Origin of the sequence: Amycolatopsis alkalitolerans (genome assembly GCF_006152065.1) — a bacterium.
GTDB lineage: Bacteria > Actinomycetota > Actinomycetes > Mycobacteriales > Pseudonocardiaceae > Amycolatopsis_E > Amycolatopsis_E alkalitolerans.
In genome coordinates this window covers 1-52,340 of the sequence record NZ_VDFW01000041.1, presented here as the reverse complement: position 1 = coordinate 52,340, position 52,340 = coordinate 1, and the positions used below count along the sequence as shown (strand labels likewise).

Genomic DNA, 52,340 nt, shown 5'->3' with positions numbered 1-52,340 from the left:
GAACCCGGAAGCTAAGCCTACCAGCGCCGATGGTACTGCACCCGCCAGGATGTGGGAGAGTAGGACACCGCCGAACTTTCTTTGAGAAGCCCCGGGGCTTCGGTCGAGAATCACGAATTCTCCCGAAGCCCCGGGGTTTTTCTTATTTCCCGTGATTCGACAGGAGTGCCGACACGTCGGTGCGGAGGGCGGCCAGCCTGCGCTTCGCGACGGCCCGCGCGTCTTCGAGCGAGCCGGATACCGGCTCGACCACCTGTAAGTACGTCTTGAGCTTCGGCTCGGTGCCCGACGGCCGGATCACCACCCGCAGCCCGTCACCGGAGATCCGGACCGCGTCGGTCGCCGGCAGCAGATCCTCGATCGACACGGGAACACCGGCCAACTCGGCCGGTGGCGCGTTGCGAATCGCCTGCAGGACCTCGGTGCGGACGCTCAGGTCCGTGACCCGCGACGAAAGCTGATCCGTCAGGTGCACGCCATGCCGGATCGTCAGGTCGTCCAGCACATCGAGCAGCGACCGGCCCGAGGCCTTCAGCGTCGCGGCGAAGTCGCAGGCCATCACGGCGGCCGCGATCCCATCTTTGTCACGCACGAAGTCCGGGTTCACACACAGGCCCAGCGCTTCCTCGTACGCGAACACGAGGCGATGGCCGGCTCGGGTCAGCCATTTGAACCCGGTGAGTGTTTCGGCGTACCGCGCGCAGTGGGCGGCCGCGATCCGGCTCAGCATCGACGAAGACACGATCGTCGTCGCGACCAGGGGATCAGGGCAACTCGTCGTGGACAGGACGTGCTCACCGAGCAGGACGCCGGTCTCGTCCCCGCGCAGCATCCGCCACGAACCGTCGCGATCCCGCACCCCCACCGCGCAGCGGTCCGCGTCCGGGTCCAATGCGATCGCCAGGTCCGCGTCGACCTCCGCGGCCAGCGTCACCAGCAGGTCTGTCGCGCCCGGCTCCTCCGGGTTCGGGAACGACACAGTCGGGAAGTCCGGGTCCGGTTTCGACTGCTCCGGCACCAGGTGCACGGCGGTGAACCCGGCCGCCGTCAGCGCCCGCCTGAGCACGTCCGCGCCGACCCCGTGCAACGCCGTCGCGGCCACCCGCAGCGACCGGGACGGGCCGACCGGGATGGCGGCGACCCGCGATACGTACTCGTCGACGATGTGCTCGCCCAGCACCGGAACGCCGGGCGTCCGCGGGACGGCGACCGCCGGCGGCGCCGACGCGATCGCGCCTTCGATCTCCCCGTCCGACGGCGGCACGACCTGTGACCCGCTGCTGTCGTAGAGCTTGTACCCGTTGTCCGCGGGAGGGTTGTGGGAGGCGGTGATCTGTACGCCAGCCGCGGCCTTCAGTTGCTTCACCGCGAACGCGAGTACCGGCGTCGGCAGGGGGCCGGGCAGCAGCCGCGCGTCGAACCCTGCCGCGTACAACACTTCGGCGGCCGCGATCGCGAAACGTTCGGAACCGTACCGAGCGTCGCGGCCGACGACGACCATCTCGCCGGTCTTTCCCTGCCGGGCAAGCCACGAGGCCACCCCGGCCGTCGTCCGCACGACCACCGTGGTGTTCATCCCGTTCGGCCCGGCTCGCACCGGTCCGCGCAGACCGGCCGTGCCGAACCGCAGCGGACCGCTCATCCGGTCGGCGAGATCGGTGACCGCGCCGGGCTCGCCGTTCATCGCACGCGCCAGCACCGCTTCCAGTTCTTCGCGGTTGTCGGCGTCGACATCCTCGGTAATCCACGCGAAGGCCCTGTTCCGCAACTCGCGCGGGAGCCGGTCCCGTTCGTTCACCGGACAAGCCTACTTTTCTAGGCGCGAGCCACCAGTTCCCGCAGCAGGGTTCCCATCCGTTCGGCCGCCGCGCGGCCCGCCTCGATCACCTCGACGTGGCTCAGCGGCTCACCGGTCATGCCGGCGGCGAGGTTCGTGACGAGCGACAGCCCGAACACCTCGAGCCCGGCCGCGCGGGCCGCGATGGCCTCCAGCACCGTCGACATTCCGACCAGATCCGCCCCGAGGGTCCTCAGCATGCGGATTTCGGCGGGGGTCTCGAAATGCGGCCCGGGCAGCCCCGCGTAGACACCTTCCTCGAGGCTCGGGTCGATCTCGCGGGCCACGTCGCGTAAGCGGTGCGAATACAGGTCGACCAGGTCCACGAAGTTGGCGCCGGTGATGGGCGACGTCGCGGTCATGTTGAGGTGATCGGAGATCAGCACCGGCTGCCCGACCTGGAACCCCGCGCGCAGCCCGCCCGCGGCGTTGGTGAGCAGGACCGTCCGCGCGCCCGCGGCGGCGGCCGTCCGCACACCCTGCACCACGCGAGCGACGCCCTTGCCCTCGTACAGGTGTGTGCGGCCGAGGAACACCAGCGCGCGGTTGCCGTTCACCCCGACCGAGCGCACCGTGCCGCCGTGGCCGACGGCCTCGGGCTTCTCGAAACCGGGTAGCGCATCGAGCGAGATCTCCGCGTCGCCTTCGCCGATGACGTCGGCCGCGGGCCGCCATCCGGAGCCGAGAACCACCGCGATGTCGTGCTTGGCGTGGCCCGTGCGTTCGGCGATGACGGCTGCCGCGGCCTCGGTCAGGTCGTGTTCGGTCATGCCGCGAGCTTAGAACTGGTCCGAACAGCACCGTGAGCACGAGCATGCCGAGCCGGACCGCGCTCAGACCTCGGCCCATCGCGTCCCCGGCCTCGCGTCGGTGTCCGCGGAGCGGTTCACTCGGTGATCGAGAACGTGGGCACGATTCGCTCGTACAGTTCGGTGCGCGCGGTGTCCTCCTGCTCGGTCGGCACGGTCACGCTCACCGCCCACAGGCTCGGGCCGTTGCGGAAGACCTGCGCGAACGTCGTGCGGCTGATCTGGCTGCCGCTGCCCCGGTCGAACGTGCGGTACGTCAGCGCGTAGCCGTCGCGCCCGTCGGTCAGCCGCACGGGCGTCCCGACCGGCGTGTACTCGCCGGAACCCCGGCTGGCGGCGAGCCCCTTGAGGTACTGCTCGATCTGATGGCCGGGGAAGAACCCGGCGATATGGTCGACCGCGAGCATCTGCGAGCCGTCCGGCGAAACCCATTCCACCAGCGTCGACGGCGGCATGTCGTCCCCGACGCCCGAGCCGGTGAACCGCGTCCAATCCTGGGGTACTTCGACCGAGAACGTCGCATCCTGGCCGCGTACGCTCGACGCGTCCCCGGTGCGGCGTTCGAACTTCGTGGGCGGCGGTTCGACCGCCGGCGCACCGCTCTGTTTCGCCGGCGGGATGACCGGTTCGGCGCCGATCACGCGAGCCGCGACGAACCCGCCGGCGGCGAAGATCAGGAACAGCAGGATCGCGACCGTGGTCAGCACCGCCGTCGCGGTGACGCCGCGTCCGGCCGGGGCGGCTGGCGGAGTGGGAGAGGGAGCGAACGGGAGCGGGCCGGGGTCGGCGGCCAGTTCCTGGCTCGCCTCGGCCGAGGCCGGGCCGGGCTTGGTCGCCGGGGCCATCTCACGCGTGTCGGTCGCCTCGGCGCGCCGGCCGGTCGCCTGCTCGAACATCTCGGAGCCGAACAACACCCGCGGGGCCTTGGTGAGCAGCGGATACAGCTGCCGGCGGACCTCCCGCAACGACATCCGGTCACGCGGCTCCTTCGCCATCAGCGCGGTGATGACGGGTGCGAGCGGGCCCGGCGACGGCCGCGGCACCTGGCCCTTGACCACCTTGCCGATGGTCTCCAGCGGATCGCCGTCGGCGTCGTAGGGCGGGTGGCCTTCCAGCGCGTTGAACAGGGTCGCGCCCAGCCCCCACAGGTCCGCGCCCGGGGTGACCGCCTTGCCGGAGGCGACTTCCGGGGCCATGTACGCGGGTGAACCCAGCGTCATCCCCGTGCGGGTCATGGTCGCCTCGGAGACGTTGCGGGCGATGCCGAAGTCGGTGAGCTTGATCCGGCCGTCTTCGGCGACCAGCACGTTGCCGGGCTTGACGTCACGGTGGGTGATGCCGGCGGCGTGCGCGGCCTCGAGCGCGGCGGCGACGGCGTCCCCGACGGCGGCGGCTTGTTCCACCGCCAGCGGACCGTGCTCGGCGATCAGTTCGGCGAGGCTGTGCGAGGGCAGCAACTCCATCACGACGAACGGCTCGCCGTCCTCGCGGGCGACGTCGTGCAGGATGATCACGTTCGGGTGAGACAGCACGGCGATCGCGCGGGCCTCGCGGAGCGTGCGTTCCCGCAGCTCATCGGCCTGCGCGGTGGTCACGCCCGGGGGTAGCCGGATCTCCTTGACGGCTACGGGGCGTTGCAGGAACTCGTCATACGCCGACCAAACGGTCCCCATCGAGCCCGAACCCAGCACCGAGCGCAACCGGTAGCGTCCGGCGACGACGCGGGAGTCCTCGCTGTCGGTGGGCACCCGCATATTGTGGCGGATGGCGTGTGGGGTCACCGCGAGCAGGCTCACACTTGGCGGGATGGACACGTCCCTACCATGCTTAGGTATGACTCAGGCAGGGACAACGGGGCCCGATGACCTGGCGCTCGCCGCTGAGTTCGAGACACCGGAGCGGGCCGCCTGGCAGGAACTCGTGGCGGGGGTGCTCCGCAAGAGCGGGCGGCTGCCGGAGGATTTCGACGGCGCTCCGGAAAGGCTGCTCGCCACCACGACCTATGACGGTATCGAGATCCAGCCGCTCTACACCGCCGAGGACGGCGCGCCGCCCGCCGGATTCCCCGGGCTGGCGCCGTTCGTGCGCGGGGGCAAACCCGAGGGCACCGGCTGGGACGTCCGTGTGCTGCATGAGAACGCCGACAACCAGGCGATCCTCGCGGATCTGGAAAACGGCGCGAACTCCGTGTGGCTGCGGGTCGGTACGCCGTCTTCCCTGGCGGAGGCCCTCGACGGGGTCTACCTCGACCTCGCTCCCGTTGTTCTCGAAGCCGGCGAGGAGTACGAGGCCGCGGCGAGCGCCCTGCTGGAATTGCTCGCGCAGAAAAACGTTCCGGACAGCGAAGTCACGGGCAACCTAGGTGCCGACCCGGTCACCCTGCGCGCTCGCACCGGCGCCGCACACGACCTCGCGCCTGCCGTGGAGCTGGCGGCGCGCCTGGCCGCGAAGCACCCGAAGCTGCGCACGATCGTCGTCAACGGCTTGCCGTACCACGAGGCCGGTGGTTCGGACGCGCAGGAACTGGGCGCGGCGATCGCGGCGGGAGTCGCGTACCTGCGGGCGCTCACGGCCGCCGGGTTGAGCGTCGACGAGGCGGCCGCGCAGCTCGAATTCCGGTTCGCCGCAACGGCGGACCAGTTCCTGACCATCGCGAAACTCCGCGCCGCGCGGCGGCTGTGGTCGCGTGTCACGGAAGTGTCCGGCGGTGTTCCGCGCGGGATGAAGCAGCATGCCGTCACCTCGACCGCGATGTTCACCCAGCGTGATCCGTGGGTGAACATGCTGCGCACGACCGTCGCGTGTTTCGCCGCCGGCGTAGGCGGCGCCGACGCGGTCACCGTCCTCCCGTTCGACAGCGCGCTCGGCCGCCCTGACGCGTTCGCCCGGCGGGTCGCCCGCAACACCCAGTCGATCCTGCTGGAGGAGTCGCACCTGTCCGGGGTGATCGATCCGGCCGGCGGTTCGTGGTACGTCGAGAACCTGACCGACGCGCTCGCGCACGCGGCGTGGCGCGAGTTCGCCGAGCTGGAGCGCGCGGGCGGTATCGAGGCCGCGCTCGATTCCGGTTTCCTGCCCGGGAAGCTCGCCGAGACGTGGGAGAACCGGTCGCGGCGGCTGGCCACCCGCGAGGACCCGATCACCGGCGTCAGTGAGTTCCCGCAGCTGGCGGAGAAGCCCGTCGTACGGCCGCCGTCACCGTCCGTTTTGGACAACGGGTTGCCGAGGCACCGCTACGCCGAGCAGTTCGAGCGGCTGCGTGACCGCTCCGACGCGTACCTGGCCGAGCACGGCGAACGGCCGAAGATCTTCCTCGCCGCACTGGGTCCGCTCGCGTCGCACACCGCGCGGGCGATGTTCGCGTCGAACCTGTTCCAGGCCGGTGGTGTCGAGCCGGTCAATCCCGGCGCGGTGGATGACGCCGTCGCCGCGTTCCGCGCGAGCGGGGCGACGGTCGCCTGCCTGTGCGGCAGCGACCGTTCGTACGCCGAACAGGCGAGCACGGTGGTCGCGGGACTGCGGGAGGCCGGGGCGAAAGCCGTTCTGCTGGCCGGGAAACCGGATGAGTCCTACGGCGAGCTGGCCGGGTTCGTCCACCGTGGCTGCGACGCGCTCGCCGTGCTGGCCGGCACCCTGGACACGCTGGGAGTGAAATGATGGCCATCCCCGACTTCTCGAGCGTCGAACTCGGCATTCCGGAACCCGGTGATCAGGCCGCCTGGGCGGAGGCGCTGCAGGCGAGTACCGGCAAGGGGCCCGACGCGCTGGCCTGGGAAACGCCCGAAGGCATCGGGGTCAAACCGGTCTACACCGCCGAGGATCTGTCCGATGTGGACTTTCTGGGCACGTATCCCGGGCTGGCCCCCTTCCTGCGAGGGCCATACCCGACGATGTACACGACACGGCCGTGGACCGTCCGCCAGTACGCCGGTTTCTCCACCGCGCAGGAGTCGAACGCCTTCTACCGCCGCAATCTCGCCGCCGGGCAGAAGGGGCTTTCGGTCGCCTTCGACCTGGCCACCCATCGCGGCTACGACTCCGACCACCCGCGGGTCGGCGGCGACGTCGGCATGGCGGGCGTGGCGATCGATTCGATCTACGACATGCGCCAGCTGTTCGACGGCATCCCGCTGGACCGGATGAGCGTGTCGATGACGATGAACGGCGCGGTGCTGCCGGTGATGGCGCTCTACATCGTGGCTGCCGAGGAACAGGGGGTCGCGCCCGAGCAGCTCGCCGGGACCATCCAGAACGACATCCTCAAGGAGTTCATGGTCCGCAACACCTACATCTACCCGCCGCAGCCGTCCATGCGGATCATCTCCGACATCTTCGGCTACACCTCGCGGCGGATGCCACGGTTCAACTCGATCTCCATCTCCGGCTACCACATGCAGGAGGCCGGCGCGACCGCCGACCTCGAACTGGCGTACACGCTCGCCGACGGCGTCGAGTACATCCGCGCAGGCCTCGACGCGGGCCTCGACATCGACAAGTTCGCGCCGCGGCTGTCGTTCTTCTGGGCCACCGGCATGAACTTCTTCATGGAAGTCGCGAAGATGCGCGCCGCACGGCTGCTGTGGGCCAAGCTGGTGAAGCAGTTCTCGCCCGGCAGCCAGAAGTCGCTCTCCCTGCGCACGCACTGCCAGACCTCGGGCTGGTCGCTGACCGCACAGGACGTGTACAACAACGTCGTGCGCACCTGCGTCGAGGCGATGGCGGCGACACAGGGGCACACGCAGTCCTTACACACCAACGCCCTGGACGAGGCGCTGGCCCTGCCGACCGATTTCTCCGCCCGCATCGCCCGCAACACGCAGTTGGTGCTGCAACAGGAATCCGGTACCACGCGCGTGATCGATCCGTGGGGCGGCAGCGCGTTCGTCGAGCGGCTCACCTACGACCTCGCGCGCAAGGCGTGGGGGCATATCGACGAGGTCGAGTCCGCCGGCGGGATGGCGCGCGCGATCGACGCGGGCATCCCGAAGCTGCGCATCGAAGAGGCCGCGGCGCGCACGCAGGCCCGCATCGACTCGGGGCGGCAGCCCGTGATCGGCGTCAACAAGTACCGCGTCGCCGAGGACGAGCAGGTCGACGTGCTCAAAGTGGACAATGCGGGGGTGCGGGCGCAGCAGCTGGAGAAACTGCGGCGGTTGCGGGAAGAGCGTGACCCGAGTGCGGTCGAGGACGCGCTGCGGCGGCTAAGCGCGGCGGCCGACGGCGAGGGGAACCTGCTGGAGCTGGCCGTGGACGCGGCACGTGCGAAGGCGACCGTCGGCGAGATCTCCGAGGCGCTGGAAAAGGTCTGGGGACGGCACGCGGGCCAGATCCGTACGATCTCCGGAGTGTACCGGGACGAGGTCGGGAAATCCGGAAACGTGGCCAAGGTGCGTGAACGTGTCGAGCGGTTCGCCGAAGCCGAAGGGCGCCGCCCGCGCATCCTGGTCGCGAAGATGGGCCAGGACGGGCACGACCGTGGCCAGAAGGTCATCGCGACCGCGTTCGCCGACCTCGGCTTCGACGTCGACGTCGGCCCGCTGTTCTCGACCCCGGCGGAGGTCGCGCGCCAGGCGATCGAGGCAGACGTGCACGTGGTCGGGGTGTCCTCGCTCGCGGCCGGGCACCTGTCGCTCGTGCCGGCGCTGCGCGAGGAGCTCGCGAAACTGGGCCGCGAGGACATCATGATCGTCGTCGGTGGTGTCATCCCGCCGCAGGACTACGACGAGTTACGCGCGGCGGGCGCGGCGGCGATCTTCGGCCCGGGCACGGTCATCGCCGACGCGGCGCTGGGCCTGCTCGACCAGCTGGAGCAGGACTGAGTGGCCCGTAACGTCGACGTCGGCGCGTATGTGAAAGGCGTGCTCGCGGGGGACCGCGGCACCCTTTCGCGCGCGATCACGCTCGTCGAGTCCAACCGCGCCGACCATCGCGGGCAGGCACAGGAACTGCTGGTCGAGCTGCTGCCGCACACGGGTGGGGCGCGCCGGGTCGGCATCACGGGCGTGCCCGGGGTCGGCAAGTCGACGTTCATCGACCAGCTCGGCACCGATCTCACCGAGGCCGGGCACCGGGTCGCGGTGCTCGCCGTGGACCCGTCGTCCACCCGGACCGGCGGGAGCATCCTCGGCGACAAGACCCGGATGGCCCGGCTCGCGGTCGACCCGGCGGCGTTCATCCGGCCTTCCCCGACGTCGGGCACGCTCGGCGGCGTCGCCCGCGCGACCCGCGAGACGATCGTGCTGATGGAGGCGGCGGGGTACGACGTCGTGCTGGTGGAGACCGTTGGCGTCGGCCAATCGGAGGTCACCGTGGCGAACATGGTCGACTGCTTCCTGTACCTGACCCTGGCCCGCACCGGCGATCAGCTGCAGGGCATCAAGAAGGGCGTGCTGGAACTCGCCGACGTGATCGCCGTGAACAAGGCCGACGGCGAGCACGAACGCGACGCGAAGCGGGCGGCGCGGGAGCTGGCCGGCGCGTTGCGGATGATCTACGGGCCCGACGCGTCCTGGACACCACCCGTGCTGACCTGCAGCGGGCTGAACGACGTCGGGCTCGACACGGTGTGGCAGCAGATCGAACGGCACCGCGAACAACTGCTCGAATCGGGCGAACTGGACGCCAAACGAAAGCAGCAGCAGGTCGACTGGACGTGGTCGATGGTGCGCGAGCAACTGCTCGGCAGGCTCGCCGAACATTCCGGGGTGCGAGCGATCGTGCCCGAGGTCGAACAGGCGGTCCGGAACGGCGAACTGACCGCGACGCTCGCGGCACAGCGCATTCTGGATGCTTTCGGAGCGTGACTTCCCATATCCGGCCAGGCACACTATGCCGTGTCGAGGGAAAGGCAAGCCAGATGAGGAAGATGCGCGGTCTGGTGTCCGCGTTGCTGCTTGGCGTGCTGCTGTCGTTCGGCGCGCCGACCGCCGCCGCCGCGGCTCCGGCCGTGGTGTCCGTCGTGCACGGACCGCTCGCCGAACAGGCCAACGCGCCCGTCGGGCCGGTCATCGACCCCGCGGACAACGAGCGCGCGAACGCGCAGAAGACCAAGAACAAGATCGTCGTCGGGGTCATCGCGGCCGTGCTGCTCGGTATCGTCCTGTGGGGACGGAGCATCCGGCGGAAGAAGCGGAAGAAGTCCTCCGACCAGGCGAAAGGTAAGTGAAGCGGTACCGCTAGTACAGGTGGGCCGAAGTGCCCCGTACCGTTCAACGCAGATCCACTACCGGCCGTCTTCAGCCCCCGCCAGGGCGAGGTTTTTGCCGCCTGCATAGTGCAATATTGCATCAAATGGGTTACACGCTTTGTGCATTTGGAGGTTCGGTGTGACCGTGCTGGACTCATGGCGGGAGCTTCCCGGCGACCGCGGCGAGCGCGCTGCCTCTTTCGGGGCATCGGACGCGCTGATCACCGAGGACGGCGTCAGCATGGCACCCGTGACCGACCTCGGTGCGGGAAGAGGACCGTTCTGGCTGGACGAGTGGCTGGACCGGCACGGGGCCGATGTGGTCGCGTGGCGTCGCCGCATCCACGCCAGTCCGGAGCTCTCCCGGCACGAATACGCGACGACCGAACTGATCTGCACCGTGCTGCGCTCGGCCGGCCTCGATCCGGAGGTCCTGCCCGGCGGCACCGGCGTCATCTGCGACGTCGGCAGCGGCCCCACCTGCGTGGCGCTGCGTGCGGACATCGATGCGCTGCCCCTCACCGAGGCGACCGGGTTGCCCTATTCATCCAGCGTGGAGGGTGCGACGCACGCCTGCGGGCATGACGCGCACACCGCCATCCTGCTCGGCGCCGGGCTCGCGCTGGCGTCCGCGCCGGAACTGCCGGGCCGGGTCCGGCTGATCTTCCAGCCGGCCGAGGAGGTCATGCCGGGCGGTGCGCTCGACGTGATCGACGCCGGCGGGCTCGACGGGGTCGACCGCATCTTCGGGCTGCACTGCGACCCGCGCGTGCAGGTCGGCCAGGTCGGTTCCCGGGTCGGCGCGCTGACGTCGGCCGCGGACCTGATCGAGTTGCGGCTGACCTCGCCCGGCGGGCACACGTCGCGCCCGCATCTGACGGCGGACCTGGTGCACGCGCTCGGCGTGGTCATCACGTCGCTGCCGTCGCTGCTGTCGCGCCGCGTCGACCCGCGGTCGGGAACGGTGCTGGTGTGGGGTGCGGTGCATGCCGGCCAGGCGGCGAACGCCGTGCCCCAGGACGGTGCGCTGCGCGGCACTCTGCGCACTGCCGAGCATGAGGTCTGGAAGGCTCTCGAACCGCTCGTCGCGTCGTCCGTCGAGTCGCTGCTCGCGCCGACCGGTGTCGGGTTCGAACTGGACTACCGGCGCGGGGTGCCGCCGCTCGTCGGAGACGGGGACAGCACCGCGATCCTGCAGGCGGGTGTCGAAGCGGCGCTCGGTGAGCACGCGCTGACCGGGACGGAGCAGTCGTCGGGCGGCGAGGACTTCGCGTGGTACCTCGAGCACGTCCCCGGCGGTTTCTTCCGGCTCGGCGTGTGGAGCGGTGAGGGTGAGATGCGTGACCTGCATCGCCCGACGTTCCAGCTCGACGAGCGGGCCCTGCCCGTCGGCATCCGCTGCATGGTCCACACCGCCCTGACCGCCCTCGCCTAGTCCGAAGGCGTGTTGGCCCGCCGCGTCGCCGAGTTGGCCCGCCGCGTCACTGAATTGGCCCCGTGCGGGGTGAACACAGCGACGTAGCGGGCCAACACGCTTTGGCCGGCTATCCACAACGAGCCAGTTGTCCACAGATTTCGCTTTCAAGTCCACCATGGCAGTTCGCTGGGGCCAATCTTGGTATGTGTTTGGCATTCCGAATTCAGAACATGGTGCGGCGCGGAGGCGAGACGTCGCCAACGCGCTCGGCGAACGCGCGCTCCGCGGCGCCTTGAAGGACGGCGTCTTCGTCCAGCTGTGGCGTGGAATCGTGGTGGACGGGAAGCGCGTGCTCGACCCGGTCACACGCGCATCGGCCGCGCTACTTCTGGCCGGGAAGGATGCGGTGTTGTCCCGGAACACCGCCGCCGTCCTGCATGGACTCACCGCGGCCGAGGCATTCGAAGTACACGTTACCGTTCCGTACTCGAGTTGGGTTCGCTCGACGACCGGCTTGGTCGTCCATCACGGCCGTTTCACCGGGGAGGACGTCGTAACGCGGTACGGGCTGCCGGTTTTCTCCCTGGACGCGGTGATCACCGAACTGCTCTGCGGCGAGGTCCGCTGGAAGGCCCTTGCCTGTCTTGACCAGGCGCTCGCGGGTCTGTCCGATCGGAACACGAAAGCACTGCTCGACGCGGTCGATCTGCATTTGATGCACCGCGACGACCGTCGTGGGGTGAGGATCGCCGAATCGTTGCTGGCGCTCGGGGTTCGCGGTGCGGAGTCGCCGCAGGAGAGCCGGCTCCGACTCGTCATCACCGACGCGGGATTTCCGAACCCGGTAACGCAACACCCTATTTTCACGCTGAGCGGTGAATTGCTGTACCGGCTCGATCTCGCGTGGCCCGAGCTGCGAATCGGCGTCGAATACGATGGTTACGAGGCCCACGAGGGCCGCGACGATTATGACTCCGAGCGGGATCGGCGGTTGGCCGGTCGAGGTTGGCGAATCGTCCGGGTCCGCAAGGAGGACTTGGCTGAGCCAGCCCGATTTCTTGCCGAGCTCCGACTGGCATTCTCCGAGCGGCGGTACCCGCTCGGAGCGTGATCGGCGAATTCGCGGGCGAGGTGAGCCAATTCGGCGCGGGGGAGGGCCAACTCGGCGACGCGCGGGGCAAAATCGGGGAGTGGGTTAGGTGGCGATGCCGCGGCAGGGGCGGGTGCGCAGGTCGTCGACGTAGTCCGTGGGGGCGCCGGCGGCTTCGGCCGCGTCGGCGAGGACGCCGAGGTAGCGGGCCGAGGGCAGGCCGCCCTCGTAGGCGTCCAGCACGTAGAGCCAGGCCAGGACCGAACCGTCCATTGTCTGGACGCGCAGCCGGATCTTGTTGTGGAGCCCCAGTTCGCCGCCTTCCCAGCGGTCCAGGAGCCCTTCGTCGAGCGGTGTGACGTCGTAGATCACCACGAACACCCGGGAGCCCGGGTCCTCGACGATGGTCGCGAGCGCGCCTTCCCAGCCGAGGTCCTCGCCACCGAAGGTCAGCCGCCAGCCTTCCAGCCAGCCCGTGCCCGCCATCGGCGAGTGGGGGGCGCGCTCCATCATCTGGGCGGGCTCCATGTTGGACCCGTAAGCGGCATACAACGGCACCGGCACAGATTAGCCGCCTGCGCCTCACCCGGCCGGACGTACTCCAGGTATGGACTCCTAAGGTGGACATGAGCGGTGTGACAGGAGGGTGAAGACGTGACCAGAATCGTGATCATGGGCGGCGGCCCGGCGGGTTACGAGGCGGCGTTGGTGGCGGCTCAGCACGGCGCGAATGTCACGATCGTCGAGCGGGACGGCCTCGGCGGCGCCTGCGTGCTCTACGACTGCGTCCCGTCCAAGACTTTCATCGCCTCCTCCGGCGCCCGCGCGAGCATGCACAGCCTCGGTGAGCTGGGCATCGCCACCGACATGGCGGACATGAGCGTCGACCTGCGCACGGTGCACGGGCGAGTGAAGGGCCTCGCGCTCGCGCAGTCGGCCGACATCCGGGCCCGTGTCCAGCGTGAAGGCGTGCGGGTGATCATCGGCCGGGCGCGTTTCCACGACGACGAGCCCGGTCTCGCGCAGCACAAGGTCCTGGTCACCCCCCGCTCGGGCGAGCCGGAGGTGCTCGACGCCGACGTCGTGCTCGTCTCGACCGGCGCCACCCCGCGTGTGCTGCCCGGGGCGGTGCCCGACGGTGAGCGCATCCTCGACTGGCGCCAGCTCTACGACCTGCGTGAACTGCCCGAGCACCTCGCCGTCATCGGTTCCGGCGTGACGGGCGCCGAGTTCGCCTCCGCGTACACCGAGATGGGCGTCAAGGTCACGGTGATCTCCAGCCGCGACCGCGTGCTGCCCCACGAGGACGCCGACGCCGCCGCCGTGCTCGAAGAGGTCTTCTCCCAGCGCGGTACCGCGGTGGCCAAGCACGCGCGCGCCGATCGGGTCGAACGGACCGAGAAAGGCGTCTCGGTACACCTCACCGATGGCCGGGTGATCGAGGCGAGCCATGCGCTGATGACCGTCGGGTCGACCCCGAACACCACCGACATCGGCCTCGAACGGGTGGGCATCGACCCGGGGCCGGGCGGGTTCATCACGGTCGACCGCGTGTCGCGCACGAGCGTGCCGGGCGTGTACGCGGCCGGTGACTGCACCGGCGTCCTGATGCTCGCGTCGGTCGCCAGCATGCAGGGCCGCATCGCGATGTGGCATGCGCTGGGCGAGGGGGTCGCGCCGATCAAGCTCAAGACGGTCGCGGCGAACGTGTTCACCCACCCCGAGATCGCCACGGTCGGCATCTCACAGCAGGCGATCGACTCCGGCGAGGTGCCGGCGAGGACGGTCATGCTGCCGCTGGCGACCAACGCGCGGGCCAAGATGGAGGGGCTGCGCCACGGGTTCGTGAAGCTGTTCTGCCGCCCGGCGACGGGTGTGGTCGTCGGCGGCGTGGTCGTCGCCCCGACCGCGAGCGAGCTGATCCTGCCGATCGCGCTCGCCGTGCAGAACCAGCTGACCGTCGAGCATCTCGCGCTGACGTTCTCGGTGTACCCGTCGCTCTCGGGCTCGATCACGGAGGCCGGCCGCCAGCTGATGCGGCACGACGACCTCGACTGACCCGTTTTTGTCGGTGGGTGGTGCAAGACTGTGGCCGTCACCACAAACCGGCGAAAAGCAGGAGGTCAATCATGACGATCCGGGACACTCCCTGGCCCGCGGGCACCCCGTGCTGGGCGGACGTGATGGTGCCCGATCCCAAGCGTGCGGCCGATTTCTACGGTCCGCTGCTGGGCTGGACCCTGGTCGATCAGGGTGCCGAGTTCGGCAACTACCTGATCGCCCACGTGCAGGGCAGAGCCGCGGCCGCGATCGGGCCGAAGCCACCCGGGATGGAAGAGATGCCCTCGGTGTGGACGACGTATCTCGCGACCGAGAACGCGGACTCGACCGCCGAGAAGATCACCGCCGCGGGCGGGCAGTTGCTGATGCCGCCCGGGGACGTCGGTCCGGCCGGCCGTCTCGCGATGGCCTTCGATCCGACGGGCGCCGCGTTCGGCATCTGGCAGGCCGGGCAGACCACCGGCGTCCAGATCGCGAACGTGCCGGGGACGCTCGTGTGGAACGAGTGCATGACGCGCGATTTCGAGGCGGCGAAAGCCTTCTATGCCAGCGTGTTCGGCTACGAGTACGACGACATGTCCGGCGAGGGGTTCAGCTACGCCACGGCGAAGGTGAACGACCACATCATCGGCGGGGTCGGTGGGCTGCCGGCGGAGGTACCTGCCGAGATCCCCGCGCACTGGACCACGTATTTCGGCGTCACGGACACCGATGGCGCGGTGGCCAAGGTCGGTGAGCTGGGCGGTTCCGTGCTCAGCCCGGCACGGGATTCACCGTACGGGCGGCTCGCCCAGGTCGCCGACGACCAAGGTGTTCCGTTCAGCCTGATCTCGGTGCCCGCCGAGAGCTGACCGCGAGAGCTGACGTTGGCCCGCTCCGCCAAGAAGGGAGCCGATTCCTACAACTGAAAAGCGGGGCCACCCCTGTGGGAGGGGCGGCCCCGCCGGGACGATCGTGCCTATTCGACCCAGTCGAACGTCTTCGTGACCGCCTTCTTCCAGTTGTGGTACTGCACCTGGCGGGTCTCCTCGGGCATGGATGGGGTCCATTCCTTGTCCTGGGCCCAGTTGTTCCGGATGTCGTCTTCACTCGCCCAGAAGCCGACCGCGAGCCCTGCCGCGTACGCGGCGCCGAGCGCGGTGGTTTCGCTGACGACCGGCCGGATCACCGGCACACCGAGGATGTCCGCCTGGAACTGCATCAGCAGTTCGTTGACGACCATGCCGCCGTCGACTTTCAGGGACTTCAGCGGCACTCCCGAATCGGCGTTCATGGCCTCGATGACCTCACGTGACTGAAAGGCCGTCGCTTCCAGGACAGCACGAGCGAGATGGCCCCTGTTCACGAACCGCGTCAGGCCGACGATCGCGCCACGGGCGTCGGAACGCCAGTAGGGAGCGAACAGGCCCGAGAAGGCCGGCACGAAGTACGCGCCGCCGTTGTCCTCGACGGTGCGCGCGTGCTCCTCGATCTCGGCGGCCGTGCTGATCAGACCCAGGTTGTCCCGCAGCCACTGGACCAGTGAACCGGTCACCGCGATCGAGCCTTCCAGCGCGTACACGGTGTCGTTCGAGCCGATCTTGTAGCAGACCGTGGTGAGCAGCCCGTTCTGCGACATGACCTTCTCGGTCCCGGTGTTGAGCAGCACGAAGTTGCCGGTCCCGTAGGTGTTCTTGGCTTCACCGGGGGAGAGGCACGCCTGCCCGAAGGTGGCCGCCTGCTGGTCGCCGAGGATCCCGGCGATCGGCACCCCGGCCAGCACACCGCGCTCGCGCACCCGGCCGTACTCCTCGGAGGACGACCGGATGTCCGGGAGCATGGACATCGGGATGCCCATGTCCGCGGCGTGGCCTTCGTCCCAGGACAGGGTGTCGAGGTCCATCAGCAGCGTGCGCGACGCGTTCGTCGGGTCCGTGACGTGGATCCCGCCGTCCGGTCCGCCGGTCATGTTCCACAGCACCCAGGTGTCCATGTTGCCGAACAGCAGGTCACCCGCTTCGGCGCGGGCGCGGGCACCCTCGACGTTGTCCAGGATCCACTTGATCTTCGGGCCCGAGAAGTACGTGGCCAGCGGCAGGCCGGACCTGTCCCGGTAGCGTTCCTGCCCGCCGCCGAGCGCGCCCAGTTCGGCGACGATCTTATCGGTCCTGGTGTCCTGCCAGACGATCGCGTTGTAGACGGGCTTTCCCGTCCTGCGATCCCATACCAGCGCCGTCTCCCGCTGGTTGGTGATACCGACGGCCGCGATGTCCGTCGCCGTCAGATCGGCCGTCGCCAGTGCGCCGGCGGTGACCGCCCTTGTGTTCTCCCAGATCTCCTCCGCGTTGTGCTCGACCCAGCCGGCCTTGGGGAAGATCTGTTCGTGCTCCCGCTGGTCCGAGGCGACCACCCGGCCCGAGTGGTCGAAGATCATCGCCCGGGTCGAGGTGGTGCCCTGATCGATCGCGGCGACGTAGGAAGTCGGCATATGCCCTCCTTGGGCTCGTTCGAGGTATGCGGTCCGGGTCAGTCGGTCCCCGACGCAGGTCCGTCCGCGGGTTCGCGCTGGGGAACGCGACCCGGCTCGGGCGGCGTGAGCTCCGGCGCCTGCCGTGCCGCGAGCACCTGACCGATGAGCAGGTCGTAGATCAGGATGCCGACGACCCCGCCGACGAGTGGCCCGACTATCGGGATCCAGAAGTAGTTGCTGAACCAGTCACCGTTGCCGGGGAACGCCTTACTGCCCCAGCCTTCGAAGAAGGTCAGCAAGCGGGGACCGAGGTCACGGGCCGGGTTGATCGCGTAGCCGGCGTTGGTGCCGAAGGACATGCCGATGCCGGCCACGACGAGCCCGACCGCGATCGGGCCGAAGTTTCCTTGCGGCGCCTGGTTACGCTTGTCGATCAGCGCCGCGATGAGACCGACGAGCAGGGCCGTGCCGACTATCTGGTCCACCAGCGGGCCCCAGATCCCGTTGCCGAAGTACTTCGCCGGGAAAGTGGCGAATATCGAGAAGGTCGACAGCGAATCCGGCCGGGCCTGTGGCGGGTTCTGCGCGGCGTTGAAGGCGTCGATCGCGTTGTGGTACACGGCGTAGACCACCGCCGCGGCCGCGAGAGCGCCGATCACCTGCGCCGCCCAGTAAGGGAGAACCTTTCGCCACGCGAACCCGCGGCGCAGGGCGAAGGCGAGGGTGACCGCGGGATTGAGGTGTGCACCGCTCACCCCTCCTGCCACGTACACCGCGAACATGACGGCAAAACCCCAGCCCCAGGCTATGATCAGCCAGTTGGCCGGGCCGAAATCAGCGGTTTGCCTGCCCGAGCCGGGCAAACCGGCCACCGCGACGGCGACCGAACCACAGCCAAAAAGAATGATGACCGCGGTTCCGAGAAATTCCGCGAGCAACTCCCCACCAGTGTTCTGCCGCAGACGGGTCCACGCCCCCGGCTCGCGATGAGAGACCTGATCGCTCATGGCGCACCTCCGGTTCCAAGGCATCGTCGCCTCTGATCTTCATCGTCCTGCACCCGCAGACGTTGGACAAGTTCCCGCGCGGGCCCGGAAGCGGGCGACGTGCCATGCTGGGATCGGCAGGACACCCGCGAGGAGGGAAGCCGGAGTGATTGAGGCGGAACTGGGACCGGCCGCACGTGAGCGATCCTGGCGGCGGCTGACCGAGGAGACGTTCGACCTTGTCGTGGTCGGCGGCGGGGTCGTCGGTGCCGGCACCGCCCTCGACGCCGCGACACGCGGCCTTCGAGTGGCGCTGGTGGAGGCACGCGACCTGGCCTCGGGCACGTCGAGCCGGTCGAGCAAGCTTTTCCACGGTGGCCTGCGCTATCTCGAGCAACTCGAGTTCGGTCTGGTCCGCGAGGCGCTGCACGAGCGGGAGCTGATGCTCACGACACTCGCGCCGCATCTGGTGAAACCGGTGAGCTTCCTGTACCCGCTGACGCACCGGGCGTGGGAGCGCCCGTACACCGCGGCCGGGCTTTTCCTCTACGACACGATGGGCGGCGCGCGATCGGTGCCCGGCCAGAAACATCTGACGCGCGCGGGCGCGCTGCGGCTGGTGCCCGCGCTCAAGCGGAATGCGCTCATCGGCGGTATCCGGTACTACGACGCGCAGTCCGACGACGCGCGTCACACCATGACCGTCGCCAGGACGGCCGCCCATTACGGCGCCGTCGTGCGCACTTCGACCCAGGTCGTCGAGTTCCTCCGCGAAGCCGACCGGGTGTCCGGGGTGCGGGTGCGGGACGTCGAGGACGGTCGCGAGACAGAGGTCCAGGCCAATGTCGTGATCAACTGCACCGGCGTGTGGACGGACGAGCTGCAGCGGCTGTCCGGCAGCCGCGGCCGTTTCCGCGTGCGGGCGAGCAAGGGCGTGCACATCGTGGTGCCGCGGGACCGGATCGTGTCCGAATCCGGGCTGATCCTCCGGACGGAGAAGTCCGTGCTGTTCGTGATCCCGTGGCGAAACCACTGGATCGTCGGCACGACCGACACCGACTGGCATCTGGACCTGGCGCATCCCGCCGCGACGAAGAACGACATCGACTACATCCTCGACCACGTCAACGCGGTGCTCGCGACCCCGCTGACCCACGACGACATAGAAGGCGTGTACGCCGGGTTGCGGCCGTTGCTGGCGGGGGAGAGCGAAGAGACCTCGAAGCTTTCGCGTGAGCACGCGGTCGCGCGCGTGGCGCCGGGCCTGGTGGCGATCGCGGGTGGCAAGTACACGACGTACCGGGTGATGGCGGCCGACGCCGTGGACTCCGCCGCGGTGGACCTGCCGGGGAGGCTGCAGTCGTCGATCACCGACAAGGTCCCGCTGCTGGGGGCGGACGGCTATCACGCGCTGGTCAACCAGGCCGATCATCTGGCGGCGCAGCACGGGCTGCATCCTTACCGGGTCCGGCATCTGCTGGACCGCTACGGGTCGCTGGTGCACGAGGTGCTCGCTCGCGCCGACGGCAAACCGGAGTTGTTGCGGCCGCTCGAGAGCGCCCCGGACTACCTGGCGGTCGAGGCGGTGTACGCGGCGAGCGACGAGGGTGCGCTGCACCTGGAGGACGTCCTCGCCCGGCGGACGCGCATCTCGATCGAGTACCCGCACCGGGGCGTGGACTGCGCGGCGCAGGTCGCGATGCTCATGGGGCAGGTCCTGGGCTGGTCCGACGCGACCATCGAGCGGGAGGTCGAGGTCTACACCGCACGGGTCGCGGCCGAGCGCGATTCGCAGACGCAGCCGGACGACGAGGCGGCGGACGCGAGGAGGTCCTCGGCACCGGAGGCCCGGTCCCGGCTGACCGAGCCGGTGGGCTGAGGGCGTCAGGGCAGGGTGGTCGAGGACACCGTTTCCGGGGCGCGTTCGTGCAGGACCACGGTGTCGCCACCCAGCAGCGCCTTCAGCGTGATCCGGTTGCCGATCGGGTGCGACATCGGCGCGATCAGCAGCACGCGCTGCGGCCCGTCCGGATTCGGCTCGACCATGCGTGCCAGTTCCTCGTACTCGCCGCTGTAACGCACGGTGTTCCCATCCTCCGCCGGGAACACCGTCTCCACCGCGCGCGGCATCACGATGTCACCCTCGGCCGCCTTCGTCCCGCGGCCTTCCACCAGGAGCGGGCAGTCCGGGTCCGAGGACAGCACGTGGTCCGCCTCGACGTCGTCGTCTTCGCACGACAGGTCCGCGCGATGCAGTACCCGGGCACCACGAAGCTGTGCCGCGATTTGCAGGAGAATTGTTTCCGGCATGTTGCCACCGGTTATCGCGACCGTTTCTCCCGGGGAAATTCCCTCGTTTTTCAGTGTCGTATGCAACCGTCTCAGTGTGTCAAAGGTCTCCTGGTAGCTCATCGACCGGCTGCGGTGGGCGAAGGCGATCTTGTCGCCGCCCTCGCACAGCACGTCGAGGATGCGGGTCAGGAACAGACTGGAGTCGCCCACGTTTCCCCCGTTCGGCGCTGAAGCAAGGTTACCGATCCCAGGTCACCACAAGATCCGGGACCGCGAAAGGAATTGTGTCACCCGGCACAAGGGAAATCAGTTCGAAATCCGATTGTTCAGGTTCGTATCCAAGTGACGAGGGGTTCCCCTGGCAGGTTCGGGTCGCCGCTGAGCCCTATCCGGGTGAACCCGCAGCGCTCGGCCACCGCCTCCGACGCCGAGTTGTCCGGATGGTGCCGGTAGGCGATCTCGCGCAGTTCGAGCGCGCCGAACCCGAAACGCACCGCCGCGTTGACCGCGACGACGCTGATCCCGCGGCCTCGCGCGGCCGGATGGACCCACAGCGCGACCTCGCCGTGCCCGTCCTCGAGGTCCAGTTCCTTGAGCCCGATCTCGCCCAGCAGCGCGCCCGTGGTCGGCTCGGCGATCGCCCACGAGCAGCGCTCGTCCCGGTACCACTCCGCCGCGCGCTGGTTCACGTACTTGCCGGCCTCGGTGAGGTTCCGCACGCGGTAGTTGACGATGTAGCGGGAGTGCTCGGCGTCGGCGAACGCTTCCACCAGCGTGGGCCGGTCGTCCAGGCGCTCGTCCGCGCGTAACTGGCGCAGGTAGTACTCGCCCGCGTTGATCTCCACCGGTTGCATGGGGCTAGCGCGACCTCGCTCCGAACGCCAGCGCGACCACGACGGGCAGCAGGAACACGAGCCACAGCCCGCGGGCCACGGTGAAGTACAGCATAAGCGCGACGATCGCCGCGATCGGGACCGCGGCGCCGAACCGGCGGACCGGTGCCACGGACCGGGCGGCCGGTGCGGGAGCCGCCCGCAGCACGCTGGGATGCGGCTCCGGCAGGTCCGCGAACAGGGGCGCCAGGTCCCCGCGCGTCTTGGCCGCGGTGACCTTCGCCGACCGGGTGCCGTACTCGTCGATGTCCAGGCGTCCGGTCCGGACGTGCTCGGACAGCGCCTCGATCGCCTCGTCGCGCTCAGCGTCGCTGAGCCGCATGTCCGCGCTCACGTGCCGATCGTACGACGCCTACGACCACCGGTGGCCGCGGTGGCGATCACGGCCGTGGTGGCGGTCCTTGTCCCAGTCCTTGCCCCACAGGCCCTGGCCGACCGCCCCGAACACGAACGGCACCGCGATGAACCACCACAGGTGCGTGGTGAGGCCCAGCACGATGGCACCGACGAACAGGAGCGGGAGCACGGCTGCGGCGACCCGCTGGCCCAGCGGGCGATCGGTGTACGCGACCGGGCCCGAGCGCTTCGGGGCCGGGACGGCCGCCTGCTTCGGGGGCTCGCCGAGCACCGGGTGGGGCGCGGGCAGGTCGCCGAACAGCCCGGCCAGTTCGCGCCGGGTCTTCGCCGCGGTGACCTGCGCCGACCGCTCGCCGTACTCGTCCACGGTGAGCCGCCCGGCGCTCATGTGCTCGCCGAGCGCCTTCAGCGCGCTTTCCCGATCGGCGTCGCCGATCCGCATGTCTGGTTCGGGGACCTCGTCCACGCTTCGATGTTATGCCGGAACGGGCGGGCTCAGCCCGTGATTTCGAGGAGAGAAGCGCCCTGAGTCACGGCGGAACCGACCTCGACGGACAAGCCGGTGACCGTTCCGGCCTTGTGGGCCGTCACCGGGTTCTCCATCTTCATCGCCTCCAGCACGACGACGAGTTCGCCGGCCTCGACCTGCTGGCCTTCCTCGACGGCCACCTTGACGATCGTGCCCTGCATCGGCGCGGTCACCGCGTCGCCGCTGACCGTGGCCTTGGTGCCGCCCGCTCGCTTGCGGGGCGCCGCCTTCTGTGCCGCGCCGCCACCGCCGCCGAGCGCCAGGTCACCGGGCAGCGACACTTCGAGCCGCCGGCCGCCGACCTCGACGACCACCGTCTGCCGGGGCTCGGCTTCCTCCTCGGCTCCGGCGCCGTCGGTGAACGGCTCGATCTGGTTGTCGAACTCGGTCTCGATCCAGCGGGTGTGCACGCTGAACGACTCGCCGTCGCCGATGAACGCCGGATCGCGCACGATCGCGCGGTGGAACGGGAGCACGGTCGCCATCCCTTCGGCGACCATCTCCTCCAGCGCGCGCCGGCTGCGCTCGAGCGCGTTCTCCCGGTCGGAGCCGGTGACGATCAGCTTCGCGAGCATCGAGTCGAACTGGCCGCCGATGACGCTGCCGGTCTGCACGCCCGAGTCGACCCGGACGCCGGGGCCTTCCGGGAAGACCAGCTTCCTCACGGTGCCGGGCGCGGGCAGGAAGTTGCGCCCGGCGTCCTCGCCGTTGATCCGGAACTCGATCGAATGGCCGCGGGGCTGCGGATCCTCGGTGAAGCGGAGCTTCTCGCCGCGGGCGATCCGGAACATCTCGCGGACCAGGTCGATGCCGGTGGTCTCCTCGGAAACGGGGTGCTCGACCTGCAGCCGGGTGTTGACCTCCAGGAACGAGATCGTGCCGTCGGTGCCCACCAGGTACTCGACGGTGCCCGCTCCGGAGTACCCCGCTTCCCTGCAGATCGCCTTGGCGGAACTGTGGATCGTGGCGCGCTGCTCCTCGGTCAGGAAGGGCGCGGGCGCTTCCTCGACGAGCTTCTGGTGCCGCCGCTGCAACGAGCAGTCGCGGGTGCCGACGACGATCGCGTTGCCGTGCTTGTCGGCCAGGACCTGGGCCTCGACGTGCCGCGGCTTGTCCAGGTAGCGCTCGACGAAGCACTCGCCACGGCCGAAGGCGGCCACGGCCTCCCGGGTGGCCGACTCGAACAGTTCGGGGATCTCTTCGATCGTGCGCGCGACCTTCAGCCCGCGGCCACCGCCGCCGAACGCGGCCTTGATCGCGACGGGCAGGCCGTTCTCCTGCGCGAAGGCGATGATCTCGCCGGCTCCGCCGACCGGTTCCTTGGTGCCGGGCACCAGCGGCGCGCCTGCCTTCATCGCGATGTGCCGCGCGGTCACCTTGTCGCCGAGGTTGCGGATCGCCTCCGGGCCCGGGCCGATCCAGGTCAGGCCGGCGTCGATCACCGCCTGGGCGAAATCGGCGTTCTCCGACAGGAAGCCGTAGCCGGGGTGGACCGAGTCCGCGCCCGAGCGCTTCGCCACGTCGATGAGCTTGTCGATGACCAGGTAGCTCTCCGCCGCGGTGGTGCCGCCGAGCGCGAACGCCTCGTCGGCGAGGCGGACGTGCGGGGCGTCCCGGTCGGGTTCGGCGTACACGGCGACGCTGGCCACGCCCGCGTCCCTGGCCGCTCTGATCACCCGGACCGCGATCTCGCCCCGGTTGGCGACCAGGATCTTGGTGACCGGTCCGCCGGTGGCCTGCTCGGGCACGCCCTACCTCCAGAAACTCCGATTCCGCCCCGGAGCGTCCCACGAGCCGCGGGGCATTTCCGCAGTTTACGGGCCGGGTGTCCTCGTGCGGTGAGAGGCGGCTCACGCTTACCCTGGCGCGGAGGGGGAAGGAGTGCGCGCGTGGTTCCTCGGTCGGTTGTGGTCACGGCGGTCGTCGCCGCGCTGGTCACGGTCGGTGCACTGGCCGGCGTCGCATCCCTGCGCGACCGGGGTGAGGCCCCTCGGCTGGAGGCGGCCGCACCGGCGATTTCGCAGCAGGGCTCCAGTGCCGAGTGCGGCAACGGGCCGTGCCGCACGCTGACCACCCAATCGGTCGACGGTGCGCGGGTGGAGTTGCTCGCGGACGCCGCGGGCGGCAACGGCCGGTTCCAGTCGGGCGGCCAGGTCATCCAGACCAGCATCACCGAACTGGGCGCGCGGCTCGACACGAACTCGCTTTCGTGCGTCGCCGCCTCGGTTTCGGCTTGCCTGGTGACTGCGCCGTTGAACGGCGGGCGGCTCGGCGAACTCCTCGTCGACCGGGGCGGCGACTGGCGTTCGATGGACAAGCCCTACTTTTCGACCGCGGGAGTGGTCGTGCTGGGCGATGTCCTCGGCACCGACGCGCCCGAGGTCACGGTCGTCGAATCATCCCCGGTGCTGGCGCGCATGTACGGCCTCGACGGGGCGGTGCTCGGTTGCACGAGGACCTACACGTATCTCTCGCAACTCCGTGGGTGGCCGGATGTCCGGCTCAGCGCCTCGGACGTGCGGCGCTGTTCTTAGCGCGACCACAGATCGGTGACGGACACCCCGACTTCGGCCAGCAGGCGCCGGGTGAGCGGCAGGCTGATGCCGATGACACTCGACGGATCGCCGTCGATCCCGTCGATGAACCAGCCGCCGAACCCGTCGAGGGTGAACGCCCCGGCGACCTCGAGCGGCTCGCCGGTGCCGATATAGGCCTCGATCTCTTCGGGCGACGGGTCGGCGAACCGGATTCGTGTCGTGTGGCTGCCGGTGGCCCGCCTGGTCGGTTCGCCGCCCTCCAGCCTCACCACCGCGTGCCCGGTGAGCAGGTCGCCGGTGCGGCCGGCCTGCAGTGCCCAGCGCTTGCGGGCGACCTCGGCCGTACCGGGCTTGCCGAGCATCTCGCCGTCGATCGACAGCATCGAGTCGCAGCCGACGACCACCGCGTCGGAGTGCGTGCCGGCGACGGTTTCCAGCACCGCCTCGGCCTTCGCCACCGCGAGCGCGATGACGAGCCCGGCCGGGGACGGATCGGTCAGCGTCGCGGCCACGGCGTCTTCGTCGACACCGGAGACCACGACACTCGGATCGACACCGGCCGCGCGAAGCACGCCGAGCCGGGCGGGGGACTGGGACGCTAAGACGAAACGCACGGTCTATGAGCGTAGAGCAGGCTCGGTGCCGGCGGGCGCGGGCTCGGGCCGGGCGACCCGCTTCATCGCGGTCGCGGCGATCGCGCCGAGCAGCAGCACCGCGGCCGGCAGGATCAGCGTCTCGCGCGTCGCCGTGGTCAGCGCGACGGGGGCATTACCGCGCTCGGCGGCCATGGCCGTGGTGATGCGGGCCTGCAGCAGCACGCCGATCGCCGCGCTGCCGAGCACGCCGCCGACCTGTCGCGCGGTGTTGAAGATGCCCGACGCGGCGCCTGCGAGCGTGCGCTCGACCGAGCTCATCGTGACGTTGCTCATCGGCGCGAACACCGAGCCCGTGCCGAGCCCGCACAGCAGCAGCGCGGGGATCAGGGCCCACGGGCTCGTGTCCGCCCGGGCCTGCGCCGCGATCGCAGCGAGGCCGCCGGCGAGCGCGACGAACCCGAACATCACCAGGTACTTGGCGTTGACCTTGTCGGAAAGGCGCCCGATGAACGGCGCGACGATGCCGGACAGCAGCGACATCGGCGCGGTCAGCAGGCCGGCCTTCGTCGGGCTCAGGCCGAGCACGTCCTGGACGTAGACGACGAGCGGGACGAACATGCCGGTGATCGCGAAGCCGATCGCCACGGCGGTGACGGTGCCGGCGGAGAAGTTGCGGTTGCCGAACACCCGCAGCGGCAGCAGCGGTTCGCGCCTGTTGAACCGTTGCCACACCACGAAAGCCGCCAGCAGCAGCACACCCGCGCCGATGATCTCGAAGATGTTCACCGCGCCGAACACGGTGCCCCAGTTGTACTGCTGGCCGTTCTGGATGCCGAAGACGAGGCAGAACAGGCCCACGGAGGAGAGCACGATGCCGGGGATGTCGAAGGAATGCGAATGCTTCGGCTGCCAGTCCGGCACCAGGATCATCGTCGCCACGATCGCGATCACGCCGATCGGCACGTTCACGAAGAAGATCCACTCCCAGCCGAGCCCGTCGACCAGGACGCCGCCCAGCAGCGGGCCGGCGATCGTGGCGAGCCCCGCGACGCCGCCCCACATGCCCATCGCCGGGCCGCGTTCGGCCGGTTTGAACAGGTGCGTGATGAACGCGAGGGTCTGCGGGGTCATCAGCGCGGCGCCGAGGCCCTGCACCGCGCGGGCCGTGATCAGCATCTCGACGTTGCCGGACAGGCCGCACCACAGCGAGGCGAGGGTGAAGACGACGAGCCCCGCGAGGTAGACGCGTTTCGGTCCGAACCGGTCGCCGAGGCGGCTGGTGAACAGCATCGGGACGGCGTAGGTGAGCAGGTAGACCGACAGCACCCAGACCACGGAGTTGAGCGAGGTGTGCAGTTCCCGGACCATCGCGGGAATCGCGATGGACACGATGGTCGTGTCCAGCAGGATCATGAAGAAACCCAGGCACAGCGCGGAAAGCGCCGCCCACGGGCTAGCCTGTCTGTTCATTCCCGGTTTCCTTGGTGTCCACAATGGATAGATGGGCGAGGTTCTCCGGCTTCGGCGCGTTGCCGGGCCACGGGATCCGGCCGGACTCGAGATCGGCGATCAGCCCTTCGGTCCAGGCCAGTTCCGACTTGCGCTGGTGGTGGCTGAAGGCATGCTCGATCCACCACATGTCGGGCAGGTCCTCCTTGAGTACCTGCTCGATGACCACCTCGTCGGCGGCGATGCGGGCCTTCAGGTTGACCACTCGCCGCTTGAGCTGTTCGACGGCGTCGCCCTCGTCGAGTTCGTTCGCCGCGGACAGCGCGACCGGGTACTGCGGGTACTCCTGCGCCGGTGTGCTGAGCATGTCGCGGACCTGGTCGGAGAAGGTGTCCTGACCCTTTTCCGTCATGGCGTAGACGGTGCGTTCCGGGCGGCGTCCTTGCCGCTGGGTGTCGACGACCTCGATGAACTGCTGCGCTTCGAGGCGTTCGACCGTGTGGTAGAGCGAGCCGGGCCGGAGCTTGACGCGCAGGTCGACGCGGCGGTGCCGCATGATCTGCGTCATTTCGTAGGGATGCATGGGTTTCTCGTGCAGCAGTTCGAGGATCGCCATCGCGAGAGGCGTCAGCGGTTGCTTCGCCGCGGCCACCGGTGATCAGTCCCTTCGAAGATCCATCCCGTATATTCCACATGGACTATACGGGGCGGAGTGACAGTTGTCGAGGTCGCGAAAGCCCGGACCGGTCCCCGTGCCGTTGGGTACTGTGAACCGCCCGGAGTTCCCGGCTCGACTCATGGGGGTCACACGGTGGTGGATCCGATTTCCTCCGCACTGCTCACCGCGCTCGGCGCCACCTTCTCCGCCCTCCATCAGTGGGGAGTCGAGCGCGCGGCGGACCGGATCACCGACTGGGGCCGGGAGCGCGTGCTCGGCGATCCCGCCCGCGTCCTGCCGCAGATCACCCGTGAACTCGCCGAGTTGCGCCGGGCCGAGTTCGGCGGCCTGCCCGAGAACGAGTGGGCCGCGGTTCAGATCGCGGTGGCCGAGTCGTTGCGCGCCGCGGATTTCGGTGAACTGCTGGAGACCTCGCCGCGCGTGCTCGTCAGCGTCAACCGCCTGCGCGCGCACGTCCGCACGGCCGGGCGGCCGGTGCTGCGCTCGGCCGCGCTCGGCGAGTCCGGCCGTGCCGCCTACCACCGGCTCCTCCGGCACAGCTGCCACCAGATCGCGAAACAGGCGCGGGCGCTCGACACCGTGATGCGGTCGCTCCACGCCGAAACCGCCGAAGGGGTGGACGAACTCAAGCACCGTCTCGACGATCTCGCCCGCGAACCGGAAGGGCGGGCGGCCGAGTTCGAGCGCGCGTATGTGCGTTACGTCGCCGACGATCACGCGAAGTTCGAGCTGTTCCAGGTCAGCATGGGCCGCGCTCCGGCGCTGCACGCGTTCGAACAGTTCTACCGCGCGCCCTCCCTCGCGCGGCGGCATCCGGCCGATGGGACCGAACTGACCGGCGCCGGGACGGACAGCGCGAACGCGATCGGCTCCGCGCGCCGCGTCGTGCTGCTCGGTGGCGCGGGCGCGGGCAAGACGACCTTCCTGCACTGGCTCGCGCACACCGCGGCGGCTTCCGTCCGCGACGGCCGCGATGGCCCGTGGCGCGACGATATCCCGTTCTTCTTGTCACTGCGCCAGTTCACCGACCGGCCGCTGCCCGACCCGGAGGACCTGGTCACCGTCACCGCCCGGCCGCTCGCCGGGGAGAAACCCGACCACTGGGTGAGTTCGGTGTTGCGCTCGGGCCGCGCGATGATTCTGGTCGACGGTGTCGACGAGTTGCTGCTGGAGCGGCGCGAAGAGATCCGGCGCTGGGTCGCGGGGCTCGTGCGCGCGTACCCGAACGCCAGATACGTGATCAGCACCCGCCCGTCCGCCGTTCCTGACGAATGGCCCGGTGCCGGGTTCGCGCGCTTCGAGCTGCTTCCCCTGAGCAGCAACGGTTTGCGCGATCTCATCCGGCACTGGTACCAGGCGGCGCGTGAGCTGGAGCCCGATCCGGAGCAGCGGGCCTGGCTCGGCGACTGTGAACGGCGGCTCGCGCAGAGCCTCGCGACCCGGCCGGACGTGCGCAGCCTGGTGTCCAGCCCGCTGCTGTGCTCGCTGCTGTGTGCCTTGTACCGCAAGGAGGACATGTACCTGCCGCAGAGCCGTAAGGAGCTGCTGGACAAGGCGCTCGAGCTGCTGCTGGGCCCGTGGGACTCCCGGCGCGGGATCGCGGTCGAGGACGGGCTGGAGATGTCCGCCAACGAGAAGATGATTCTCCTGGAACGCTTCGCCGCGCCCATGGTCCGCAACGCGGAACTGCTCATCGCCCCCGAGACGGCGGCGCAGCGGTTCGGGCGCGCGATGTCGGGGCTGCGGTCGGAGGCGCGCGAGCTGGCACCCGAGCAGGTGCTGCGGCATATGCTCGAGCGCACCGGGCTGCTGCGTGAGCGCGACGGCCGGATCCAGTTCGTGCACCGGACCTTCCGCGATTTCCTGGCGGCGGGCGAATTCGTCAAGGCCGGTGAGCTGGGTTACCTCATCGAGCACGCGCACGACGACTCGCTCATCGAGGTGGTCTTCATGGCGGCCGCGCAGGCGCGGGCGCGCGAGGCCGGGGAACTGCTCGGGCGGCTGCTCGAACGCGCCCGCCGCCGGGTGACGAGGAAGGACCGCGAGACCGCGGACAGGCTCGAACTGCTCGCCGCCGCGTCACTCGGCTACGTCGACGTGATCGACCCGGAGCATGTGCGCACGGATGTCCTCGGCGCGGTCCGCCGGCTCATCCCGCCGGGGACGTTCCACGACGCCGAACTGCTGGCGAGAGCCGGTGGTTTCGTGGTGGACCTGTTGCCGGGGCCGATCGAGGTCGGCAAGTACGCGGACGAGACGGGTGCGGATCGTGCCGAGGTCACGGCCAGGGTGCTCCGCACGCTCGCGTTGATCGGCGGCGAAGAGGCGTGGGAGAAGATCCAGGCGTTCGGCGACACCGACCGCGGGGTGGTGATCGACGAGCTGCTGCGTGCATGGCGGCAGTTCGACCACTCCGAGAGCTACGCGCGCACCTTGCTGTCCAATGTGGATTTCGGCGAGCGGGTGCTGGAGGTGCACCGGTGGGATTCGCTGACGCGGCTGCGGTATCTGCGCAAGCTCACGGCGGTGCAGCTGGTCGGCGATCTCGCGCTCACCGACCGGGAGGGCAGGCGGCCGCTCGCGGAGATCCCGCGGTTGCGGCATCTGGAGATCCGGGCGAACGAGGTCGCCGAGGATCTGTCCGGGCTCGGCGGCTGCGCGGCATTGCGGGTGTTGTGGATTTCCGGCTACAGCCGGTTGCGTGACCTGTCCGCGCTGGCCGGGCTCGGTGTGGAGGAGTTGCGGCTGCATACGACGGGCGGTTTCGGTGAACTGCGCGTGCCGCAGTTGGCGACGCTCGCGGGCGCGCCGCTGCGGCTGTTGTCGGTCCGGCATCCCGCGCTCGAGCGTGGGCTGGGTGTGCTGCCGGCGGACCTCCCGCTGACGGAGCTCGTGCTGGACGGGCGCGCGGAATACCGTTCCCTGCAAGGGATCGAGCGGTTCACCGGGCTGGAAAAGGTGACCGTGCACGGGGTTCCGAGCGTCGAGGAGGTGCGGCTGCTCGGCGAACTGCCCGCCCTGAAGCGGCTGGTCGTGCACGGTGCGGCGCCGGCCGCCGACCTGGTCCGGCTGCGCCCGCTCACCGGCGTGGCCGCCGAACTGCGCGACGTGACCGACCGCTCCGCCGCCCGCAAGGCCCTCCCCAACGCCGAGATCTCGCGGACTAGTGTCGTGTGATCCTGTCCGGTTTACGTTGCCGTGTTTGCCCGTTGAGTCGGTGGGTTTGTCCGCTGCGGTGTCGAGTTGGCTGGTCCGGTCGCTGATTTTGTCCTAGGCGACAGCGGCCGGCCAACTCGATGACGCCCCGAGCCAACTCAGCGACGCCAAGGGCCAACTCAGTACCCTGGCGAACAAACACACCCGCGCGCAAAGACAACAAGATCACGAAACACTACGTGAGGTGGGTGCTGATGGCGAGGATGTGGTCGGAGATGAGGGCGTGCAAGGGGGCTAGCTGCGCGGCGGCCAGGAGATCGCAGATGCGGGTGTGCTCTTCGAGGATGATGCGGGGGCGGTTCGACGTGTCGCGGCTCAGGACGGTGTTGACCATGCGCAGCTGCCGGTCCCGCAGTCCCGAATAGAACTCGTCGAACAGGGCGTTGCCCGCGGCGTGCACCAGCGTCGCGTGGAAGTCCCGGTCGATCGAGGTGAAGCGCGGGTCCGGGTACTTCAGCGCGCGCTGCTCGGCCAGTACTTTCCGCATCTCGTCGGCCACTTCGCGGTGCCGCCCCGACTCGATGATCTTCGCGGCCGCGTGCCGTTCGAGGAAGATCCGGGCCTCCGCGATGTCCTCGGCCTCACGCGCCGAAACGGGCACCACCAGCGCGCCCCGCTTGGGGTAGAGCTTCAGCAGCCCCTCGCTCGCCAGGCGCAGGAACGCCTCCCGCACCGGCGTCCGCGACAGGTCGACCTCGTCGGCGACCTCGCCCTCACTGATCAGGCGGCCGCCCTCGAACCGGCCGTCCAGGATCCGCTCCTTCGTCCACCGGTACGCGCGCTCGCCCGCGCCGCCCTGTGAGCGGTCCCTCGTTGACATGCACGCATGGTAACGACCAGCCTGATAGATACCAGATAGATGCAACGGGAGGCGTGCTGTGCACAAGGCGTGGTTCATGTGGGGGTTGGGTGCGCTCTGCTACCTGACCGCGCTGTTCCACCGGATGAGCCTTTCGGTCGCCGGACTCACCGCTCAGCAGCGGTTTTCCGTCGACGCGACCGGTCTGGCCGTGTTCTCCGTGGTCCAGCTCGTGCTCTACGCCCTGTTGCAGGTGCCGGTCGGCGTCGCGGCCGACCGGTTCGGCCCGCGCCGCCTCCTGCTGACCGGGATGGCGCTGATGGCCGCGGGATCGACGATCTTCGCGGTCGCCACGGCCTATCCGCTCGCCATCACCGGCCGTGCGCTGATCGGCGCGGGCGACGCCTTCCTGTTCGTCAACGTGCTTCGCCTGGCGCACAACTGGTTCCCCGGCCGCCGCTATGCGCTCGTCGCGGCGCTGACCGGCATGGTCGGCGGCGTCGGCCAGCTGATCGCGACCGCACCACTCGCGGCGCTGCTCACCGGGTTCGGCTGGACCACGGCGTTCCTCGCCGCGGGCGTGGTGACCGCGGAGCTGCTGGCGATCGTCGCGGTGCTGCTACGCGAAAGCCCATCCGGTTCGGTCGCGCCCGTCGTCACCGGCGAACCGCTGCGCGAAAGCCTTCGCCAGGCCTGGCGGAACCGCGGCACCCGGCATGCGATGTGGACGCACTTCACGCTCATGGGCACGTTCGTGTCGTTCACCGCCGTGCTCGGCCAGCCGTACCTGGTCAGCGCGCAAGGCCGGACGCCGGGCTCGGCCAGTGCGCTGCTGAGTGTCGTGGTGATCGGGTTCGTGCTGGTCAGCGCCATCGCCGGGCAGGTGGGCTCACGCCGCCCCGAACTGCGGGCGCGACTGGTCGCGGTCTCGGCGTCGGTGAGCGCGGTGTGCTGGATCATGCTCGTCGCGGTGCCGGGACCACTTCCACGGGTGGTGCTCGCGCCCGTGCTGTTCCTGATGGGTGCGGCCGGCGGCGTGAGCATGCTCGCCTTCGACCTCGCCCGCACCTCGAACCACGGCCACCGGGCCGGGATCGCGAGCGGCGTGGCGAACATGGGCGGGTTCTGCTTCGCAGTGGTAGCCGAACTGGGTGTCGGGATCCTGGTCGACACGCTCGTCGCGCACGGCCTGCCCTCGGCGGAAGCCCACAGGCTGGCGTTCGGTGTCGTGCTGGTGATGGCACTCGCGGGCACGTTCCGGCTGTTCAGCCTGCACAACCACGCCGGCGTCCGGCCCCAGCGCGAGCTGGAGCCGGTGGCCTAAGCCGACTCGCCGATGATCTCGTCGGCGACCCAGTGCGCGACGCCTTCCGGATATGGGGACGCCAGCCCCAGGATGATGTGACCGAACCCGGCGTTGACGGCTTCGGCGATCGCCTCTCTCGTGTCATCGGGCCGGTCGTAGGGGACCGGCAGGTGGATCGAGCGGGTCACCGACGCGGGGTCGCGGCCGATCTCGGTGCAGAAGCGGTCCAGCAAAGCGCTGCGGCTGACCGCGTCTTCGATGTCGCAGCCCGAGCCGCAGCCGGTCGGTTCGCGCGGCCAGCGCAGACAGCAGTGTCCAGCCTTCGTAGGTGGGTCCGCCGGGGTCGCCGAAGATCGGCATGAGGTGATCGAACAGCCACGCGTGCTCGATCCGCGGGATCGCGTCGGCCTCGCGCCATACACGCAGCACTTCGGGATAGCTCACCTGCGACGGGCGGTCATGATCCCGAACCGGGTTGTCTGTGACACGGTCGATTCCTTCGGTCAGCGGCGTCGCAGTGCCGGGTCGAGTAGGGACGGGGGCGCGTCGAACTTCTCCTCAGGGGCAAGATCGACGCCCGGGGCGACGATCGTGTCGATCGCGTCGAGTACGTCGGCGGGCAGCACGGTGTCCGCGGCGGCGAGGTGGGAGCGCAGGTGCTCCAGCGTGCGCGGGCCGATGATCGCGCTCGTCACGGCCGGGTGCGCGGTCACGAACCCGAGCGCGAGTTGGATCATCGTCAGGCCCGCGTCGTCAGCGACCTTGGCCAGTTGCTCGACGGCGTCGAGCCTGGCCCGGTTGCCGGGAATGCCGGTGTCGAAGCGTTCCGGACTCAATTTGGCGCGATTGGTCATGATCTCCTGGCCTGCCCGGACCGCGCCGGAGAGCCAGCCCGAGGCCAGCGGGCTCCAAACCAGCACGCCGAGCCCGTACTCCTCGGCGACCGGCAGCACATGACTCTCGACGCCGCGCTGCAGGATCGAATAGCTGGGTTGCTCGGTGACGTACCGGCTCAGATGGTTGTCCCGGGCGGCCCACAGCGCCTGCACGATGCGGTACGCGGGGAAGGTCGAGGAGCCGAAGTAGCGGATCTTGCCGGCGCGCTGCAGGTCGGTCAGCGCGGAAAGCGTTTCCTCGTCGCTGGTCCGCGGGTCCCACCGGTGGATCTGGTACAGGTCGACGTGGTCGACGCCGAGGCGGCGCAGGCTGTCGTCGAGCGCGGTGACCAGCCAGCGACGGGAACTGCCCTGGTGGTTGCGCTCGTCCCCGATGGGCATCGTGGCCTTCGTGGCGAGCACGATGTCGTCACGCCGCCCGGCGATGGCCTTGCCGACCATCGCTTCGGACTCGCCGTCGCCGTACATGTCGGCGGTGTCGACGAGGTTGATCCCGCCGTCGAGGGCGGCGTCGACGATCGCGGTGGCGTCGTCCTGATTCGTCCGCCCGATAGCGCCGAAGTTCATCGCTCCCAGCACGAGGGAACTGACCTGGACTCCGGTGCGGCCCAGGGTGCGGTAGTGCATGACGTGTCTCCTCTGGCAATATTGGTCAATCGGAACACTGCTCCATCTAACTTACCGGAGCAGCGTTCCGTTTCGCCACCGATGAGAGGAACCGGCACGTGCCCGAGACCGGAGGGCGGACGTCCCCGAAGAAGCGCGCCGACGCGCGGCGCAACGAGCAGACCCTGCTCGACGCCGCCGCCGCGGCGTTCGTCGCTTCGGGGGTGGACGCGCCGGTCCGCGACATCGCGACCAGGGCGGGCGTCGGGATGGGCACGATCTACCGCCACTTCCCGACCCGGGCGGACCTCGTCATCGCGGTGTACCGCCACCAGGTCGACGCCTGCGCCAAGGCTGGTCCAACCCTGCTCGCGAGCAGCGGCACGCCGCACGCCGCGCTCGCGGAATGGGTCGGTCTCTTCGTCGACTTCCTGGTCACCAAGCACGGGCTGGCCTCGGCGCTGCAGTCCGACAGTGCCCGCTTCGAGGCGCTACACGCTTACTTCCTCGACCGCCTCGTGCCCGTATGCGCTCAGTTGCTCGAAGCCGCCGCGGCCGCGGGCGAGATCCGTTCCGACGTCGGTGGGTACGAACTCCTGCGCGCCATCGGAAACCTCTGCGCCGGCGTCGAAGGCGACACGCGCTATGACGCGCGTCGCATGGTGGAGCTTCTCATCGCCGGACTGCGCCGGTCGGAGTGATCAGCGCGGGAAACCCGAGGCGCGCCAGGCGCCTTCGCCGGGGCGCGGCGGGCGGCGCAGCAGGGCCGCACGGTCGGCCCACCGCGATCGCGGCTCGTCGCGGGACGGTTCGTCCGGCGCCGCGGCCACGGCCGCGATGACCGCCGTCAGTGCCGCGAGTTCCTCGTCGTCCGGGGTGCCCCGGACGATCCGCAGCAAGGGTTTTTCGCTCACAGCGGGATGTTCCCGTGTTTCTTGGGGGGCAGGGTTTCGCGTTTGTCGCGCAGCATCGCCAGGCCGCGCACGATGTGACCGCGGGTGTGGGCGGGCGCGATGACGGAGTCGACGTACCCGCGTTCGGCCGCTTCGTACGGGTTGAGCAGGGCGTCCTCGTATTCTGCGATCAGGTCCGCGCGCAGCGCCTCCACGTCGCGGCCTTCCTCGGCGGCCTTCGCGAGTGTCTTGCGGTACACGATGTTCGCCGCGCCCTGCGCACCCATGACGGCGACCTGGGCGGTGGGCCACGCGAGGTTGAGGTCGGCGCCGAGGTGTTTGGAGCCCATGACGTCGTAGGCGCCGCCGTAGGCCTTGCGCGTGATGACGGTGACGAGCGGGACGGTGGCTTCGGCGTAGGCGTAGATGAGCTTGGCGCCGCGGCGGATGATGCCGTTCCACTCCTGGTCGGTGCCGGGCAGGAAGCCGGGCACGTCGACGAAGGTGAGCACGGGGATGTTGAACGCGTCGCACGTGCGCACGAACCGGGCGGCCTTCTCCGAGGCGTCGATGTCGAGGCAGCCGGCGAACTGGGTGGGCTGGTTGGCCACGACCCCGACGGCGTGCCCGTCGACGCGGCCGAACCCGACCAGCACGTTCGGCGCGAACAGCTCGTGGACCTCGAGGAACTCCCCGTCGTCGAGAACGCGGGTGATCACCTCGTGCATGTCGTAGGGCTGGTTCGGCGAGTCGGGGATCAGCGTGTCCAGCTCGCGGTCGGTGTCGGTGACCCCGTCCGCGATGGACTCGCCGACCGGCTCGGGGGCCCCGAACACCGGCGGGTCGGATAGGTTGTTCGAGGGCAGGAACGACAGCAGTTCCTTGACGTAGGCGATCGCGTCTTCCTCGTCCGAGCCGAGGTAATGCGCATTGCCGGACTTGGTGTTGTGGGTGCGCGCGCCGCCGAGTTCCTCGAACGTGACCTCCTCACCGGTCACCGTCTTCACCACGTCCGGACCGGTGATGAACATATGCGAGGTCTGGTCCACCATCACCACGAAGTCGGTCAGCGCGGGGGAGTACACGTGCCCGCCCGCGTTCGCACCCATGATCAGCGAGATCTGCGGGATGACGCCGGAGGCCTGAGTGTTGCGGCGGAAGATCTCGCCGTACAGCCCGAGCGAGACCACGCCCTCCTGGATGCGCGCGCCGCCGCCCTCGTTGATGCCGATGATCGGGCGGCCGGTCTTGAGCGCCAGGTCCATCACCTTGACGATCTTCTCGCCGTAGACCTCGCCGAGCGAACCGCCGAACACGGTCACGTCCTGGCTGAACACGCACACGGACCGCCCGTCCACGGTGCCGTAGCCGGTCACCACGCCGTCGCCGTAGGGCCGGTTCTTCTCCTGCCCGAAGCTGGTCGAGCGGTGCCGCGCCAGCTCGTCCAGCTCGACGAACGACCCCGGGTCCAGCAGCAGATCGATCCGCTCGCGCGCGGTCTTCTTGCCCCTCGCGTGCTGGCGCTCCACCGCGCGGGCCGAACCGGCGTGCACCGCCTCCTCGTACCGCTGGTACAGGTCGGCGAGCTTCCCGGCCGTGGTGTGGATGTCCGGTTCGTCCGGCGGGGGCGTCCCGATCGGCTCCGTCGCGCTGCTCATGTTTCCGCAGCCTAGCCACCGCGCGAGGGGTGCGCGTGTGGCGTCAACCTCATCCGGCGTGGACCGCGGCGAAGAGTTCCTTCAGTCGTGCGGGCCACGCGGCCAGTTCTGCGTCCGCGTGCTCGGCAGGCACCGTGTGTGTCAACTCGACGCGCGTGCCGAAGTCGGGGTCGGCGAACAGCTCCCAGCGCACGGCGCCCTCCTTGACCGTGTCCGCCAGCCGCGCGACGTGCTTGCAGGCGTCGTCGACGGGCTTCCACACCAGGTCGAGCGCGAAGCGCAGCTCGGCGCCCTCGGCGGTGTCGGCGCGGGTGCCCTCGGCCAGGCCGAAAACGTCGAGATAGTGCTGCATCGCGGGCAGCCACTCGGTGAACGCCTCGGGCTCGCGGCCGTCCAGCCGGGCATCCAGCGCGCCGAGGCAGTGGTCCCAGCCCGCGGCGTTGCGGCCCGCACCGAGCCTGCCGAGCCCGCCACCGCCCAGCGTCTGGGAGAAGTAGAGGATGCAGCCGTCGCCGTCCGGGACGAGCTCGAACCGCAGGACGTCGGAGTTCCAGCGGAACGCGTACACCTTCGGCGGGTCCAGTTCGAGGATCTCGCCGCCGCGAGAGCCGTCGATCGGCGCCTCGCCCGGGAAGGTGAAGGTCATCGCCGCGCCGATCTTCAGCTCGGTCTCGACCGCGGCCGGGAACCAGTGCGCCATCTCGGCGGGATCGCTGATCGCCCGCCACACCTTCTCCACCGGGTGCTTGAACCGTCGCTCGAACCGCAGCACAGTGGCGCCGCCGACGGTTTCCATCTTCGCGTCCATTACTCATCTCCCTGGGAGTCGAGGTGGCGTTCCAGGGCGTCGAAGCTGGCCTCCCACATCCGCCGGTACGGCGCGAGCCACGCGTCCAGCTCGACCAGCGGCTGCACACGCAACCGGTACCAGCGGCGTTGCGCTTCGTGGCGCACCTCGACCAGCCCCGCTTCACGCAGGACCTTCAGGTGCTTGGACACGGCGGGCTGGGTGAGTGAGAGCTGTTCGACCAGGTCGTTCACCGGGCGTTCCCGCACGCGCAGCAGGTCGAGGATTTCGCGCCGCCGGGGTTCGGCCAGCACCTCGAACGTTGATGCCATGACAGGCATATAACTACGAAGGCATGTTAACTGTCAAGAAACTGGCCGGGGGTGAGGCCGTAGTAGCGCTTGAACCAGCGCGTCAGATGGCTCTGGTCGGCGAAACCGGCGCTCGCCGCCGCGTCGGCCGGCGTGCGTCCGTCGATCAGCAGGCGGCGGGCCGCGCGCAGGCGAAGCTGGCGCTGGTAGTCGCTCGGCGCGAGGCCGTAGGCCGCGACGAATGCGCGGTGCAGCGCGAAACGGCTGCAGCCCACGGCGTCCGCGAGGTCCTCGGCGCGGAGGTCTTCGGCATACGAAGCGTCGAGCAGTTCCCTGGCCCGGCGGACTTCAACCGGCAGATAGCGGGCGTGCGCGGGACGGGTCGAACCACGGCGGACGAGGGCGCGAACGGTGTCGTGCAGGGCTTCGTCCTGCGCCAAGCGGCTTTCGCCGAGCGTCGCATGGAGACGGCAGAGCGCGCCGGCGAGCGTGGCGTCCTCAAGTACGGGTTCGGCGAACAACGGAAGTCCCACCGGGCGATCCGCGGTGTCCCGCAAGACATCGGCGATCAGCTCGGGTCCGATATGGACGATCCGGTAGGTGAAGCCGGCGGGCAGCGCGGCCTGCCCGTCGTGCGGCTCGTCCGGGTTGAACGCCATCACCATCCCGGCCGCGCTGGTGCGGGCGGCGCCACGGCAGGTGAACGCCTGCGCACCCGACTCCGTCACGCCGAACGAGTAGGTCTCGTGGCTGTGGCGGTGGTACACGTGCCGCTCGAAATGGGCGTGCATCGCCTCGAGCGGGCAGTCGGGCGCCCGCCAGTAGCTCGCCCAGTCGGTCACCCCGCGATTATCCCGCACGAGCGTTCAAGACGACCCGCCCCGCGCGCGGTGACCATGCCGGTATGAACACGAAGATCGCCGTGGTGGTGCGGGACGACCTCGCGCAGTGGCAGCGGCTGAACGTGACGGCGTTCCTGGTCAGCGGGGTCGCCGCGCGGTTCCCGGAAACCGTCGGCGACGAGTACGAGGACGCGTCTGGGCGGCGGTACCTGCCGATGTTCGGGCAACCGGTGCTCGTGTACCAGGCCGACGCCGCTGGCGTGAAGCTTGCGCACCAGAAGGCTGTCGAGCGGGGGCTCGCCGTCGCGGTCTACACCGAGGAACTGTTCGCCACCAGCAACGACGTCGACAACCGCGCCGCCGTGCGGGCCGTGCCGACCGAGAAGCTCGCGCTCGTCGGCATCGCCGTGCACGGGCCGCGCAACGCGGTGGACAAGGCGCTCAAGGGCCTCTCGTTGCATCCTTGAAACCGCGGAGGAGGAGTTCCAGCCCCTCGCGGAATTCCTCCTCCGCCCTTACCTCGCGAGCGGCTTTCGCGGTTTCGGCGAGCATCGGGAACTGGTCCTGCCCGCTCAGCGCCGCCGTGCCCGCGCCGTCGAGCGGGCTGTAGTAGCCGGTCTGCAGCGCACCGAGCACATGACTCAGATACGCGCGGAAGGCGATTGCCCTGTTCTTGCCGGTGAATCCCGCCTCGTCGAGCACGCCGAGCGCGATCTCGCCCCACTGCCGGGAGACGATCGAGCGGTGCCGGTGGATCAGCAGCAGCGGCACGACGGACGGATGCGCACGGACGGCCTCGTAGACCCGTTCGGCGAGGATGCGCAGCCGCGTGAACGGGTCGGCCGGTGGTAGCTCGAGTTCAGTGTGGCTCAGCACGCTGTCGACGACGAGTTCCTCGAGTTGCCCGCGGTCGGTGACATAGCGGTACAGCGACATCGTGCCCATGCCCAGTTCCTTGGCGACCGTGCGCATGGACAGCCCTTCGAGCCCTTCGCGGTCGAGGACGGCGAGCGCGGCGGCGGCGAGCTGGGCCGGGCTGAGAGAGCGAGGTCGTGGCATGGCGCTTGACAGCGTACAGGGTACGCGTAACGTCGTAGGCGTATCACGTACGCCTACGAAGGGAACCCGTTATGCGCCAGTTCGAGACCGTCACCGGCGAGCGGGTCACCGTGCCCGACCCCGACTGCCTGGTGCACCTGCAGTTCCGGCGGTTCGCCGGGTGCCCGGTCTGCAACCTCCATCTGCGGTCCGTGGTGCGGCGGCATGACGAGATCGTCGAGGCGGGTGTTCGCGAACTCGTCTTCTTCCATTCGCCCGCCGACGAACTGCGCAAGCACGTCGCCGGCCTGCCGTTCGCGGTCGTCGCGGACCCGGACAAGCGCGTCTACGTGGAGTACGGCGTGGAGTCGGCGCCGCGGGCTCTGCTCGATCCGCGGGTGTGGTGGCCGATCCTGCGCTCGGTCGTCACGGGGCTGGTCCGGCGTGCGCCGTTCCCGTCGAGCAGCCCCGTGGGCGGGCGGCTCGGGCTGCCCGCGGACTTTCTCATCGCGCCGGACGGGCGCGTGGTCGCGAGCAAGCACGGTGAGCACGCGTACGACCAGTGGTCGGTCGAAGAACTTCTCGCCCACGCCGATGACTTTCGGGCCGCGCGCGAGTCCGACCTACAAAAGGCTACGAGTCGAGGAGTGGAGAATGAGCCTGCCGCAGGTCGTTTCCCGGGCGCGTGACGAGCTCAACGCCGCGCGCCGCCAGTTCCCGTGCTATTCCTGCACCGCGGCCGAGCACCCCGACTTGGCGGTGTGAACGATGGTGTTCTCGAAGGCCCGCCTGGTGCGGGTGCACGACGTCATGGCGGCCCATGTCGAACGCGGCACGGTGCCCGGTGCGATCACGCTGGTGAGCCGTCGCGGTGAGGTACACGTCGATGTCATCGGCAAGCAGGCGGTGGACGGTGCGCCGCTGCGGCGGGACTCGCTGTTCCGGATCAGTTCGATGACGAAGCCGATCACCGCCGTAGGGGCGCTGACCCTGGTCGAGGAATGTGTGCTACGGCTGGACGATCCGGTCGACGATGTGCTGCCGGAGCTGGCCGGGCGGCGGGTGTTGCGGACGGTCGAGAGCGAACTCGAAGACACCGTGCCCGCGAACCGGGCGATCACGCTGCGGGATCTGCTGACGTTCCGGCTCGGTTTCGGGATGCTGATGGGTCCTTACCCGATCGTGGCCGCGGCGAACGAGCGGTCGGTGGCCGTGGGACCGCCGAACCCGGCGGAGTACCCGGCGCCGGACGAGTGGCTGCGGCGGCTCGGCGAGCTGCCGCTGATGGCCCAACCTGGCGAGAAGTGGTTGTACCACACAGGATCCGACGTGCTCGGGGTGCTGCTGGAACGTGTTTCGGGGAAGCCACTGGACGAGTTCCTGGGCGAGCGCGTCTTCGAACCGCTGGGCATGAAGGACACCGCGTTCTTCACGTCCGATGTGGACAGATTGGTGATGGGCTACCACGATGACCTGACGGTTTACGATCCGCCAGCCGGCCAGTGGAGCCGCCGCCCCGAGTTTCTGTCCGGTGGCGCCGGGCTGTTGTCCACTGTGGATGACCTGTCGGCGTTCGCGCACATGATGCTGAGCGGCGGCGGGCACGTCCTGTCCCGGCCGACGGTAGAGCTGATGACGACCGATCAGCTGACCCCGGCCCAGAAAGCGGTTTCCGGCTTCTTCCCGGGTTACTTCGACAACCGCGGCTGGGGCTTCGGTGTGTCGGTGGCGACCGCGCATACGAGCCTGTACCACCGCCCGGGCCGCTACGGCTGGGATGGCGGGCTCGGCACGTCGTGGCAGGTCGATCCGGGGGAGGAGCTGACCGGCATCCTGCTCACCCAGTGTGCCGGGTTCCCGGATTTCTCGCCGGTGTACCAGGACTTCTGGACGTCGGTGTACCAGGCCATCGAAGACTGAGCGGCACCAGGGTGTGGCCGCGAAGGCCGTCGCCTGAGGTTCGTCTCGCCCGGCGTTCAGCGAGCCAGCAGATCCCGCAGCGCCTTGATCACCTCCGCCGGGGACTGCTCCGCCATGAAATGGCCCGACGTGACCGTGCGGTGGTCCAGGTCCGGCGCCCAGGCTCGCCACCGGGCAGCGGCGTCGTAGCCGAGCGCCGCGCCCCAGTCCTGCTGCAGCACCGTGACCGGCATGCGCAGCCGGTTGCCGATCTGTTTGCCGCCGATGCGGAAACGTTGGCATTACTGGGTTTTCTCGTCGCCGATCCGGTCGCGCGGCCCGTGCTGGTGGTGGGGACCTACCGCACCACGGACGTCTCGCCGCCGCTGGCCGAGTTCCTGGGCAGGGCCGCGCGTGCCGAACCGGTGCGGGTGTACCTCGGCGGGCTCGAGCCGTCCGCGGTGGCGGAGTTGGTGCGCACGATCGCCGGGCGGGACGTGGACGAGGAGACCACGGATGTCATTACGCGGCGCAGCGGGGGGAATCCGTTCTTCGTCCGCGAACTCGCTCGCCTCGTCGGCACCGATCTCTCGGCCGTGCCGCCGGGAGTGCGCGATGTCGTCCGGTACCGCATGGCACGGCTCCCGGAACCCGTTCAGGCGATGCTCCGCCGGGCGGCGGCGATCGGCGCCGAGATCGACCTGGAAGTGCTCGGCGCTGTTACCGGTGATGACGTCCTCGAAGCGGTCGAAACGGCGGCACGGCAAGGATTCCTGATCGAGCGCGCGCCGCGACGCTTCCACTTCGCCCATGCCCTCGTGCGCGACACGGTGTACGACGATCTTTCGCGGTCGCGTCGCGCGCGGTGGCATGGCGAGATCGCCGAAGTGATCGGTCGGCTCAGACCGGATGACGCGGAATCCTTGGCCCACCACTACTTTCTGGCCGAAAGCCCGGCCGCCGGCCGGTACGCGCGGGTCGCGGCCGAACGGGCCGAGGAGCGCTTCGCCCCGCACGAGGCCGCGCGGTGGTGGCGGCAGGCGCTCAGCGCGCACGGCGAGGTGGACGCGCGGACGCGGCTCGAACTGACCATGGGGCTGGTGCGTGCGCTCGCCGTGACCGGTGGTCTGGAACAGGCCCGGCATCGCCGCGCCGAGGCGATCGCACTGGCTGACTCGCTGGGCGACCCCGCGTTGACGGCGCGCGTAATCGGCGCCTTCGAAGTGCCTGCATTGTGGACGGAGCACGACGATCCCGCGCTGGCGGCCCGGATCGTGTCGGTCGCGGAGCGAATACTGCCCACTGCGTCCGGTGCGGACCGCGTCCGGTTGCTGGCCACCGTCGCTCTGGAGACGCGCGGAGGCGGGGGAGACCGCGCGCGGAAGGCGGCGCTCGAGGCGGAGTCCATCGCGCGCGAGCTGGGCGATCCGAGGCTGCTGGCGCTCGCCCTCAACGCGCGGTTCATGCAGTCGTTCGAGCGTGCGGGGCTGGCACCGGAACGGGCCCGGATCGGGGCGGAGCTCGTCGAGCTCGCGGGCCGGCACTCGCTGGTGACGTTCGAGGTGCTAGGGCATCTGATCCTTCTGCAGGCCTGCTCGGCGCTGGCCGATTTCCCCGCCGCGGACCGGCATGCGGCTGAAGCAGACCGGCTCGGCGAGCGATACCAACTGCCGCTCGTGGGAGTGTTCACGCAGTGGTACCGGGCGCTCCGGGCGTCGGTGCGAGGCCCGGCGGAGGCTGCCTACCGCGCCGCGGCCGCGCGCCTGGCCGGCACCGGAATGTCCGGTTTGGACGGTGTGCTCGAACTCGCCCTGCTGTGCGAGCGGATTCTGCGCGGTGAGCGGGTCCCCGACGAGGAGCTCGAGGGTTACGCGCACTCCCCGCGCGATCTGCTGTTCGAGGTGCGAACGTGTCTGCATGCGACAGTCGCGATCAGACGATCGGACCGCGTCGCGATGGAGCGCTGCTACGCGGAGCTGTTGCCTGCCGAGGGAGAGCTCGCCGGGGCCGGAAGCGGTTTGCTGACCCTGCGCCCGGTGGCGTACTACCTTGGTGAGCTGGCGGCGGCCCTGGGTGATCCGCACGCTGCCCGGCATTACCGGCGAGCCGAAGAGATCGAACGGCGGATCGACGGTGATCCTGGGATTGCCGGTACCAGGCCGGATCGAAGGCGGCGAGGCACACTGGAGTCATGACCGAGTTCGGGGAGGCCGTGCGCCGGTGGCGTGACCGGGCCTCGCCCGGGGCCGCCGGGCTGCCCGCGGGTGGGCATCGGCGCACGCCCGGTCTGCGCCGCGAGGAACTGGCGCACCTGGCCGGGATCTCGGTCGACTACGTCACCCGTCTTGAACAGGGCCGCGCGGCCAACCCGTCCGCGCAGGTCGTCGAGGCGCTCGCCCGGGCCCTGCGGCTCGACGCGGCCGAGCGCGCCCACCTCTTCGAGCTGGCCGGGCTGGCGCCGCCGGGCCCCGAGCTGGTGCCCAGGTATCTCACCCCGAGCGTGCAGCGGATGCTCGACAGGCTCACCGGCACGCCCGTCGCGGTCTACGACGCGTCGTGGACCCTGGTGGTCGCGAACCTGCCGTATGCGGCGCTGATGGGCGATCCGTCCGGCTGGAAAGGCAATGAGTGCAACGGGGTCTGGCGCAATCTGCTCGGCTTCGGCACCCGGGTCCGGCACACACCCGAGTCCCGGCGCGCCCTCGAGACCGCGCTGGTCGCCGACCTGCGCGCGACCGCCGCCCGCTACCCAGGGGATCCGCGGCTGCGGCGGTTGCTGGCCGATCTGCGGGCGAACAGCGAGCGGTTCGTGCGGCTGTGGGATTCCGGCGCCGTCGGGCACCACGAAGCCGCCCGCAAGATCGTCGACCACCCGCAGGCGGGCGCGGTGGCGCTGGACTGCGACGTGCTGACCGTCGCGGGCAGCGACCTGCGGATCATGGTCTACACCGCCGAGCCCGGCACCGAGGACGCCGAACGCCTCGAGCTGATCACCGTGCTCGGCACCCAGGCGCTTGACCTCGACCTCACTGGAGGGTGAAGAGTGGGTCCATGACGATCTGGATTTGCGGTACCTGCGGGGTCGAACACCCCGACAGCGAGCAACCTCCCGCCGCGGTTTGCGAGATCTGCGCCGACGAGCGGCAATGGGTCCCGGAGACCGGTCAGGTCTGGACCACGCTGGACAAGCTGGCCGCCGACGGGCACGAGCTGGTGCACCAGGAGCTGGAGGAGGGCGTGCACCGGCTCAACCGGGAACCGAGGTTCGGTATCGGTCAATGGACCCACCTGGTGCGGACCCCGGGGGGCAACCTGCTGTGGGACCCGCCCAACCACCTCGACCGGGCGCTGGCCGAGAAGATCACCGAACTGGGCGGGGCGGCGGTGATCGTGGCGAGCCATCCGCATATGTACGGCTCCCAGGTCAGCTGGAGTCACCAGCTCGGGCGAGTCCCGGTCCTGGTGAACTCCGCGGACCGGCGCTGGGTGCGCCGCGAGGACCCGGTGATCCGGGAGTGGGCCGGTACCGAGGAGATCCTGCCCGGGATCACCCTCGTCGAAGCGGGCGGGCACTTCCCGGGTGCGGCGGTCGCGCATGTCGCGTCCGGCGCCGGGGGGAAGGGCATCCTGCTCACCGGCGACACCATCGTTCCGGTGCGGGCGACGGGCTGGGTGACGTTCATGCGGAGCTACCCGAACGACATCCCGCTTTCCGCCGGGCTGGTCCGGCGAATCGTGGACCGCGTCGAGCCCTACGCTTTCGATCGGCTCTACGGCCTGTTGGGCGGCAGGGTCCTCGCCGACGCCAAGGACGCGGTACGCCGCTCCGCGGAGCGTTACATCGCCTGGGTCAGCGGCGCCAACGACCACCTCGGTTAGGTCGTCGCCAGCAGGAAGTCCTCGCCGCTCGACGGTCGGAGCCCGTCCGAGCGGTTCGCGAAATAGCGTTAGGCCAGTGAAGTCCGGCACACGCCGGTCTTCGCCGAAACCGGCGTCACGTGCCAGTGCCAGCATCTCCTCGGGCGGGTAGAAGCTGATGAACGGCGTCCCGGACGCCTTGGCGCAACGTGGCCGCCGTGGCGTCTTTCGAAACCGAGCGCCTGGAAGAACTTCGCCGCCTTGCCCCAGTTGTGGGTCGTCAGGAACACGGCCTCGATCCCTTCGGTGGTCATGACCACTTCGAGGTCTTTGGTCTCTACGCACGGGGCGGACGCGGGGCAACGCTCGTGCGCAGAGGAGGTGGTCGGCATGGCAAGCGCCGCCAGGGTGCTCAAATACCTGTCGTTCGGCCTCGTGGCGTTTTACGCCGTCTTCGGTTGCGCGTTCATCATCGGGGAGGTCTTGACGGACCCGGGCGGGCTGCGCGGCGTCCTGCTCACGCTGTCGTGGCTGGTGCCCATGGCCGCACTGGTGGTCTGCGCGGCGCTGTGGCCGCGGATGGCGACGAACCTGCTGACGATCGCCGCGGCGATCGTGGCTCTGTTCATCCTGATCGACCTGGCATTCGACATCGTGCACGAGGACGACGTCGGGCCGGTCGGCGCCATCGCCGCGTTCGCGGTCGCCGTGCCGCTGGGCGTGCTGGGCCTGCGCAGGCCGGTGCACGCCGGCTGGCTGCTGGTGCTGGTCGGCGCCCCGCTCCTGGCGTCCCTGCATGGTTCCGCCATGGCGGTCGCGGTTCCGGTCGTCCTCGTCGGCGGCCTGTACCTGCTCGCTGGCTACCGGAAGTGACCGGTCAACGGCGCAGGAGCGTCTCCCGGTCCATATGCGACAGTTTCGCCGGATTGCGCACCCCGTAGAGTCCGGTGATGAGGCCACCGTCGATGCGCAGGGCGATGACGGTGTCGAGTTCCCCGTCCAGCCGCAGGATCAGCGCGGGATAGCCGTTCACCTGTGCGGGCTCCAGCGTGGCCGCGCCGGCGACCCGGCCCATCCCGGCGATCATCACGCGGGCGACCCGGTCGGCGCCCACGATGGGCCGCGGCACGGCCTGCTTCACCCCGCCACCGTCACCCAGTGCGACGACGTCCGGCGCGAGGATGTCGAGCAGGCTCTGCAGATCGCCCGTCTCGACCGCGCGCCGGAACGCGTCGAGCGCGGCCCGGCTCTCGGCCGGAGAAACGACTTCGCGTGGCCGGCGCGCCGCGACGTGGGCTCGCGCCCGGTGGGCGATCTGGCGGACCGCGGCGGCGTTCTTGCCGACTGCTTCGGCGATCTCGCCGTAGGCCAGGTCGAACACCTCACGGAGCACGAACACGGCACGTTCGGTCGGTGAGAGCGTCTCCAGCACCAGCAGCATCGCCATCGAGACGCTGTCGGCCAGTTCGACGTCCTCCGCCACATCGGGCGCGGTCAGCAGCGGCTCGGGCAACCATTGCCCGACATAGGATTCCTTGCGCCGCCCGAGCGTCCGCAGCCGCGTGAGCGCCTGGCGCGTGATGATCCGGACCAGGTACGCACGCCGGTCCCGCACCGTGGCGAGATCGACGCCCGCCCACCGCAGCCAGGTCTCCTGCAGGACGTCCTCCGCGTCGGCGGCCGAACCGAGCATCTCGTAGGCGACGGTGAACAGCAGATTGCGGTGGGCGACGAACGCCTCGGTGGCGGCGTCCGCCTGACCGTCCTCGCTCACTGACCGCTCCTGTCTCTTCGCTCTTGCCGTGTCTCCCACCAGACGCCGGGTCCCGCCGCTTTGTGACGCCGGGACGCTGTCACAAGAATCGGGCCGCCGGCATCTGGTGGTCGTTCAGTGCACCACTTCGAGTGAGGACGGAATCATGGAAGCCCGGTTCGACATGTTCGACAACGAGATCGCCGCCAAGTTCGCCAAGCGGTTCGCCAATGCCAGTCTGGTGATCACCCAGTCGCCGCTGCCGAAGTCGACGCTTGAGCTGGTTTCGTTGCGCGCCAGCCAGATCAACGGCTGTGGCTGGTGCATCGACCTGCACACCAAGGAACTGGCGGCCGCCGGCGAAAGCGCCGTCCGGATCAACCTGGTCGCGGCCTGGCGCGAGTCCACCGTGTTCACCGAGGCGGAGCAGGCCGCGCTGGCGCTCGCGGAAGAGGGCACCCGGCTCGCCGACGCTCACCAGGGCGTGTCCGACGAAACCTGGGGCCTCGTCCGCAAGCACTACGACGACGACCAGATCGCCGCGCTGGTCGCCGGTGTCGCGCTGATCAACGCGGCCAACCGGCTCGCCGTCATCGTGCACCAGAGAGGCGGTTCGTACGAGCCCGGCATGTTCGCCGCCGCGCTCAGCTGACCGGGGCCGCGCTCGTCGGCGCTCACTGGACAGCCGGTCGCCCGGCGCCGGTGTAGTCGTCGCCGGGGACGTGGTAGGTCGCGATCTGCACGGCCATACCCTGCGTCGGCGCATTGATCATCAGGCCGTTGCCCAGGTACAGCCCGACGTGGTGGATGAACGTCGCCGGGCTGCCGTAGAACACCAGGTCGCCCATCGCCGGCTCGCCCTGGACTCGCGGTTCGGTGCGGAACTGCGAGTCCGCCGTGCGCGGCAGCGAAATCCCGGCGCTGTCGTACGCGGCCTTCGTCAGGCCCGAGCAGTCGAACCCGGCCGCGCCCGCGTCCGGGCCGTTGCCGCCCCACACGTACGGCAGGCCGATCTGGTCGAGCGCGAACCGCACCGCGCGCACGGACGGGTTCCCCGCCGTCTGCGGCGCCAGCGACAGCGCCGCGTACAGCTGCGCGTTGCCGAGGACCTGCTGGCGGAACAGGTCCGAGTTCCGGTACTTCGCGATCGCGTTCCACCAGGTCAGGCCGGACTGCAGGTTCCCGCTCGCGCACAGCACGCGCCCGGCCGCGATCGAGGCGTCGTCGACGTCCTGGATGTTGCCCTGACCCCGTTGCCATTCCTGCGACGTCAGCTGCATCGGCCCGCTGCGCCGCTCGCTCGCCGGCTGCCCGGCCGCGCCCTGCAGCGGCACCGCCCCGAGCGCCTTGCGCACCGTGCCGTCGCTCGCGAGCGAGTCACCCCCGAACCGGCCGTGGTCGGAGCTGGCCTTGCCGATTCCGGCGAGCGTGACCCAGGACAGGTGGCAGCCGGGCTGTTCCTTGCGCAGCGTGAGCTCGGCCGTGGCGTAGCCGGCGAGCGCGCGTTCCGGGATGTCGAGCGGCCCGCTGAGCCCGGTGGCCCACGTCTGGAGCGCACTCGCGCCCTGATCCCGTGGCGCTTCCGCCTGCACCGGCGCGGTCCCCTGCAGGACCGAAGGCCCGGCCGCCGTGGCCGCGTTGCCACCCGGCACTTCGGTGGGGGCGGCCAGCGGCCGCACGGGTTGCTGCGGCTTGCGGGCGAAGATCCAGCCGGCGGTCACCAGCGCGCCCACCAGGAGCAGCGCGATCAGCGCCCGGCCGGCCGCCGCGCGGCCCCATTTCGGGAAACGGATGGTCACCTGCCCAACACTAGGGAACTGCCACGCTCTCCAACGAGCGAACACGCTTCCGGTGACTAGTCTTTCGGTGTGACCGCCATGAACGCCGCCCGGTTGCGCGCCGAGCTCGTCGGCCCGTACGCGGCCCTCGACGTGGTGAGCAGCACCGGCTCGACCAACGCCGACCTGCGAGCAGCCGCCGGGACGGGCCAGACGCCCGACCGGACCGTGCTCATCGCCGAGGAGCAGACGGCCGGTGTGGGCCGTCGCGCTCGCACCTGGGTCTCGCCGAAAGGCGCCGGCCTCTACCTCAGCGTCCTGCTGCGCCCGCACGGTGTCGGGTTCACGAAGCTGGGTTCGCTCGCCCTCGTGGCCGGGCTCGCGGTCACCGACCTCACCGCCGATCTCGGTGTCGACGCCGCCCTCAAATGGCCGAACGACGTCCTCGCCGGGCCCGAGCGCGGCAAATGCGCCGGAATCCTGGCGGAATCGGTCGCTGCCGAGGAGACCGCCGTCGTGCTCGGCATCGGGTTGAACATCCGCCCGCTCGGGCCGGGCGTGGAACCCGGCCCGGGCGGGCTGCGCCCGACATCGCTCGCGGAGCAGGGTGCCCGCACGACGGACCGCACCGAGCTCGCGTTGCTCCTGCTGTCCGCATTGGACCGGCGGGAACGCCGGTGGCGCGCGGCGGGCGGTGATCTCGCCGCGGCCGGGCTGCTGGAGGAGTACCGGGCACGGTGCGAGACGATCGGCCAGCAGGTCCGGGTCATGCTGCCCGGCGACGCGACGCTGCTGGGCACCGCGACCGACGTCGACCCGTCCGGCCAGCTCATGGTCACCGACGAAACCGGCAAACCGCACACGGTGCTCGCGGGGGACGTGGTCCACCTGCGAGCGGTACCTTGACCACACCAGTACCCGAGAATCGGAGCGTGCCGTGGCGTACCCGGAGGGCCTGCTCAGCGAGAACGAGCAGGTCATTGTGCACAGCCATCCGCATTTCAAGATGCTGATCTGGCCGGTGTTCTGGCTGCTCGTGACGGTCGGCGCCGGGATCTGGCTCTACACGCTGGCCGACGGGGTCACCGCGGGCTGGGGGCAGATCGCGACGATCGCCATCGGCGTGGTCGCGCTCGTGCTGATCTGCTGGCTCTTCCTCGCCCCCCTGATCCGCTGGCGCACCACGCATTTCATCGTCACCACCGACCGCCTGATCACCCGCGAAGGCGTCATCAAGCGCGTCGGCATCGATATCCCGATGAGCCGGATCAACAGCGTCCAGTTCGAGCACGGGCTGGTCGACCGCATGTTCGGCTGCGGGACGCTGGTCATCGAGTCGGCTTCGCACGAGCCGCTGCGCTTCGACGACATTCCGCACGTCGAGCGCGTGCACACGGTCATCTACCGCGAGGTGAACGACAACCCGTACGACGACTTCCCCGGCGAGGACCGGGCGCGGGGCCGCGGTTGACTGCCGCGCTGATGCGGATTCCGGCCCGATAGGGCACCTTCTTTCCCGAGCGGGAACCGAGGCGGTCCCGGCTGCGTCGGACCTCGAAGCCGACTGCTGTACTACCGAGGAGGGGTGCCGTGAGCGAGCACCGCGCACAGGTGGAAGAGCTACTGGCCGACTATCGCCGCAGCAGAGAACAGCTCGCCTCCCTGCAGCGAGAGCTGGGCGGGGTGACGGCCTCGGAAAGCGATCCCGGGCGGCTCGTCACGGCGACCGTGGGCCCGCGCGGCACGCTCACCGGGCTGGTCATCGCCGAAGAGGCGTACCGCCGGTACCGGCCGGCCGAGCTCGCGGAGGCGATCGTGCGCGCGACGGCGTCCGCGAGCGTCCGCGCGCTGACGGCGGCCAGTGAGATCATGGCGCCGGCGCTGCCCAGCGGGACCGACCCGCAGTCGCTGCTGCTCGGCACGGCCGATCTGGACGAACCGGAGCTGGCGCGGCCGGCGAGACAACCCGTGGACGAGGAAAGTTACGAGGACCAGAACTGGGTCACCCGGTGACCGGCTTCGAAGCCGACGTCGACAGGCTTTCCGCGCGCGCCAAGGATTTCGACGCGCTGGTGGAGCGTGCGGCGCGGATCTCGGCAGAGTTGGAGCAGGCGCTGGACGGCGCGCCGTGGGGCGACGACATGGTCGGCCAGAGCTTCGCCGCGGCGCACACCGCGCCCGCCGCCGAGGCGGTGGAGCGGGTGAAGGGCCTGGCCGGCGGGCTCGGCGGCGCGGGCGGCTCGTTCGCCGACGCCGCGCGGCGGTACCAGGCGGGCGACACGGGCGCGGCGGACGCGATCAGGGGTGAGTGATGGGTATCGAGCTGCCCCCCGAACTGGCCGATGTCGCGGCCGCGACCGGGCTGAGCTGGCCGCAGGCGGATGAGGACAAGCTGCGCGCGCAAGCGGACGCCTGGCGCGGCGCGCAGTCGAAGCTGCATTCGCTTGCCGCCGACGCCGATCACACGGCCGGTGGTGCGATCGGTGCGCTCTCGGGCCCGTCGGCGGACGCCGCGCGCACGATGTGGTCCGATTTCGTGCACCCGGACAAGGGAAAGCTGACGCTTGCGGCACAGGGCGCTGGTGCCGCCGCGGACCGGTTGACGCATGCGGCCGATCAGGTCGGCTCGGCGAAGGTGGAGATGATCCGGCAATTGACCGATGCCGCGAAGAACCAGGACGCCGCGCACGCGGCGGCGTCGGCCGGGCATCCGTCCGCGCTGCTCGGCGTGGACACGGTGCTGCACGGGACGGCGGCCAACCTCTCCTCGCTGACGCACGGTCTGGCGGGCGCGATCGGCCCGGGCGGCGGGGGCAGGCCCGAGCTGGTCGATCCGAATCCCGGCGTGCACTCGCCGCACGGGCAGGGCGGGTTGCTGAGCGCGGTCACCGGTGTGCCGGCGCACCTGCTGGCCCCGGCGGGCGATGACCCGTCTTTCGAGGACAGCCCGTTGCTGCGGCCGGTGCACGACGTGACCGCGGGAGCGGTGGGCACCGCCGGGAGCGCGGTGGCCGGAGTCGCGCCTCCGGATGCCGCGCCAGGCCTCACCGGTGCGTCACCACCACCGGCGGTGGACGACCCGGGCGGCATCACGCCTCCGGCCGGGGTGCCGGGGCCGGTCGGCGCCGCGAGCGGTGCGGTCGCGGACACCGGTCCGCCGCCAGGACTGAACGCCGACGCGGGCACCGGGCCGATCCAGACCGGCCATTACGACGGTTTCCTGGCCCACGGCGGGTTCGACAACGTGCCGACCCCGCCGTCCGGCCACCACCTCCCGGGCGGCACCGTCGCCTCCGGTTTCGCCGGAGGTACGTACCAGCCGCCGCCGACCGTGCAGCCCAGCTACGCGCCACCGGTCGTGCACCAGCCGCTCCCTCCGCCACCTGCCGCGCCCGCCCCGGCGCAACTGCCCCCGCCCGTGCCGGGAGGAGTCGCGCCCGTCGCGCCGCCGGCCCCGGCGCGCCCCGTGCCACCGGTGGTGCCCGTGCCGCCCGCGCGTCCGGTGGGTCCGCCGGTGGCGGGCCCGGTCGCCG

Annotated in this window: 50 protein-coding genes, 1 rRNA gene and 2 pseudogenes; 27 read left to right on the top strand and 26 right to left on the bottom strand. The window is 70.0% G+C overall.

Going from position 1 to position 52,340, the window contains the following annotated elements:
* Window positions 1-76: ribosomal RNA gene (rrf, locus tag FG385_RS35830) — 5S ribosomal RNA — on the top strand; the annotation flags it as partial.
* Window positions 77-142: 66 nt separating this feature from the next.
* Here rrf and FG385_RS30535 read toward each other — a convergent pair.
* The 3 genes from FG385_RS30535 to FG385_RS30525 all read right to left on the bottom strand — a co-directional run bounded on the left by FG385_RS30535 (window position 143) and on the right by FG385_RS30525 (window position 4,400).
* Complete coding sequence (locus FG385_RS30535) at window positions 143-1,798, bottom strand: phospho-sugar mutase (RefSeq protein WP_235022890.1); 1,656 nt, start codon at window positions 1,796-1,798, stop codon at window positions 143-145.
* Window positions 1,799-1,815: 17 nt separating this feature from the next.
* A complete protein-coding gene (locus FG385_RS30530) occupies window positions 1,816-2,607 on the bottom strand; it encodes a purine-nucleoside phosphorylase (RefSeq protein WP_139100263.1) in 792 nt (263 codons plus the stop codon).
* A 116-nt stretch (window positions 2,608-2,723) separates the two neighbouring features.
* Window positions 2,724-4,400, bottom strand: a complete 1,677-nt coding sequence (locus FG385_RS30525) for a serine/threonine-protein kinase (protein ID WP_139100273.1) — start codon at window positions 4,398-4,400, stop codon at window positions 2,724-2,726.
* Window positions 4,401-4,479: 79 nt separating this feature from the next.
* Between FG385_RS30525 and FG385_RS30520 the strand changes: the two genes are divergently transcribed.
* From FG385_RS30520 to FG385_RS30495, 6 genes are all read left to right on the top strand, one after another.
* Window positions 4,480-6,303, top strand: a complete 1,824-nt coding sequence (locus tag FG385_RS30520; protein WP_139100262.1) for a methylmalonyl-CoA mutase family protein — start codon at window positions 4,480-4,482, stop codon at window positions 6,301-6,303.
* A complete protein-coding gene (gene scpA, locus FG385_RS30515; RefSeq protein ID WP_139100272.1) occupies window positions 6,303-8,465 on the top strand; it encodes a methylmalonyl-CoA mutase in 2,163 nt (720 codons plus the stop codon). Before FG385_RS30520 ends, scpA begins: the two co-directional genes overlap by 1 nt.
* Window positions 8,466-9,449, top strand: a complete 984-nt coding sequence (gene meaB / locus FG385_RS30510; RefSeq protein ID WP_139100261.1) for a methylmalonyl Co-A mutase-associated GTPase MeaB — start codon at window positions 8,466-8,468, stop codon at window positions 9,447-9,449. It begins immediately after the preceding gene.
* A 53-nt stretch (window positions 9,450-9,502) separates the two neighbouring features.
* Complete coding sequence (locus FG385_RS30505) at window positions 9,503-9,811, top strand: hypothetical protein (RefSeq protein WP_139100260.1); 309 nt, start codon at window positions 9,503-9,505, stop codon at window positions 9,809-9,811.
* Between the two features lie 160 nt (window positions 9,812-9,971).
* Complete coding sequence (locus tag FG385_RS30500) at window positions 9,972-11,267, top strand: amidohydrolase (RefSeq protein ID WP_139100259.1); 1,296 nt, start codon at window positions 9,972-9,974, stop codon at window positions 11,265-11,267.
* 127 nt (window positions 11,268-11,394) lie between these two features.
* Window positions 11,395-12,360, top strand: coding sequence for a DUF559 domain-containing protein (locus FG385_RS30495; protein ID WP_235022889.1), 966 nt, complete (start codon window positions 11,395-11,397; stop codon window positions 12,358-12,360).
* 84 nt (window positions 12,361-12,444) lie between these two features.
* On the opposite strand, the gene FG385_RS30490 is transcribed toward FG385_RS30495, so the two are convergent.
* The gene (locus FG385_RS30490; RefSeq protein ID WP_200834736.1) at window positions 12,445-12,897 is read right to left on the bottom strand and encodes a gamma-glutamylcyclotransferase; all 453 of its coding nucleotides are present in this window, start codon (window positions 12,895-12,897) and stop codon (window positions 12,445-12,447) included.
* Window positions 12,898-12,993: 96 nt separating this feature from the next.
* Between FG385_RS30490 and FG385_RS30485 the strand changes: the two genes are divergently transcribed.
* Both FG385_RS30485 and FG385_RS30480 read left to right on the top strand, forming a co-directional pair.
* On the top strand, window positions 12,994-14,397 hold the full coding sequence (locus tag FG385_RS30485; protein WP_139100258.1) for an NAD(P)H-quinone dehydrogenase: 1,404 nt from the start codon (window positions 12,994-12,996) through the stop codon (window positions 14,395-14,397).
* Window positions 14,398-14,468: 71 nt separating this feature from the next.
* On the top strand, window positions 14,469-15,251 hold the full coding sequence (locus tag FG385_RS30480; protein WP_139100257.1) for a VOC family protein: 783 nt from the start codon (window positions 14,469-14,471) through the stop codon (window positions 15,249-15,251).
* A 107-nt stretch (window positions 15,252-15,358) separates the two neighbouring features.
* Here FG385_RS30480 and glpK read toward each other — a convergent pair whose 3' ends face one another.
* Together glpK and FG385_RS30470 are read right to left on the bottom strand one after the other, a co-directional pair.
* On the bottom strand, window positions 15,359-16,867 hold the full coding sequence (gene glpK / locus FG385_RS30475; protein ID WP_139100256.1) for a glycerol kinase GlpK: 1,509 nt from the start codon (window positions 16,865-16,867) through the stop codon (window positions 15,359-15,361).
* A 38-nt stretch (window positions 16,868-16,905) separates the two neighbouring features.
* Window positions 16,906-17,856 carry an MIP/aquaporin family protein gene (locus tag FG385_RS30470; RefSeq protein ID WP_139100255.1) on the bottom strand — a complete coding sequence of 317 codons (951 nt, stop codon included), beginning with the start codon at window positions 17,854-17,856 and terminating at the stop codon, window positions 16,906-16,908.
* A gap of 148 nt (window positions 17,857-18,004) precedes the next feature.
* Between FG385_RS30470 and FG385_RS30465 the strand changes: the two genes are divergently transcribed.
* Entirely contained in the window at window positions 18,005-19,714 is a 1,710-nt protein-coding gene (locus FG385_RS30465; protein WP_200834737.1) for a glycerol-3-phosphate dehydrogenase/oxidase, read from the top strand.
* Window positions 19,715-19,719: 5 nt separating this feature from the next.
* On the opposite strand, the gene FG385_RS30460 is transcribed toward FG385_RS30465, so the two are convergent.
* The 5 genes from FG385_RS30460 to FG385_RS30440 form a co-directional block, all read right to left on the bottom strand.
* Window positions 19,720-20,337, bottom strand: coding sequence for an AMP-binding protein (locus FG385_RS30460; RefSeq protein ID WP_139100253.1), 618 nt, complete (start codon window positions 20,335-20,337; stop codon window positions 19,720-19,722).
* Between the two features lie 116 nt (window positions 20,338-20,453).
* Complete coding sequence (locus tag FG385_RS30455; RefSeq protein ID WP_139100252.1) at window positions 20,454-20,981, bottom strand: GNAT family N-acetyltransferase; 528 nt, start codon at window positions 20,979-20,981, stop codon at window positions 20,454-20,456.
* Between the two features lie 4 nt (window positions 20,982-20,985).
* Window positions 20,986-21,342 carry a DUF1707 SHOCT-like domain-containing protein gene (locus tag FG385_RS30450; RefSeq protein WP_139100269.1) on the bottom strand — a complete coding sequence of 119 codons (357 nt, stop codon included), beginning with the start codon at window positions 21,340-21,342 and terminating at the stop codon, window positions 20,986-20,988.
* A 30-nt stretch (window positions 21,343-21,372) separates the two neighbouring features.
* Window positions 21,373-21,843 (bottom strand): DUF1707 SHOCT-like domain-containing protein, encoded by a 471-nt coding sequence (locus FG385_RS30445; RefSeq protein ID WP_139100251.1) that lies wholly within the window; start codon window positions 21,841-21,843, stop codon window positions 21,373-21,375.
* Window positions 21,844-21,872: 29 nt separating this feature from the next.
* Window positions 21,873-23,654, bottom strand: coding sequence for an acetyl/propionyl/methylcrotonyl-CoA carboxylase subunit alpha (locus FG385_RS30440; protein WP_139100250.1), 1,782 nt, complete (start codon window positions 23,652-23,654; stop codon window positions 21,873-21,875).
* A gap of 141 nt (window positions 23,655-23,795) precedes the next feature.
* Between FG385_RS30440 and FG385_RS30435 the strand changes: the two genes are divergently transcribed.
* Window positions 23,796-24,440, top strand: a complete 645-nt coding sequence (locus tag FG385_RS30435) for a hypothetical protein (RefSeq protein WP_235022888.1) — start codon at window positions 23,796-23,798, stop codon at window positions 24,438-24,440.
* On the opposite strand, the gene FG385_RS30430 is transcribed toward FG385_RS30435, so the two are convergent.
* From FG385_RS30430 to FG385_RS30420, 3 genes are read right to left on the bottom strand one after another with little or no spacing between them, the layout of a single operon-like run.
* Window positions 24,437-25,057, bottom strand: a complete 621-nt coding sequence (locus FG385_RS30430; RefSeq protein ID WP_139100249.1) for a Maf family protein — start codon at window positions 25,055-25,057, stop codon at window positions 24,437-24,439. The two genes, FG385_RS30435 and FG385_RS30430, sit on opposite strands and share 4 nt — an antisense overlap.
* Window positions 25,058-25,060: 3 nt before the next feature.
* Window positions 25,061-26,509: a DHA2 family efflux MFS transporter permease subunit gene (locus FG385_RS30425; protein WP_139100248.1), complete on the bottom strand. Its 1,449-nt coding sequence runs from the start codon at window positions 26,507-26,509 to the stop codon at window positions 25,061-25,063.
* Window positions 26,493-27,140 carry a PadR family transcriptional regulator gene (locus tag FG385_RS30420; protein ID WP_235022887.1) on the bottom strand — a complete coding sequence of 216 codons (648 nt, stop codon included), beginning with the start codon at window positions 27,138-27,140 and terminating at the stop codon, window positions 26,493-26,495. Before FG385_RS30420 ends, FG385_RS30425 begins: the two co-directional genes overlap by 17 nt.
* A 159-nt stretch (window positions 27,141-27,299) precedes the next feature.
* Between FG385_RS30420 and FG385_RS30415 the strand changes: the two genes are divergently transcribed.
* Window positions 27,300-30,344, top strand: coding sequence for an NACHT domain-containing protein (locus FG385_RS30415; protein WP_139100247.1), 3,045 nt, complete (start codon window positions 27,300-27,302; stop codon window positions 30,342-30,344).
* Window positions 30,345-30,558: 214 nt separating this feature from the next.
* Here FG385_RS30415 and FG385_RS30410 read toward each other — a convergent pair whose 3' ends face one another.
* Entirely contained in the window at window positions 30,559-31,203 is a 645-nt protein-coding gene (locus FG385_RS30410; protein WP_139100246.1) for a GntR family transcriptional regulator, read from the bottom strand.
* Window positions 31,204-31,279: 76 nt separating this feature from the next.
* Here FG385_RS30410 and FG385_RS30405 point away from each other — a divergent pair, with 76 nt between their 5' ends.
* Complete coding sequence (locus tag FG385_RS30405) at window positions 31,280-32,506, top strand: MFS transporter (protein ID WP_139100245.1); 1,227 nt, start codon at window positions 31,280-31,282, stop codon at window positions 32,504-32,506.
* Here FG385_RS30405 and FG385_RS30400 read toward each other — a convergent pair.
* Window positions 32,503-32,949: pseudogene (locus tag FG385_RS30400) on the bottom strand (hypothetical protein). The gene FG385_RS30405 and the pseudogene FG385_RS30400 sit on opposite strands and share 4 nt — an antisense overlap.
* Before the next feature lie 42 nt (window positions 32,950-32,991).
* Entirely contained in the window at window positions 32,992-34,011 is a 1,020-nt protein-coding gene (locus FG385_RS30395) for an aldo/keto reductase (protein ID WP_139100244.1), read from the bottom strand.
* 98 nt (window positions 34,012-34,109) lie between these two features.
* Here FG385_RS30395 and FG385_RS30390 point away from each other — a divergent pair, with 98 nt between their 5' ends.
* On the top strand, window positions 34,110-34,691 hold the full coding sequence (locus FG385_RS30390; protein ID WP_139100243.1) for a TetR/AcrR family transcriptional regulator: 582 nt from the start codon (window positions 34,110-34,112) through the stop codon (window positions 34,689-34,691).
* Here the strand turns inward: FG385_RS30390 and FG385_RS30385 are convergent, their stop codons facing one another.
* Genes FG385_RS30385 through FG385_RS30365 form a run of 5 tightly spaced genes read right to left on the bottom strand, consistent with a single transcriptional unit; the run spans window position 34,692 to window position 38,481 of the window.
* Entirely contained in the window at window positions 34,692-34,904 is a 213-nt protein-coding gene (locus FG385_RS30385) for an acyl-CoA carboxylase subunit epsilon (protein ID WP_139100242.1), read from the bottom strand.
* Window positions 34,901-36,541, bottom strand: coding sequence for an acyl-CoA carboxylase subunit beta (locus FG385_RS30380; protein WP_139100241.1), 1,641 nt, complete (start codon window positions 36,539-36,541; stop codon window positions 34,901-34,903). The genes FG385_RS30385 and FG385_RS30380 overlap by 4 nt, the downstream gene beginning before the upstream one ends.
* Window positions 36,542-36,590: 49 nt before the next feature.
* Complete coding sequence (locus FG385_RS30375; protein WP_139100240.1) at window positions 36,591-37,349, bottom strand: SRPBCC family protein; 759 nt, start codon at window positions 37,347-37,349, stop codon at window positions 36,591-36,593.
* On the bottom strand, window positions 37,349-37,660 hold the full coding sequence (locus FG385_RS30370; RefSeq protein WP_139100239.1) for an ArsR/SmtB family transcription factor: 312 nt from the start codon (window positions 37,658-37,660) through the stop codon (window positions 37,349-37,351). The genes FG385_RS30375 and FG385_RS30370 overlap by 1 nt, the downstream gene beginning before the upstream one ends.
* Before the next feature lie 26 nt (window positions 37,661-37,686).
* The gene (locus FG385_RS30365) at window positions 37,687-38,481 is read right to left on the bottom strand and encodes an AraC family transcriptional regulator (protein WP_235022886.1); all 795 of its coding nucleotides are present in this window, start codon (window positions 38,479-38,481) and stop codon (window positions 37,687-37,689) included.
* 62 nt (window positions 38,482-38,543) lie between these two features.
* Between FG385_RS30365 and FG385_RS30360 the strand changes: the two genes are divergently transcribed.
* A complete protein-coding gene (locus FG385_RS30360; RefSeq protein WP_139100238.1) occupies window positions 38,544-38,948 on the top strand; it encodes a DUF2000 domain-containing protein in 405 nt (134 codons plus the stop codon).
* On the opposite strand, the gene FG385_RS30355 is transcribed toward FG385_RS30360, so the two are convergent.
* Window positions 38,923-39,540: a TetR/AcrR family transcriptional regulator gene (locus FG385_RS30355; protein WP_139100237.1), complete on the bottom strand. Its 618-nt coding sequence runs from the start codon at window positions 39,538-39,540 to the stop codon at window positions 38,923-38,925. The two genes, FG385_RS30360 and FG385_RS30355, sit on opposite strands and share 26 nt — an antisense overlap.
* A 71-nt stretch (window positions 39,541-39,611) precedes the next feature.
* Between FG385_RS30355 and FG385_RS30350 the strand changes: the two genes are divergently transcribed.
* Complete coding sequence (locus tag FG385_RS30350) at window positions 39,612-40,208, top strand: peroxiredoxin-like family protein (protein WP_139100236.1); 597 nt, start codon at window positions 39,612-39,614, stop codon at window positions 40,206-40,208.
* 79 nt (window positions 40,209-40,287) lie between these two features.
* On the top strand, window positions 40,288-41,439 hold the full coding sequence (locus FG385_RS30345) for a serine hydrolase domain-containing protein (protein WP_235022885.1): 1,152 nt from the start codon (window positions 40,288-40,290) through the stop codon (window positions 41,437-41,439).
* Between the two features lie 56 nt (window positions 41,440-41,495).
* Here FG385_RS30345 and FG385_RS30340 read toward each other — a convergent pair.
* Window positions 41,496-41,687: pseudogene (locus FG385_RS30340) on the bottom strand (alpha/beta hydrolase); the annotation flags it as partial.
* 27 nt (window positions 41,688-41,714) lie between these two features.
* On the opposite strand from FG385_RS30340, the gene FG385_RS30335 reads away from it, so the two are divergent.
* The 4 genes from FG385_RS30335 (at window position 41,715) to FG385_RS30310 (ending at window position 46,149) form a co-directional block, all read left to right on the top strand.
* Entirely contained in the window at window positions 41,715-43,613 is a 1,899-nt protein-coding gene (locus tag FG385_RS30335) for an ATP-binding protein (RefSeq protein ID WP_139100235.1), read from the top strand.
* Window positions 43,610-44,458, top strand: a complete 849-nt coding sequence (locus FG385_RS30330; protein WP_139100234.1) for a helix-turn-helix transcriptional regulator — start codon at window positions 43,610-43,612, stop codon at window positions 44,456-44,458. Before FG385_RS30335 ends, FG385_RS30330 begins: the two co-directional genes overlap by 4 nt.
* A gap of 11 nt (window positions 44,459-44,469) precedes the next feature.
* Complete coding sequence (locus tag FG385_RS30325) at window positions 44,470-45,297, top strand: MBL fold metallo-hydrolase (RefSeq protein WP_139100233.1); 828 nt, start codon at window positions 44,470-44,472, stop codon at window positions 45,295-45,297.
* Between the two features lie 369 nt (window positions 45,298-45,666).
* Window positions 45,667-46,149, top strand: coding sequence for a hypothetical protein (locus tag FG385_RS30310; protein WP_139100232.1), 483 nt, complete (start codon window positions 45,667-45,669; stop codon window positions 46,147-46,149).
* A 4-nt stretch (window positions 46,150-46,153) separates the two neighbouring features.
* Here the strand turns inward: FG385_RS30310 and FG385_RS30305 are convergent, their stop codons facing one another.
* Window positions 46,154-47,050 (bottom strand): RNA polymerase sigma-70 factor, encoded by an 897-nt coding sequence (locus FG385_RS30305; protein ID WP_235022884.1) that lies wholly within the window; start codon window positions 47,048-47,050, stop codon window positions 46,154-46,156.
* 145 nt (window positions 47,051-47,195) lie between these two features.
* Here FG385_RS30305 and FG385_RS30300 point away from each other — a divergent pair, with 145 nt between their 5' ends.
* Window positions 47,196-47,681, top strand: coding sequence for a carboxymuconolactone decarboxylase family protein (locus tag FG385_RS30300; protein WP_139100230.1), 486 nt, complete (start codon window positions 47,196-47,198; stop codon window positions 47,679-47,681).
* Window positions 47,682-47,703: 22 nt separating this feature from the next.
* Here FG385_RS30300 and FG385_RS30295 read toward each other — a convergent pair whose 3' ends face one another.
* The gene (locus FG385_RS30295; protein WP_235022883.1) at window positions 47,704-48,828 is read right to left on the bottom strand and encodes a C40 family peptidase; all 1,125 of its coding nucleotides are present in this window, start codon (window positions 48,826-48,828) and stop codon (window positions 47,704-47,706) included.
* 78 nt (window positions 48,829-48,906) lie between these two features.
* Between FG385_RS30295 and FG385_RS30290 the strand changes: the two genes are divergently transcribed.
* From FG385_RS30290 to FG385_RS30270, 5 genes are all read left to right on the top strand, one after another.
* Window positions 48,907-49,713 (top strand): biotin--[acetyl-CoA-carboxylase] ligase, encoded by an 807-nt coding sequence (locus FG385_RS30290; RefSeq protein WP_407645573.1) that lies wholly within the window; start codon window positions 48,907-48,909, stop codon window positions 49,711-49,713.
* Window positions 49,714-49,744: 31 nt separating this feature from the next.
* Window positions 49,745-50,278 carry a PH domain-containing protein gene (locus FG385_RS30285; RefSeq protein ID WP_139100228.1) on the top strand — a complete coding sequence of 178 codons (534 nt, stop codon included), beginning with the start codon at window positions 49,745-49,747 and terminating at the stop codon, window positions 50,276-50,278.
* 119 nt (window positions 50,279-50,397) lie between these two features.
* The gene (locus FG385_RS30280; RefSeq protein WP_139100227.1) at window positions 50,398-50,820 is read left to right on the top strand and encodes a YbaB/EbfC family nucleoid-associated protein; all 423 of its coding nucleotides are present in this window, start codon (window positions 50,398-50,400) and stop codon (window positions 50,818-50,820) included.
* Window positions 50,817-51,119 carry a hypothetical protein gene (locus tag FG385_RS30275; protein ID WP_139100226.1) on the top strand — a complete coding sequence of 101 codons (303 nt, stop codon included), beginning with the start codon at window positions 50,817-50,819 and terminating at the stop codon, window positions 51,117-51,119. The genes FG385_RS30280 and FG385_RS30275 overlap by 4 nt, the downstream gene beginning before the upstream one ends.
* The coding region (locus tag FG385_RS30270) for a WXG100-like domain-containing protein (protein WP_456061885.1) at window positions 51,119-52,340 on the top strand (1,222 nt) is incomplete at its 3' end. The genes FG385_RS30275 and FG385_RS30270, both read left to right, overlap by 1 nt.

What these genes read in the sequence shown, in the direction of transcription:
- FG385_RS30395 (WP_139100244.1), bottom strand. Translation starts at nt 34,011, where the DNA reads ATGCACTACCGCACCCTGGGCCGCACCGGAGTCCAGGTCAGTTCCCTC.
- FG385_RS30425 (WP_139100248.1), bottom strand. Translation starts at nt 26,509, where the DNA reads ATGAACAGACAGGCTAGCCCGTGGGCGGCGCTTTCCGCGCTGTGCCTG.
- FG385_RS30360 (WP_139100238.1), top strand. Translation starts at nt 38,544, where the DNA reads ATGAACACGAAGATCGCCGTGGTGGTGCGGGACGACCTCGCGCAGTGG.
- glpK (WP_139100256.1), bottom strand. Translation starts at nt 16,867, where the DNA reads ATGCCGACTTCCTACGTCGCCGCGATCGATCAGGGCACCACCTCGACC.
- FG385_RS30520 (WP_139100262.1), top strand. Translation starts at nt 4,480, where the DNA reads ATGACTCAGGCAGGGACAACGGGGCCCGATGACCTGGCGCTCGCCGCT.
- FG385_RS30350 (WP_139100236.1), top strand. Translation starts at nt 39,612, where the DNA reads ATGCGCCAGTTCGAGACCGTCACCGGCGAGCGGGTCACCGTGCCCGAC.
- FG385_RS30470 (WP_139100255.1), bottom strand. Translation starts at nt 17,856, where the DNA reads ATGAGCGATCAGGTCTCTCATCGCGAGCCGGGGGCGTGGACCCGTCTG.
- FG385_RS30325 (WP_139100233.1), top strand. Translation starts at nt 44,470, where the DNA reads ATGACGATCTGGATTTGCGGTACCTGCGGGGTCGAACACCCCGACAGC.
- scpA (WP_139100272.1), top strand. Translation starts at nt 6,303, where the DNA reads ATGGCCATCCCCGACTTCTCGAGCGTCGAACTCGGCATTCCGGAACCC.
- FG385_RS30455 (WP_139100252.1), bottom strand. Translation starts at nt 20,981, where the DNA reads ATGCAACCGGTGGAGATCAACGCGGGCGAGTACTACCTGCGCCAGTTA.
- FG385_RS30375 (WP_139100240.1), bottom strand. Translation starts at nt 37,349, where the DNA reads ATGGACGCGAAGATGGAAACCGTCGGCGGCGCCACTGTGCTGCGGTTC.
- FG385_RS30345 (WP_235022885.1), top strand. Translation starts at nt 40,288, where the DNA reads ATGGTGTTCTCGAAGGCCCGCCTGGTGCGGGTGCACGACGTCATGGCG.
- FG385_RS30480 (WP_139100257.1), top strand. Translation starts at nt 14,469, where the DNA reads ATGACGATCCGGGACACTCCCTGGCCCGCGGGCACCCCGTGCTGGGCG.
- FG385_RS30380 (WP_139100241.1), bottom strand. Translation starts at nt 36,541, where the DNA reads ATGAGCAGCGCGACGGAGCCGATCGGGACGCCCCCGCCGGACGAACCG.
- FG385_RS30330 (WP_139100234.1), top strand. Translation starts at nt 43,610, where the DNA reads ATGACCGAGTTCGGGGAGGCCGTGCGCCGGTGGCGTGACCGGGCCTCG.
- FG385_RS30525 (WP_139100273.1), bottom strand. Translation starts at nt 4,400, where the DNA reads ATGCGGGTGCCCACCGACAGCGAGGACTCCCGCGTCGTCGCCGGACGC.
- FG385_RS30310 (WP_139100232.1), top strand. Translation starts at nt 45,667, where the DNA reads ATGGCAAGCGCCGCCAGGGTGCTCAAATACCTGTCGTTCGGCCTCGTG.
- FG385_RS30530 (WP_139100263.1), bottom strand. Translation starts at nt 2,607, where the DNA reads ATGACCGAACACGACCTGACCGAGGCCGCGGCAGCCGTCATCGCCGAA.
- FG385_RS30405 (WP_139100245.1), top strand. Translation starts at nt 31,280, where the DNA reads ATGTGGGGGTTGGGTGCGCTCTGCTACCTGACCGCGCTGTTCCACCGG.
- FG385_RS30410 (WP_139100246.1), bottom strand. Translation starts at nt 31,203, where the DNA reads ATGTCAACGAGGGACCGCTCACAGGGCGGCGCGGGCGAGCGCGCGTAC.
- FG385_RS30505 (WP_139100260.1), top strand. Translation starts at nt 9,503, where the DNA reads ATGAGGAAGATGCGCGGTCTGGTGTCCGCGTTGCTGCTTGGCGTGCTG.
- FG385_RS30450 (WP_139100269.1), bottom strand. Translation starts at nt 21,342, where the DNA reads ATGCGGCTCAGCGACGCTGAGCGCGACGAGGCGATCGAGGCGCTGTCC.
- FG385_RS30355 (WP_139100237.1), bottom strand. Translation starts at nt 39,540, where the DNA reads ATGCCACGACCTCGCTCTCTCAGCCCGGCCCAGCTCGCCGCCGCCGCG.
- FG385_RS30300 (WP_139100230.1), top strand. Translation starts at nt 47,196, where the DNA reads ATGGAAGCCCGGTTCGACATGTTCGACAACGAGATCGCCGCCAAGTTC.
- FG385_RS30290 (WP_407645573.1), top strand. Translation starts at nt 48,907, where the DNA reads ATGAACGCCGCCCGGTTGCGCGCCGAGCTCGTCGGCCCGTACGCGGCC.
- FG385_RS30370 (WP_139100239.1), bottom strand. Translation starts at nt 37,660, where the DNA reads ATGGCATCAACGTTCGAGGTGCTGGCCGAACCCCGGCGGCGCGAAATC.